52 protein-coding genes and 1 other RNA gene (2 of these 53 cut by a window edge) are annotated in these 56,127 nt (G+C 63.5%); 28 read left to right on the plus strand and 25 right to left on the minus strand.

Annotated features, from left to right (window positions below; genetic code table 11):
* The 3 genes from AC56QP_RS30760 to AC56QP_RS30770 all read left to right on the plus strand — a co-directional run.
* A protein-coding gene (locus AC56QP_RS30760; protein WP_497100937.1) for a trimethylamine methyltransferase family protein crosses the window boundary here: on the plus strand, positions 1–1,100 show its 3' portion. Its footprint begins 454 nt before the window's first position; 1,100 of the gene's 1,554 nt are visible here — the last part of the coding sequence; the start codon falls outside the window, past its left edge; its stop codon occupies positions 1,098–1,100.
* A gap of 102 nt (positions 1,101–1,202) precedes the next feature.
* On the plus strand, positions 1,203–1,958 hold the full coding sequence (locus AC56QP_RS30765; RefSeq protein ID WP_489862071.1) for a bestrophin-like domain: 756 nt from the start codon (positions 1,203–1,205) through the stop codon (positions 1,956–1,958).
* Positions 1,959–2,013: 55 nt separating this feature from the next.
* The gene (locus AC56QP_RS30770) at positions 2,014–2,328 is read left to right on the plus strand and encodes a ferritin family protein (protein WP_091580394.1); all 315 of its coding nucleotides are present in this window, start codon (positions 2,014–2,016) and stop codon (positions 2,326–2,328) included.
* Between the two features lie 37 nt (positions 2,329–2,365).
* On the opposite strand, the gene AC56QP_RS30775 is transcribed toward AC56QP_RS30770, so the two are convergent.
* Positions 2,366–3,391 (minus strand): LacI family DNA-binding transcriptional regulator, encoded by a 1,026-nt coding sequence (locus AC56QP_RS30775; protein WP_091580602.1) that lies wholly within the window; start codon positions 3,389–3,391, stop codon positions 2,366–2,368.
* A 195-nt stretch (positions 3,392–3,586) separates the two neighbouring features.
* Between AC56QP_RS30775 and AC56QP_RS30780 the strand changes: the two genes are divergently transcribed.
* The 5 genes from AC56QP_RS30780 to AC56QP_RS30800 all read left to right on the plus strand — a co-directional run bounded on the left by AC56QP_RS30780 (position 3,587) and on the right by AC56QP_RS30800 (position 8,569).
* Entirely contained in the window at positions 3,587–4,621 is a 1,035-nt protein-coding gene (locus AC56QP_RS30780) for a Gfo/Idh/MocA family protein (RefSeq protein WP_489862070.1), read from the plus strand.
* Positions 4,621–5,526 carry a sugar phosphate isomerase/epimerase family protein gene (locus tag AC56QP_RS30785; protein ID WP_208604642.1) on the plus strand — a complete coding sequence of 302 codons (906 nt, stop codon included), beginning with the start codon at positions 4,621–4,623 and terminating at the stop codon, positions 5,524–5,526. The genes AC56QP_RS30780 and AC56QP_RS30785 overlap by 1 nt, the downstream gene beginning before the upstream one ends.
* Before the next feature lie 102 nt (positions 5,527–5,628).
* Positions 5,629–6,636: a substrate-binding domain-containing protein gene (locus AC56QP_RS30790; protein ID WP_489862069.1), complete on the plus strand. Its 1,008-nt coding sequence runs from the start codon at positions 5,629–5,631 to the stop codon at positions 6,634–6,636.
* Positions 6,637–6,725: 89 nt separating this feature from the next.
* Positions 6,726–7,523 (plus strand): ATP-binding cassette domain-containing protein, encoded by a 798-nt coding sequence (locus AC56QP_RS30795; protein WP_489862068.1) that lies wholly within the window; start codon positions 6,726–6,728, stop codon positions 7,521–7,523.
* Positions 7,520–8,569 carry an ABC transporter permease gene (locus AC56QP_RS30800; protein ID WP_489862067.1) on the plus strand — a complete coding sequence of 350 codons (1,050 nt, stop codon included), beginning with the start codon at positions 7,520–7,522 and terminating at the stop codon, positions 8,567–8,569. Before AC56QP_RS30795 ends, AC56QP_RS30800 begins: the two co-directional genes overlap by 4 nt.
* A 25-nt stretch (positions 8,570–8,594) precedes the next feature.
* Here AC56QP_RS30800 and AC56QP_RS30805 read toward each other — a convergent pair whose 3' ends face one another.
* From AC56QP_RS30805 to AC56QP_RS30815, 3 genes are read right to left on the minus strand one after another with little or no spacing between them, the layout of a single operon-like run.
* On the minus strand, positions 8,595–11,408 hold the full coding sequence (locus AC56QP_RS30805) for a DUF3131 domain-containing protein (protein ID WP_489862066.1): 2,814 nt from the start codon (positions 11,406–11,408) through the stop codon (positions 8,595–8,597).
* 2 nt (positions 11,409–11,410) lie between these two features.
* Positions 11,411–12,682 (minus strand): glycosyltransferase family 2 protein, encoded by a 1,272-nt coding sequence (locus tag AC56QP_RS30810; protein ID WP_489862065.1) that lies wholly within the window; start codon positions 12,680–12,682, stop codon positions 11,411–11,413.
* Positions 12,679–13,737 (minus strand): NAD-dependent epimerase/dehydratase family protein, encoded by a 1,059-nt coding sequence (locus AC56QP_RS30815; protein WP_489862064.1) that lies wholly within the window; start codon positions 13,735–13,737, stop codon positions 12,679–12,681. Before AC56QP_RS30815 ends, AC56QP_RS30810 begins: the two co-directional genes overlap by 4 nt.
* 445 nt (positions 13,738–14,182) lie before the next feature.
* Here AC56QP_RS30815 and AC56QP_RS30820 point away from each other — a divergent pair, with 445 nt between their 5' ends.
* Positions 14,183–15,532 (plus strand): nucleotide sugar dehydrogenase, encoded by a 1,350-nt coding sequence (locus AC56QP_RS30820; RefSeq protein WP_489862063.1) that lies wholly within the window; start codon positions 14,183–14,185, stop codon positions 15,530–15,532.
* Positions 15,533–15,546: 14 nt separating this feature from the next.
* Here AC56QP_RS30820 and AC56QP_RS30825 read toward each other — a convergent pair whose 3' ends face one another.
* From AC56QP_RS30825 to AC56QP_RS30840, 4 genes are all read right to left on the minus strand, one after another.
* The gene (locus tag AC56QP_RS30825) at positions 15,547–16,614 is read right to left on the minus strand and encodes an endo-1,4-beta-xylanase (RefSeq protein ID WP_489862062.1); all 1,068 of its coding nucleotides are present in this window, start codon (positions 16,612–16,614) and stop codon (positions 15,547–15,549) included.
* Positions 16,611–19,286 carry an ATP-dependent helicase gene (locus AC56QP_RS30830; protein ID WP_489862061.1) on the minus strand — a complete coding sequence of 892 codons (2,676 nt, stop codon included), beginning with the start codon at positions 19,284–19,286 and terminating at the stop codon, positions 16,611–16,613. The genes AC56QP_RS30825 and AC56QP_RS30830 overlap by 4 nt, the downstream gene beginning before the upstream one ends.
* A 131-nt stretch (positions 19,287–19,417) precedes the next feature.
* Positions 19,418–20,704 carry a flavin-containing monooxygenase gene (locus AC56QP_RS30835; RefSeq protein ID WP_489862060.1) on the minus strand — a complete coding sequence of 429 codons (1,287 nt, stop codon included), beginning with the start codon at positions 20,702–20,704 and terminating at the stop codon, positions 19,418–19,420.
* A gap of 125 nt (positions 20,705–20,829) precedes the next feature.
* On the minus strand, positions 20,830–22,470 hold the full coding sequence (locus tag AC56QP_RS30840; RefSeq protein ID WP_489863477.1) for a helix-turn-helix transcriptional regulator: 1,641 nt from the start codon (positions 22,468–22,470) through the stop codon (positions 20,830–20,832).
* 254 nt (positions 22,471–22,724) lie between these two features.
* Here AC56QP_RS30840 and AC56QP_RS30845 point away from each other — a divergent pair, with 254 nt between their 5' ends.
* Positions 22,725–25,040: a glucose/quinate/shikimate family membrane-bound PQQ-dependent dehydrogenase gene (locus AC56QP_RS30845; RefSeq protein WP_489862059.1), complete on the plus strand. Its 2,316-nt coding sequence runs from the start codon at positions 22,725–22,727 to the stop codon at positions 25,038–25,040.
* Between the two features lie 39 nt (positions 25,041–25,079).
* On the opposite strand, the gene AC56QP_RS30850 is transcribed toward AC56QP_RS30845, so the two are convergent.
* A complete protein-coding gene (locus AC56QP_RS30850) occupies positions 25,080–25,511 on the minus strand; it encodes a hypothetical protein (protein ID WP_489862058.1) in 432 nt (143 codons plus the stop codon).
* Positions 25,512–25,954: 443 nt separating this feature from the next.
* Between AC56QP_RS30850 and AC56QP_RS30855 the strand changes: the two genes are divergently transcribed.
* Positions 25,955–26,854, plus strand: coding sequence for a dienelactone hydrolase family protein (locus AC56QP_RS30855; RefSeq protein WP_489862057.1), 900 nt, complete (start codon positions 25,955–25,957; stop codon positions 26,852–26,854).
* Positions 26,855–26,863: 9 nt separating this feature from the next.
* On the opposite strand, the gene AC56QP_RS30860 is transcribed toward AC56QP_RS30855, so the two are convergent.
* The 3 genes from AC56QP_RS30860 to AC56QP_RS30870 form a co-directional block, all read right to left on the minus strand.
* On the minus strand, positions 26,864–27,310 hold the full coding sequence (locus tag AC56QP_RS30860) for a response regulator (RefSeq protein WP_091580431.1): 447 nt from the start codon (positions 27,308–27,310) through the stop codon (positions 26,864–26,866).
* Positions 27,307–28,455: a histidine kinase dimerization/phosphoacceptor domain -containing protein gene (locus AC56QP_RS30865; RefSeq protein ID WP_489862056.1), complete on the minus strand. Its 1,149-nt coding sequence runs from the start codon at positions 28,453–28,455 to the stop codon at positions 27,307–27,309. Before AC56QP_RS30865 ends, AC56QP_RS30860 begins: the two co-directional genes overlap by 4 nt.
* Before the next feature lie 128 nt (positions 28,456–28,583).
* Complete coding sequence (locus AC56QP_RS30870) at positions 28,584–29,504, minus strand: EamA family transporter (protein ID WP_489862055.1); 921 nt, start codon at positions 29,502–29,504, stop codon at positions 28,584–28,586.
* An 89-nt stretch (positions 29,505–29,593) separates the two neighbouring features.
* Here AC56QP_RS30870 and AC56QP_RS30875 point away from each other — a divergent pair, with 89 nt between their 5' ends.
* Positions 29,594–30,073, plus strand: coding sequence for an Lrp/AsnC family transcriptional regulator (locus AC56QP_RS30875; protein ID WP_489863476.1), 480 nt, complete (start codon positions 29,594–29,596; stop codon positions 30,071–30,073).
* An 84-nt stretch (positions 30,074–30,157) separates the two neighbouring features.
* Here AC56QP_RS30875 and AC56QP_RS30880 read toward each other — a convergent pair whose 3' ends face one another.
* The gene (locus AC56QP_RS30880; protein ID WP_256751156.1) at positions 30,158–30,355 is read right to left on the minus strand and encodes a hypothetical protein; all 198 of its coding nucleotides are present in this window, start codon (positions 30,353–30,355) and stop codon (positions 30,158–30,160) included.
* A gap of 146 nt (positions 30,356–30,501) precedes the next feature.
* Positions 30,502–30,987, minus strand: a complete 486-nt coding sequence (locus AC56QP_RS30885) for a thioesterase family protein (RefSeq protein ID WP_489862054.1) — start codon at positions 30,985–30,987, stop codon at positions 30,502–30,504.
* 102 nt (positions 30,988–31,089) lie between these two features.
* Between AC56QP_RS30885 and AC56QP_RS30890 the strand changes: the two genes are divergently transcribed.
* A complete protein-coding gene (locus AC56QP_RS30890; protein ID WP_489862053.1) occupies positions 31,090–32,505 on the plus strand; it encodes an FAD-binding oxidoreductase in 1,416 nt (471 codons plus the stop codon).
* Positions 32,506–32,581: 76 nt separating this feature from the next.
* On the opposite strand, the gene AC56QP_RS30895 is transcribed toward AC56QP_RS30890, so the two are convergent.
* On the minus strand, positions 32,582–33,568 hold the full coding sequence (locus AC56QP_RS30895) for a Dyp-type peroxidase (protein WP_489862052.1): 987 nt from the start codon (positions 33,566–33,568) through the stop codon (positions 32,582–32,584).
* 133 nt (positions 33,569–33,701) lie between these two features.
* On the opposite strand from AC56QP_RS30895, the gene AC56QP_RS30900 reads away from it, so the two are divergent.
* Positions 33,702–37,631, plus strand: coding sequence for an AsmA family protein (locus AC56QP_RS30900; RefSeq protein WP_489862051.1), 3,930 nt, complete (start codon positions 33,702–33,704; stop codon positions 37,629–37,631).
* Between the two features lie 30 nt (positions 37,632–37,661).
* Here the strand turns inward: AC56QP_RS30900 and AC56QP_RS30905 are convergent, their stop codons facing one another.
* From AC56QP_RS30905 to AC56QP_RS30915, 3 genes are all read right to left on the minus strand, one after another.
* On the minus strand, positions 37,662–38,543 hold the full coding sequence (locus tag AC56QP_RS30905) for a sigma-70 family RNA polymerase sigma factor (protein WP_489862050.1): 882 nt from the start codon (positions 38,541–38,543) through the stop codon (positions 37,662–37,664).
* 35 nt (positions 38,544–38,578) lie between these two features.
* The gene (locus tag AC56QP_RS30910) at positions 38,579–38,884 is read right to left on the minus strand and encodes a hypothetical protein (protein ID WP_489862049.1); all 306 of its coding nucleotides are present in this window, start codon (positions 38,882–38,884) and stop codon (positions 38,579–38,581) included.
* A gap of 122 nt (positions 38,885–39,006) precedes the next feature.
* Entirely contained in the window at positions 39,007–39,438 is a 432-nt protein-coding gene (locus AC56QP_RS30915) for a MarR family winged helix-turn-helix transcriptional regulator (RefSeq protein ID WP_489862048.1), read from the minus strand.
* Positions 39,439–39,590: 152 nt separating this feature from the next.
* Between AC56QP_RS30915 and AC56QP_RS30920 the strand changes: the two genes are divergently transcribed.
* Positions 39,591–41,393, plus strand: a complete 1,803-nt coding sequence (locus AC56QP_RS30920) for a chloride channel protein (RefSeq protein ID WP_489862047.1) — start codon at positions 39,591–39,593, stop codon at positions 41,391–41,393.
* On the opposite strand, the gene AC56QP_RS30925 is transcribed toward AC56QP_RS30920, so the two are convergent.
* The 4 genes from AC56QP_RS30925 to AC56QP_RS30940 form a co-directional block, all read right to left on the minus strand.
* Positions 41,390–41,620 carry a ribbon-helix-helix domain-containing protein gene (locus tag AC56QP_RS30925; protein ID WP_489862046.1) on the minus strand — a complete coding sequence of 77 codons (231 nt, stop codon included), beginning with the start codon at positions 41,618–41,620 and terminating at the stop codon, positions 41,390–41,392. The genes AC56QP_RS30920 and AC56QP_RS30925 overlap by 4 nt on opposite strands.
* Positions 41,617–41,814 (minus strand): DUF4169 family protein, encoded by a 198-nt coding sequence (locus tag AC56QP_RS30930; protein ID WP_489862045.1) that lies wholly within the window; start codon positions 41,812–41,814, stop codon positions 41,617–41,619. The genes AC56QP_RS30925 and AC56QP_RS30930 overlap by 4 nt, the downstream gene beginning before the upstream one ends.
* Positions 41,815–41,829: 15 nt before the next feature.
* Entirely contained in the window at positions 41,830–42,369 is a 540-nt protein-coding gene (locus AC56QP_RS30935; RefSeq protein WP_489862044.1) for an SspB family protein, read from the minus strand.
* 117 nt (positions 42,370–42,486) lie between these two features.
* On the minus strand, positions 42,487–43,176 hold the full coding sequence (locus AC56QP_RS30940) for a TetR/AcrR family transcriptional regulator (protein ID WP_489862043.1): 690 nt from the start codon (positions 43,174–43,176) through the stop codon (positions 42,487–42,489).
* 189 nt (positions 43,177–43,365) lie between these two features.
* On the opposite strand from AC56QP_RS30940, the gene AC56QP_RS30945 reads away from it, so the two are divergent.
* Positions 43,366–44,571, plus strand: coding sequence for a multidrug effflux MFS transporter (locus AC56QP_RS30945; RefSeq protein WP_091580472.1), 1,206 nt, complete (start codon positions 43,366–43,368; stop codon positions 44,569–44,571).
* Positions 44,572–44,797: 226 nt separating this feature from the next.
* Here the strand turns inward: AC56QP_RS30945 and ssrA are convergent.
* Positions 44,798–45,157, minus strand: a transfer-messenger RNA (tmRNA) gene (gene ssrA / locus AC56QP_RS30950).
* A gap of 170 nt (positions 45,158–45,327) precedes the next feature.
* On the opposite strand from ssrA, the gene AC56QP_RS30955 reads away from it, so the two are divergent.
* Positions 45,328–45,639 (plus strand): DUF2853 family protein, encoded by a 312-nt coding sequence (locus tag AC56QP_RS30955; RefSeq protein ID WP_256751171.1) that lies wholly within the window; start codon positions 45,328–45,330, stop codon positions 45,637–45,639.
* A gap of 248 nt (positions 45,640–45,887) precedes the next feature.
* Complete coding sequence (locus tag AC56QP_RS30960; protein ID WP_489862042.1) at positions 45,888–46,682, plus strand: thymidylate synthase; 795 nt, start codon at positions 45,888–45,890, stop codon at positions 46,680–46,682.
* A gap of 39 nt (positions 46,683–46,721) precedes the next feature.
* Here AC56QP_RS30960 and AC56QP_RS30965 read toward each other — a convergent pair whose 3' ends face one another.
* Positions 46,722–46,928 (minus strand): TOBE domain-containing protein, encoded by a 207-nt coding sequence (locus tag AC56QP_RS30965; protein WP_489862041.1) that lies wholly within the window; start codon positions 46,926–46,928, stop codon positions 46,722–46,724.
* 169 nt (positions 46,929–47,097) lie between these two features.
* Between AC56QP_RS30965 and modA the strand changes: the two genes are divergently transcribed.
* From modA to AC56QP_RS30985, 4 genes are all read left to right on the plus strand, one after another.
* Positions 47,098–47,895: a molybdate ABC transporter substrate-binding protein gene (modA, locus tag AC56QP_RS30970; protein WP_497100936.1), complete on the plus strand. Its 798-nt coding sequence runs from the start codon at positions 47,098–47,100 to the stop codon at positions 47,893–47,895.
* Between the two features lie 25 nt (positions 47,896–47,920).
* Positions 47,921–48,625, plus strand: coding sequence for a molybdate ABC transporter permease subunit (modB, locus tag AC56QP_RS30975; RefSeq protein ID WP_489862040.1), 705 nt, complete (start codon positions 47,921–47,923; stop codon positions 48,623–48,625).
* Positions 48,622–49,734: a molybdenum ABC transporter ATP-binding protein gene (gene modC, locus AC56QP_RS30980; RefSeq protein ID WP_489862039.1), complete on the plus strand. Its 1,113-nt coding sequence runs from the start codon at positions 48,622–48,624 to the stop codon at positions 49,732–49,734. Before modB ends, modC begins: the two co-directional genes overlap by 4 nt.
* Positions 49,735–49,815: 81 nt before the next feature.
* Positions 49,816–50,157 (plus strand): winged helix-turn-helix domain-containing protein, encoded by a 342-nt coding sequence (locus AC56QP_RS30985; protein WP_256751177.1) that lies wholly within the window; start codon positions 49,816–49,818, stop codon positions 50,155–50,157.
* A 177-nt stretch (positions 50,158–50,334) separates the two neighbouring features.
* Here AC56QP_RS30985 and cobF read toward each other — a convergent pair whose 3' ends face one another.
* Entirely contained in the window at positions 50,335–51,111 is a 777-nt protein-coding gene (gene cobF / locus AC56QP_RS30990; protein WP_489862038.1) for a precorrin-6A synthase (deacetylating), read from the minus strand.
* Between the two features lie 142 nt (positions 51,112–51,253).
* On the opposite strand from cobF, the gene AC56QP_RS30995 reads away from it, so the two are divergent.
* From AC56QP_RS30995 to AC56QP_RS31020, 6 genes are all read left to right on the plus strand, one after another.
* A complete protein-coding gene (locus tag AC56QP_RS30995) occupies positions 51,254–52,267 on the plus strand; it encodes a DUF4424 domain-containing protein (RefSeq protein WP_489862037.1) in 1,014 nt (337 codons plus the stop codon).
* Complete coding sequence (locus tag AC56QP_RS31000) at positions 52,267–52,785, plus strand: dihydrofolate reductase (RefSeq protein WP_489862036.1); 519 nt, start codon at positions 52,267–52,269, stop codon at positions 52,783–52,785. Before AC56QP_RS30995 ends, AC56QP_RS31000 begins: the two co-directional genes overlap by 1 nt.
* A gap of 151 nt (positions 52,786–52,936) precedes the next feature.
* Positions 52,937–54,046 (plus strand): FtsH protease activity modulator HflK, encoded by a 1,110-nt coding sequence (gene hflK, locus AC56QP_RS31005; protein ID WP_489862035.1) that lies wholly within the window; start codon positions 52,937–52,939, stop codon positions 54,044–54,046.
* Entirely contained in the window at positions 54,046–54,999 is a 954-nt protein-coding gene (gene hflC / locus AC56QP_RS31010) for a protease modulator HflC (protein ID WP_489862034.1), read from the plus strand. The genes hflK and hflC overlap by 1 nt, the downstream gene beginning before the upstream one ends.
* Positions 55,000–55,005: 6 nt before the next feature.
* Positions 55,006–55,194: a DUF2065 domain-containing protein gene (locus tag AC56QP_RS31015; protein WP_489862033.1), complete on the plus strand. Its 189-nt coding sequence runs from the start codon at positions 55,006–55,008 to the stop codon at positions 55,192–55,194.
* A 214-nt stretch (positions 55,195–55,408) separates the two neighbouring features.
* Positions 55,409–56,127, plus strand: the start of a protein-coding gene (locus AC56QP_RS31020) for a DegQ family serine endoprotease (protein ID WP_489862032.1). Its footprint extends 799 nt past the window's final position; the window shows 719 of its 1,518 coding nt (coding positions 1–719); its start codon is at positions 55,409–55,411; the stop codon falls past the right edge of the window.

Consider the following 56,127-nt stretch of genomic DNA (forward strand, 5'->3'; position numbering starts at 1 on the left):
TCGAGGACCTGATCCGGCTGGTGCAGCATTTCGACGTGCTGCATATGCTGGGACCGTGCATCGAGCCACAGGATGTCGACAACCGTTTTCGCCATTACGCCGTCAACCGCGCGCAGCTGACGCTGTCCGACAAGTTTCCGTTCGTCTTCGCGCGCGGCACCCCGCAGGTCGAGGACGGCTTCGAGATGCTGCGGCTGGCGCGTGGCCTGTCGGAGGACGAGTTCCTGGCAAATGCCCATTGCTACACCGTCATCAACACCAACTCGCCGCGCCAGCTCGACATTCCGATGGCGCAAGGCATCATCGATTTCGCCAGGGCCGGGCAGGTCTCCGTCATCACCCCGTTCTGCCTGGCGGGCGCCATGGCGCCGATCACGGTCGCCGGCGCGCTGACGCTGCAGCATGCCGAAGCGCTGGCCGGGCTGACGCTGGCGCAGATCGTGCGGCCCGGCGCGCCGGTCGTATACGGTTCCTTCTCCTCCAATGTCGACATGAAATCGGGTGCGCCCGCTTTCGGCACGCCGGAGCACGTCAAGGCGACATTAGGGGCCGGCCAGCTGGCGCGCTTCACCGGCCTGCCGTGGCGGTCGGGCGGTGGCAGCGCGGCGAACATCTCTGACGCACAGGCGGCGCACGAGACGCAGTTCGCGCTGTGGGGTTCGGTGCTGGCCGGAGCGACGATGTGCATTCATGCCGCCGGCTGGCTGGAGGGGGGCCTGAGTGTCTCCTTCGAGAAGCTGATCACCGACATCGAGGCGCTGCAGACGGTGGCTGAACTGTGTGCCGCGACGCCTGGCGACACCGATACGATCGGCTTCGAGGCGATCGCCGAAGTGCAGCCGGGTGGCCATTTCTTCTCGGCCGGCCACACGATGGCGCGCTACCGCACCGCTTTCTATGAGCCGCTGGTGGCCGACTGGTCGAACTTCGGCAACTGGACGCAAAGCGGGTCGAAGACGGCAAGCGAGCGCGCCACCGGTGTCTGGAGACGCACACTTGCCGATTTCGCCCCGCCGGCAACGGCTGTCGCAACATCAGGCGTGCTCGACGAATTCATCGCGCGGCGCACTGCAGAGGGCGGAGCAGCACCGGTGTCGTGAGGCGCGAGCAGCCGCCAGAGACCCCTGCGCCTACCGCAACTTTCGCGGTGCGATGGGTCCTTGCCATTGGCAATTGGCGCATGCCGTGCAGAAATGAGCGGCATGCGCGAAGCCTTGATCGCAGTGATGATTTTCCTGTGCCTGGCGGCGGCGCCGCTGGTCAGCATGGCGGTCTGGCCCAAGCTGCCGGCCAGACATCGCGATGACGACACCAACAATGTGGTCCGGCTTGCCGCCAACCTGTTCGGGGTGATGACCTCGCTGGTGCTCGGCCTGATGATCAACTCGGCCAAGAACACCTTCGAGTCGGTCGATCACAATGTGCACGCCTATGCGACGGAGCTGATCCTGCTCGACAGGACCTTGCGCCAGTATGGCCCGGAAACCGACGCGGTGCGCCAGCCGTTGGTCGCCTACGTGCAGAGGGTGGTGGCCACCTCGTCACAAACGAGCGAAACGCCTATCGTCGCCAACCAGCTGTCCGAACGTCTGCTGACGGAGATCGGCTCACGGCTGAATGCGCTGACGCCGCCCGACGCTGTCCGTGGCTCCCTTCTGCAGGATGGACGCCAGCGCCTGCAGAAGGTGCTGGAATTGCGCTGGATTCTGGTCGAGCAGTCGGAAGGCGCGATCCCTTGGCCGCTGATTGCCATGCTGGTTGCGTGGCTGGCGCTGATCTTCGCCAGTTTCGGGTTCAGGGCACCGAAGAATGCGATCACTGTCGCAACCTACGTTGTTTCGGCCGTGCTGATAGCCGGGGCACTCTACCTGATCCTCGACATGGACGTGCCGTTCTCCGGCCCGATCCAGATTTCACCGATGCCGCTGGAGAGGGCGCTGGCGGAATTGCAGCGATGATGCGGAACCGCGCGACATTCCCAGGCATTCATGGGGATGAACCACGGAGGACGACATGGGTTTCGACCAGTATCACGAACCGCCTGAAGAACTGTCGCAGAAGGTACGGACCTTTGCCCGCATGATCACCTCGCTGATCGAGGAGGCGGAAGCGATCGGCTGGTACGAACAGCGCATGTCGGTGGAGAAGGACCCGCAGGCGCGCGCCATCATGAAGAACGCGCAGGGCGAGGAGTTCAAGCATTTCGGCATGGATCTCGAATTCCTGCTGCGCCAGAAAAAGGACTGGCGGGCGGAACTGAAGGAAATCCTGTTCACCACCGGCGATATCGTCAAGGCCGGCGAGAGAGGCGAGAAGAAGGTGGATTGAGGCCGCCGGCCTTTGACGCGGCAGCGGCTGCGTCAAATCAATCGCTGTCGCGCGCCACCAGTTCCAGCGGCCAGACCTCGCGGATGATCCGCGGACCTTCCGGACCGGCGAAGGCCGGGATCGAAGCCAGCAGCATTTCGGCCAGCCGCTGTCCCATCGGCTCCAGCGACGGACGGAAGGCGGTCAGCGCCGGGGAAAAATAGCGGCAAAGCGGCGTGTCGACGATGACGATCACTGCAATATCATGGCCGGGCCGGATGCCCATCTCGGCCAGCGCCTTACAGCCGCCGAGCGCCATGGCGTCATTGTTGAAGATGATGGCGGTGGGCCGATCCTTGGAGAGCATTACGTCCGCCGTCACCTGATAGCCGCCGGCCTCGTTGATGAAGCCGTCGGCGATCAGGCCGGGGTCGACTTCAATGCCGTGCCGCTCCAGCGCCTTGCGATAGCCGTCCAGGAACAGGTAGCCGAAGTTGAGATCGTGCGAAGGGCGGATGGCAGCGATGCGGCGATGGCCGCGCGCGACCAGCCGGTCGACGGCTTCATCACCCGCCCTCTCGAAATCGATATCGAGCGAAGGATAGGTGTCGCCGCCGGATTGACTTCGGCCAAGCGTTGCAAAAGGAAAGCCGGCCTTGCTGAGATAATCGATCCGATCGTCTTCCCGCCGTGTGTTGGCCAACACAACCGCGTCGGCACGGCGCGTCTCAACCACACGGCGCAGCCTCTCCTGCTGGTATTGGCCGGGCTCACCCATGACGACCATCAGATCCAGGTCATAGTCGGCGAGCCGCGCCTGCAGACCAGTCAGGAACGGGATGAAGAACGGTTCGCCATATTGCTGGTCGCCGGGATGCGGCTGCAGCATGAAGGCGATCGAACGGGTGGCGCCCTGGCGCAGGCTGCGGCCGGATTGGTTCGGCGAATAGTTGAGCTTTTTGGCCGCTTCGAGCACGCGCTGGCGGGTGTCGGCATTGACGTCGGCGCGGCCATTCAGCGCCCGCGACACGGTGCCGATCGAAATGTTCAGGTGACGCGCAAGGTCGTGGATGCTGGACGCCAAGGACAGTTCTCCCCCGACCCTTGGCTAGCACCGGCTGCCGCTCAGGCCAAGGCTTCGGGATGATTTTCGCAGGCAGCCGATTGACATTCTACGCTATCGGGTGTGTTCTCGTAAACGTTTACGGGAAAACGTTTACGGTGATGCCGTGAATGCCGTGACATTCGGTCTGGAGGGACCGGACGGGAGGAATGCCGGATGATGAATGTCGTCCTCGTCGGCTGCGGAGCGATGAGCAGGCAGTGGCTCGATGCCGCCAGGCAGATCGACGGGCTTGCCATTGTCGGCCTTGTCGACCTCGACGCCGAACGGGCGAAGGCGAGGGCGCGCGAATACGATCTCACCAGGGCCGTCATCGGCACCAGCCTCGACGCGGTACTCGATCAAACCAGGCCCGACGCGGTGTTCGATGTCGTGGTTCCCGCCGCCCGGCGCGAGGTTGCGTTCTCCGCCTTTGCCCATCATTGCCATTTGCTGACGGAAAAACCGCTCGCCGACAGTCCGGAGAATGCGCGCGCCATCGTCGAGGCCGCGCGCCAGGCCGGGCGTGTCCATGCCGTCGTTCAGAACCGGCGCTATGTCGCCAATGTCAGGCGCATCAGGCGCTTTCTCGACTCCGGCGCCATCGGTGCCGCGACCAGCATCCATGCCGACTTCTTCGTCGCGCCGCATTTCGGCGGCTTTCGCGAGGAAATGGCGCATGTGCTGCTGCTCGACATGGCCATCCATACATTCGACGCCGCCCGCTACATGGTCGCCGGCGAACCGGCCGGCGTCTATTGCCAGGAATGGGAGCCGGCCAATTCCTGGTACCGGCAGGGATCGTCGGCAGCCGCCGTCTTCGATCTCGGCGGCGGCAAGCGGTTCACCTATACCGGCTCCTGGTGCGCCGTCGGCTTCCGCACCAGCTGGGAAAGCACATGGCGCATCGTCGCCGAGCGCGGCAGCCTCATTTGGGATGGCAACGACGCGCTAAAGGCAGAGGTGGTGGTGCCGGGCCGCGACGGCCTGTTCGACAAAATCGAGGCGATCGAGGTTCCGCCGCTCGATCCCGCCGACCGCATCGGCGGCCATCTCGGCATCATCCAGGATTTCATGCGCGCGATCGAGACCGGCACCGAGCCGGAGACGCGCGGCACCGACAACATCAAGAGCCTGGCCATGGTCTTCGGCGCCATCGAGAGCGCCGAGACCGGGCGCCGGGTGGCGATCCCCACACAGGAAGGACAATGATGCCAAACCCGCTTCTCGACATCCGGATCGGCACCATGGTGCGGGCCAACCTCGACGATCCGGCCGCCTACATCAAGGCGATCCTGCCGCTGGGATTCGAGAGCATCCAGCCCTTCTTCTGGCAGACGCTGGGCGGCAAGGATTTGCCGCGGCTGGCGGGCCAGATCCGCGAGGCGATCGGCGATGCCGACGTCACAATGTCCTCGATCGGCGTGTTCGGCAATCCGCTGGAGAGCGGCGATGTCGATCGCGGCGTGCTCAAGGCCTGGGAAACGGTGATCGACAACGCGCATCTGTTCGGTGCCTCGACGGTCAGCGGCTTCACAGGCCGCCTCCGCGGCAAGCCGCTGCCGGAGAGCCTGCCGCGCTTCAAGGAAGTGTGGGGGCCGCTGGCAAAGCGCGCCGCCGACAAGGGCGTGCGCATCGCTTTCGAGAACTGCGCCATGGACGGCAACTGGGCTGGTGGAGACTGGAACATTGCCCACAACCCGGACGCCTGGGAGCTGATGTTCAACGAATTGCCCGACGAAAATCTCGGGCTGGAGTGGGAGCCCTGCCACCAGCTCGTCTACCTGATCGACCCGATCCCGCAAATCCGCAAATGGGCCCCGCGCATCTTCCATGTCCACGGCAAGGACGCGACGGTGCGCTGGGACGTCATCCGCGAGCACGGCGTGTTCGGCCGCCTGCCGTTCGTGCAGATGCGCACGCCTGGCTTTGGCGACAGCGACTGGACGCGGGTGATCAGCGAATTGCGGCTGGCCGGGTACAAGGGCGCCATCGACATCGAGGGCTGGCACGATCCGGTCTATCGCGGCGACCTTGAAATTACCGGTCAGGCGCGGGCGCTGGATTATCTCAAGCAATGCCGGGGAGGTGCCAGCTACCTGCAGAATCCGGCGTGAGTGCGGGCCGGCGGGAGGGCCGGCCAGCGAAGATTGCGGCGCATTGCCGAAGCGATCGTCCAAAACCCTCGGCTAGCGAGGAAACAAAGGGAGGATAAGTGCATGAGCATGACGATGAGAAGGACATTTCCGCGCTTGACGGTCGTGGCTGCCGCCACGGCGCTCGCCGCCGCAATCTCGACCCCGCCGGCGCAGGCGCTCGACGCCCAATGGTGCAAGGACGTCCATATCCGCTTCTTCGTCGGCGGCGCCGAGGGCGACGCCTTCGGCACCATCGTCTACAATGGCGCCAAGCAGGCGGCCGCCGATCTCGGCCCGAAGGTCGACTACATCTTCTCCGGCTGGGACGTCGAAAAGATGGTGCAGCAATTGCGCGAGGCGGTAGCGGTCAAGCCCGGCGGTATCGCCATGATGGGCCATCCCGGTGATGACGCGATCATGCCGCTGGCCCAGCAGGCGCACAAGGACGGCATCAAGATGATGTACCAGAACGTGCCGGTGCCGAAGGTGACGGCGGCATTCGGCGGCGGCTATGTCGGCGCCCAGCAGGAGCAGCAGGGCCGCGCGCTCGGTGCCGAGGCGTTCAAGCTGGCCGGGCTGAAGTCCGGTGACAAGGCGATCATGATCGGCCCGTTCGACAATGAGAGCCGGGGCGCACGCGAGCGTGGGACGGTGGCCGCGCTGAAAGAGGCCGGCGTCGATGTCATTCAAATCAATTCCGTACCCGAGTGGGCAGCCGATCCGAATCTCGCCATCCCGGTGATCACCGCGGCACTGCTCAACAATCCCACTGTGAAGGCGGTCGGCTATCCCGGCGGGCAGATGCTCGGCAATGTGCCGACCTACATGCAGGCCGCAGGGCGGAAGCCGGGCGATGTCTTCAATTTCGGCTTCGACACCAGCCCGCAGATCGTCGAGGGCTTCAAGGGCGGATGGGTGCAGCTGACAGCCGACCAGCAGCCGTTCCTGCAGGGCTATCTGCCGATCCTCAGCCTTTGCCAGCAAGTGGTGCTGGGGCTGGCGCCGATGAATGTCGACACCGGTGCCGGCTTCGTCACGCCGCAGAACTACGAGATCGTCTCAGAGCTCGCCAAGCAGGCGCTGCGCTGACCTCCCAAGGCTGCCGGCCGGGCCGAGCCCGGCCGGCAGGACCGCCGGCAGCGGGGCCGGGATGCGACAACACACAAGCGAGGACCGCCATGGCCGAACGCATCATCGAACTGCGCGACATCAGCAAGTCCTATGGCCATGTCTATGCACTGGGCGGGGTCAATCTCAGTGTCGACCGTGGCGAGGTGGTCGGCCTGATCGGCGACAACGGCGCCGGCAAGTCGACGCTGATCAAAATCCTGTCCGGCGTGGTCAAGCCGACCAGCGGCGAAATCCTCATCCACGGCAAGCCGGTGACCGGATGGAGCGCGGCGCGCTCGCGCGAAGCCGGCATCGAGACGGTGTTCCAGGACCGGGCGCTGGCGGTGCAGCAGACGATCGTGCGCAACATCTTCATGGGCCGCGAACTCACCGGCTGGCTTGGCTGGCTGAAGGTCAACAAGGAGGTCGAGGAGGCCAGCCGGCTGATGCGCGAGATCGGCTTCACCTCGAAAGTGTTCACGCCGCATTCGATCGTCGGCCAGCTTTCGGGCGGCGAGCGCCAGGGCGTGGCGATCGCGCGGGCCATCTACAAGCAGGCGGAACTGATCATCCTCGACGAGCCGACGACGGCACTGTCGCTGACCGAGACCGCCAAGGTCTTCCATTTCGTGCGCCAGGTGCGGGCGAGCGGCCGTTCGATCCTGTTCATCGGCCACAACATCCACCACGTCTTCGACATCGCCGACCGCTTCGTGGTGCTCGATCGCGGCAAGGTGGCGCTGACGGCCGACCGGCGCGAAGTCAAGTCGGCGGAAGATCTCATCAACTTCATGGAAGACGTAGCGCATCCCGGCGGATTGGCTGGATTGCACGAGGCCGGTGACGCGGGGAGCGCAGCGCTATGAGCAAGACCATGGAACCCGATCTGCAGAATTCTCTCGGCCTGTCGCACGGCGAGCCAGTCCGGAAAGAGTGGAAACACCCGTCCGATCACTGGCTGCGCGGTTTCGTCATCGACAACCGCGCGGCACTCGGCACGCTCGGCGTGTTCATCGTCATGATGGCGGTGTTCATGATCGCCAACCCGACCGTCTTCACCACCTGGTATCTCTACAGTTCCGTGCTGACCACGCTGCCGGTGGCGCTGTTCGTGGTGGTGCCTCTGGTCTTCGTCGTCACCTGCGGCGAGATCGACCTGTCGTTTCCGGCAACGATGGGTTTTGCTTCCTGGGTCTTCGCGCTGGTCGTGCAGGCCGGCTACGATCCGTTTCTCGGCATCGCCGCCGCGCTCGTCACCGGCATGCTGCTCGGTTTCCTGGTCGGCTCGCTGGTCGTCTATGGCGGGCTGTCATCGCTGATCGCCACGCTCGGCATGAATTTCCTGTTGCGTGGGCTGATCCAGATCATCAACGAGGGCAAGTCGATGGCGCTGACCAGCCTCGCCGACAGCTGGGCCTACAAGATCTTCTCCAGCCAGGTCTATGGCATTCCAGTGCAGATCTTCTGGGCCATCGCCTTCGTCGTGCTGTCGGCGATGCTCTATAACCGCCACCGCTTCGGCGCGCAGGTGAGGGTGGTCGGTGACAACCCCGACAGCGCCCAGCAGATGGGCATCGACGTGAAGCGCGTCCGGGTCAAGGTGTTCGTCTTCGTCGGCATCGGCGCGGCGATCGCCGGCACCTTTTCGGTGATGATCAACTTCACCTGGTGGCCGACGGCGGGCGACGGCTATCTCTTGCCAGTGCTGGCCTCGGTGTTCGTCGGCGGCACGCCGACCTGGGGCGGCATCGGCACCGTTGTCGGTGGCGCGATCGGCGCCGTCACGGTCTCGTTCATCCAGACCGGCGTCGTGGCAGCGGGCTTGAGCGGCTTCTACGTCCAGTTCTTCAACGGGCTGATCATCATCCTGTCGCTGCTCGGCCACAAATGGAACCAGGCGCGCTATCGGTGAACAGCTGTTCGGAAGGCTCCGGCCCTTAGGCTGCCCCCTCGGAAAGCAGGAGCGGCTTTCGCTCGCCAAGGATATAGGCGACGGCCTCAAGGATGATGCCGTTGGTGTTGATGTCGGTCACGGGGACAGCTTTGCCCGTCTTTTCCGAAATGCCAGAGGAGAATCCCATGCCGGGCATTTTCGCCTTGTTCCTGATCAGCTCGACGAGGGTACTCGAATAGTCGCCGGGACGCGCCGCATGCCAGAGATATGCACCCTTGGCGCTGACCAGGCGCAATGAATCAGCAAGTTTGGCTGCCTTGTCGGGCGACGAGGTTTTCTGCGTATCGACGGTGAAGGTCCCTCCATCGTTGGTCAACTGATAGCCCTGGTAGGTGAAATAGGGCGCGCCGGCCATGGCGGATTCGGTGACGCAGGTGGCTATTCCGGTTTCGCGGTAGCGCTTGAGCTGAGCCGCATAGAGGATATCGGCCATCAGGCGGCCATGCGGCGAACCGCCGAGCTCGATCTCCTCGGTGACATGCGGTTCGGTGGCGATGCGGCCCCGGCGCTGGATTTCCGTCAGCGCGAGAACCGCGTCGTCCATGCTGTGGCCGGGATCCGTCGTGCCGAAGACAGGCTTGATCTCTTCGCCCCAGAGGCTGTAGCCGCGACCGGCATAGCCGGCATAGCTGTTCGCATGGACCGACGAGATCCGGCCTTTGTCATTCACGACATGCATTTCGCCGCCCTTGAGCACGGGCTTGAAGGACCAGCCGGACACGAGATCGAAAACAGGGAATGCGCCGGCTGTGTAGTTGTCGAGAATCTTGAGGGCAATCAGCAAGCGTCCGGTGTCGGCGCTATCGAAGCCGTCGCGCTGGCCGTCCTGCGGTTTCAGCGCCCGCTCGGTGTGGGGCAGTTTTCCGCCCGCATAACGGAAGTTCGTCTCCCCCAGGAACGCGATGATGCGGCTGATGGTTGTCTCGAATTCCGCTTGGCCGATGATGCCCAGGCGTTCTGCCGACAAGGCGGCGAGAATGTGCGACCCCACGTCCCACATCGTCGTGAAAGGATAACCCGTCTGCTTGCCGAACTCGACCCATGACGTGGCCGGAACCATGCCGTTGTAGTTCTTCGCGCCCCAGTCGAAATAGCTCCAGGCCAGGGCCGCGTCCGCCTTCAGCACGCCGTCGTCCAGCGGATACGGATCCGGTTTCTTCCAGTCGCGCACGGATACATCGGCGCGCGCGCTTCGAATGAGATCGACCTTGGGCATCGCCGGACTGACGGCGCGGTAATATTCGTCGAAGTTCACGAGTTTGGTGCCGCGCTGGCTGGAAAGCTCGGCCAGCATGTCCAGGATCAGTGCCTGCTTTTCAGGCGTATTGGCGGTGCCGGGATGGATGCAGAACACCGCATCGTTCTCGGTGCCAAAATAGTCGAGCACCTGCTGCTTGGTGAAATAGGGAAGGTCGGGGGTCCAGGCTTTCTCGAATTTCATCGTGTTCGAGACATGCAGGATGCCGCGTTTGTCGAGGCCGCTGAACCGGCGCAGATCGCCTTTTTCGGCGCTGAAAACCGGCGTCCCGGTGGCAGCCAGCGCATTCAGCGTGTTGTCGTCGAAGGCGTCGTTTGGCGGGATGTAGGAGGTTGGGAACTTGCCCGTCGAGCGATAGACCTCGCTTATGCCGTCCCTGATCAGGTCGAAATCCTTTTGCGACGAATTGCCGAGCAGTTCCTGCGGCGTGTGGTTCCAGCCATGCGCGGCGATGTCGTAGTGCTTTTCCGGCAGCATGGCGCGCAGAAAGGCCTTGCTCTTTTCATCGTTGGACAAAAGGCCCGACCGCGGCGACGGGATTACTGCATCGGTAACGGGGTAACCGTCCTCGATCAGCCCGTAGACAAAAGCCATGTGGCTCGGGTCGGTGTCGGTGTCCAGCCTGAGATCATCGACCCGGACGACGATGAGGCGGCTGATCTGCTTGCTCTGGACGTAGAGTTTCTTCGGCAGAATGCCCCGTACCTTGCCCGTCGATATGGCGGAAAGAACTGCTTGTGCGACATTGGCCGCGTAATCCGCGAGATCGCCGTCGCCGAGGGCTGCCAGCGCCGCGAACGGGACATCGATAACGATCGGGTTACTGCCGGCAGCCAGGCCGGCGATGTTCGCGCCGAGGGTCTGCACATCCATTGGTCCCGCACCGGCGACCGCCGGTCTGGTCGAGGTCAGGGCGGAGGCGAAGACGTTGACCAGGTCGGTGGTGGTGCTCCAGTAGCCGCCATCGTCGGGCTGCAGCTTGACCTTGTCCTCGAGCCCGCCACGCAGCCTGATGAGCGAACGGATTCCGGCCGCGCGCAGCGACGACGCGTCCTGGTGCGAGCGCAGCGGCGAATCGGTTGTCATCGTCAGAGCCGTGATCACGGCCTTCGACTGATATCTCTGGTATTCGTTGACCAGATAGGAAAACGCGGCCTGGATGTCGCTGGCCTGCCGTGCCTGGAAGTACGGATCGTCCGACGTGATGGTGTTTGTGTGCGCGCCGAATTCGATACCGTCCGTATTGAGCAAGGCCATCTGGCGCAGCCATTTGGCCACTTCGGAATTGTAGTCGAGCAAATTGCCCGCGGGATCGATGGGCGCGACCGTGACAAGGATCGGCACCTTGCGGGTCAGGAACGCATCGGTGAGCGCTGCGAGCCGGGCAGGCTTTGCCGTGGCATCGAGCCCGCTGATCGTCACGATCAGCGGGTTGGGCAATTTCTCTGCGGCCTCGGTTCGCGAAATGCCCTTGCCCGCCAATGCCAGCAGCGGCATCGCCAGGCCACCAAGAACAGCGGTGCGACGGGTTATGTTCATCTCTACCTCCCTGCGGGAATGGCCGCCGTGTACCGTTCCGGACTGACCCAACGGCCATCGGATTGCACGGAGAATGACTTGAACAGCGCGCGCAGGAAGAGTGCTGCGTCGAGAAGCCGAATGACCGGGAAAGCGATACCGTAGAGGAGCATGCTCGGCCGGCATTCGATGACCGCCACAACAAACGTGAGCGCGTAATCGACGGCGAGAAACAGTGCCAGGAGGCCAAGCGGCGATACGGGGTGCACGGCGAGTTCGCTTAGCGAGAGGGCCGGTGTTTCGAAGCCGGTCGCCAAATAGAGGATGGCGGCCAAAGGGAGCGCCAGCGCAAACAGCGAGATGACGAGCAGTTCGGCAAGCAGACCGCCCAGTGATAGCCAGAAGCGGCTCGGCCAGACCCCGTGGCGCCGCACTGTCTGCCAGAAACCGAGATACCAGCGCTGAACCTGCTTGCGGTAATCGTTGAGGGTGAACGGATCTTCCGAAGAGCACCGCGCCCTGGGCGAATAGGCAACGCGGCCCAGCCCTTTGCGCTGGACCTCGAAGGTCATGTTGAAATCCTCGATGACAAGGCCGGGCGCCGTGATGTCGATCTGGCGAAGGGCGCTCGCGCGGTAGATGCTGGCGAAGCCGGGCGCGATGTAGCTGACATTCGTCCATTTCCAGGACTGCCCGTACTGGAACGCCGTCTGCAGGATCCGGTAGAGGCGTGTCCTGTATGCCGCATAGAGCATGTCCATGCTCGGCCAGCGCTGTTCGCGCCAGCGCGACAGCACGTGGCCCGCCACTGCCGCCACGTTCGGATCATCGAACAACGGCAAGGCATGTTCGAAATAGTGCCGGTCGATTTCCGAATCCGCGTCCTGGATCAGCACGGCCTGGTAACGATCGCACAGGCGATAGTGGTTGATCGCCTTGTCGATCGCCTTGGCCTTGCCACCGTTCGGCTGGATGTCGAGCGCCCTGCAGCCTGCGGCGCGCGCGATGGCGACGGTGGCGTCACGAGAGCCGTCGCTGGCGACGAAGATCTGTCTTGCGGGAATGATCGCCGTCAGCGCCGCAATGCATTTCGGCAGTGCGATTTCCTCGTTGTGGGCCGGGATGACGACGGCGACATCGGCGATGCCGATGGTGGTCGGATTTTCGAAACGTCTCCCAGAGCCGATCTCGACGACGAACCTGACGAGGCCGACCGTGCACCAGAACGCGATGTTGATGCCGAGCGACGCGCTCAGCACCATCATAAGGACGTTGGCCGCGGCGACGTCGGTCATGGCAAGGTCTGCCACTGCTGATCGGGACCGGAGGAGCGACGTTCGACCAAGGCGGGACGTTTGACCTGGGGGGCGGTTTTCGTGACCCGACGGGCCTCGATGGACGCCAGCAGATCCCGGTGGCTTTGGCGAATGCCGTCCGCGAGTGCCACCTGCTGGCGCCAGCCCAGCGCCTGTATCTTGGTGGTGTCGGGCCAGCGGCCACGATGATCGGCAATGAAGTGTTTTTCGAAGACGGCCTTGCCGAGAAGACCGGTTGCTGTTTTCACCAGCTCGAACAACTCGCGGATGGTGATCTGCGTGGCGCCGCCGATGTTGTAGACCTCGGCGCTCTCGCCCTTCTCCATCACCGTCAGCAGGCCGCGCACGAGATCGTCGACATGCAGGAAGGTGCGGGTCTGGCTGCCATCGCCATAGATCGGCACCGGCTTGCCGGCGATCAGGCGCGACAGCATCTGCGGGACGACACGCTGGTCGTCCGGCGACATCGCGGGACCGTAGGTGTTGAAGATGCGCACGATGCGAACGTCGACATTGTGCTTGCGCCCCCAGAAGCGGGTCAGGGCTTCGCCGAAGCGTTTTCCCTCCTCATAGGGACTGCGCGGGCCGACCGGATCGACCTTTCCGACATAGCTTTCCGGCTGCGGGAAAATCTCGGGGTCGCCATAGGCCTCCGCCGTGCTGGCAAAGAGATATCTGGCCCTCGACCGGCGAGCGACCTTCAGCAGGTTCAGCGCACCGAGGGACGAGGCCATCAGCATTTCTTCGCCGAGCAGCGCAATGTTGGGAACGCCCGTCGGACAGGCCAGGTTGTAGACGTGGCTGTAGCGGCGACGCAGCAGGCGATTGCATGAAGCGGTATCGGCAATGTCGAGCTTCAGGAAACGGAATTTGGGATACCGCGCGAGATCCGCGACATTGGATTTTCGACCAGTCGAAAAGTTGTCGGCACAGTCGACGGAGGCGCCCTGTTCGAGAAGGCGGCGGGCAAGGTTGGTTCCCACAAACCCGGCTCCGCCAGCGATCAGGCACCTGAGCTCTTTGGTTTTATTCATTTGAGCAATCCAGCATTGAGTGCGGGGGAAATCGCACCTAGTCGTTGTGCGCTTTTCGCATGGAAAGAACATTTCCACAGGCAATGCAACTAATCGTTAACGATATGGTCAACGGCTTTGGTTAATTACGTCTCTGTAATCATTATGTTTTTTTTAATAGCCGGCATTACATGAGCTATCTTGCAACAAAGGTGTCCGAAAATGGAACACCGATGAAGCTTGACAAGCCGATGCGTCCGTAGCAGCCGAAAAGCTCGTTTTCCCACCTCCTGCGCCGTTCCCAAGGCGGGAATCCGTTCCAGAATTCAAACTGGCACAAAGGTTGCGCTTTGCCCTGTGGGCGCGAACCGCGACGCCAGGCAGCTTGTCCAGCTTCCCCGGCATCGCGGCTCGCAAAATTCAGGATACAGCGTCGAAACACGTCGCTGTGAGCAGGAGGCGTGACATGACCGTACTGGTCGGGCAATCGCGAGGAGCGGTGCTCCTTTCAAAATTGGAAATGCGTACGGCCACGATCGGCGTCGTGGGTCTCGGCTATGTCGGTCTGCCGTTGGCGGCGGCGACGGCGCGCGCCGGCTTCAAGGTGATCGGCTTCGACGTCGACCACAGCAAGGTCGAAAAGCTGAAGACCGGCCGCTCCTATATCGGCGCGGTCACGGACGAGACGCTACAGTCCGTCATGTCGGACGGGTCGTTCAGGCCGACTTCCGACTTTGCGGTTTTCGCTGAATGCGATGTCATATCGATATGCGTGCCGACGCCGCTGACCAAGCAGCGCGAGCCCGACCTGTCCTTTGTCGAGAACACGACGCGCGCCATCGCGGCGCATTTGAGAAAGGACCAGCTGATCGTTCTTGAATCCACCACCTATCCCGGAACCACGGATGAGGTGATGAAGCCGATCCTCGAAGCGGGGGGCTATCGATCGGGGCGGGATTTCTTTCTCGGCTATTCTCCCGAACGCGAAGATCCGGGCAGCGCCGGATTCGAAACCACGACCATTCCCAAGGTTGTCGCCGGCGATGGTCCGGTCGCGGCCGCGCTGGTCGCGCAGTTCTATGGCGCGATCGTCGACAAGGTGGTTCCTGTTTCAAGCATCAAGGTCGCCGAAGTGGTGAAGCTCACCGAGAACATTTTCCGGGCGGTCAATATCGCCCTGGTCAATGAGCTCAAGGTGATCTACGGCGCCATGGGCATCGACATCTGGGAAGTGATCGAGGCGGCAAAGACCAAGCCGTTCGGCTACATGCCTTTCTACCCCGGGCCCGGGCTCGGCGGCCACTGCATACCGATCGACCCGTTCTATTTGACATGGAAGTCGCGTGAATTCGAAGTGTCGACGAAATTCATCGAGCTCGCCGGCGAGATCAACATCTCCATGCCACATTACGTGATGTCGAAGCTGACGGAAGCACTCGACACGCATCTCGGCCTGCCGCTCAGCCAGGCATCCATCCTCATCGTCGGCGTCGCCTACAAGAAGAACGTCTCCGACGTTCGCGAAAGCCCGGCGCTGAAGCTGATCGAATTGCTGGAAACGCGCGCCGCCGACATCGCCTATCACGACCCTCACGTTGCGCGCATCCCAAAGACCCGCAAGCACCCGACGCTTGCCGGCAAGAACTGCATCCGGCTCAGCCGTGATTCCATCGGCGCCTATGACGCCGTGGTCATCGTCACCGATCATGATGGGATCGATTACGGCTTGTTGGCCAACCATTCGCGGCTGATCATCGACACCCGCAACGCCATGCAGCGCAACGGCATTGTCTGCGATCGGGTGGTCAAGGCCTAGTCCGGCGACGGCTCTCAGCGTGGCGGTGCGTTCAGCAATGCGCGCACCACCGCGTCAAAAGCCGGCTTCGGCTGAAGCCGTTCGTCGAACAGCGCTGGTCGCGCCTTGCCGGATCGGCGCCTTTCCCGGGTCTGGCGCCGAACCACCCAATTGTCGAAATCCGAGATACCCCAGAACACCAGGCGCTTGACGGCGGGTCGGCTCAATACCGCTGTCAGGAACTCTTCGTAGTAGGCCGCGACTTCACTGTCGCGGACCGCAATGTCGGCGGGCATGGTGGAATCGTTGACGTCGAGTTCCGAAATGAAGACGTCGAGACCGAGATCCGTCAACCGGTCGATGAAGCGCACTGTGGATTCAGCCGACGCCTTGTGCATCGACGACAGATGGCCCTGGATGCCGATCGCATGCAGCGGGCTGCCCATGACCTTGATCTGCTCGACCAGCCGCAACATGTTGTCCCGCTTGGTCCGGGACCAGTCGGTGGCGCATTCCAGATTGTAATCGTTGAGGGCGAGGCGCGCGGCAGGGGCACAATCCCCGGCGAGTCGCAGGCAGTAGTCGATGAATCGCAGCCCGAAGGTCTGGACGAAAAATTCGTCGCGCAACGGTGCCTGCTCCCCGACGATCTCGTTGAAGACATCCCACGAGACCGCCTGGGGGTAGTGTTGCATGACATCGCCGATGAAGCCGCCATAGCTGCGCTTCACCCGCTCGAAGTTTTCACTTTGCGCCCAGCGGATCGGCTCTTCGTGCCAGAACAGCGTATGGCCGTGGAATGCCATGTCGTTGGAAGCCGCGAAGCCGGCGATCGCATCCGCGGGACCGAAATTGCACGGCGCGGCACGGCGTGGGCGCAGAAATCGCGGCTTCAACTGCCATTCGGGGACGATCAGCCGGCAGTGATGCGCAAGCAGCCGCCGATACCGCGGATCGGCATGTCCGGAAAACGCGCAGCCAATCTCTAGCCCGCGGGACTTTCCCAATTCGCCGAGCGATAGGCCGGAACAATCCAGAGCCGTTGCCCGCTGGGTTTCGATATCCGGGGGCGGGGAGGCAACATGGGGCAGCGCCCCTTTCACACCGCCGCCACGAACCCGTCCAGCACGCGTTTCTGGCCGGCCTTGTCGAAGTCGATGGTCAGCTTGTTGCCTTCGATGGCGGAAATGTTGCCGTTGCCGAATTTCTGGTGGAAGACGCGGTCGCCGACATTGAAGGGGGATGGCTTGTCGGCGACGGATTTGGCGACCAGTTCGCCATCGATGGTGCGGCCCTTGACCGAGGTGCGGCCGGCACCATAGCCGGAATCGGTCTCGCCATAGCCGATGCGTTCGACCTGGTGGCCGGAGCGCGAGCCCCAGTTGCGGTCGGTCGCCTCCGTGCGGTTGGCCTGCGCGCGCTGCCAGCCCGGCGTCGCATAGGTGTTGGAGAAGGCGCCGGATTTTTCGGCGCCGCCATTGTTCCCGCCGACGCTGTCGAAGCGCGAGGCGCCGTAAGGGTTCTGTCTGCCTGCACCCTGGCCGCCACGGCCCGGGGCGAATGAGCCGCCGCCATAGGAATTGCCGTAGCCGCCATAGGAATTGCCGCTTTCGGCGACCTCGACATGGGCTTCCGGCAGTTCGTCGAGGAAGCGCGACGGTATGGTCGATTGCCAGAGGCCGTGGATACGGCGGTTGGAGACAAACCACAGATGCAGGTTCTTCTTGGCCCGGGTCAGGCCGACATAGGCAAGCCGGCGCTCTTCCTCCAGCCCGGAACGGCCACCTTCATCGAGGGCGCGCTGATGCGGGAACAGGCCTTCCTCCCAGCCGGGCAGGAAGACGGTCTCGAACTCGAGGCCCTTGGCCGAATGCAGCGTCATGATGTTGACGGCGTCGAGCTCGGCGTTCTGCTCGGCGTCCATGACCAGCGCGACATGCTCGAGGAAGGAGCGCAGCGATTCGTATTCCTCCATGGAGCGGATCAGCTCCTTGAGGTTCTCCAGCCGGCCGGGGGCTTCGACCGAGCGGTCGTTCTTCCACATGTCGGTGTAGCCGCTCTCTTCGAGGATGGTCTCGGCGAGCTCGGTGTGCGGCGTGGTCTCCAGCGCCTTCTGCCAGCGCTCGAAATTGGCCGATACCTCGCGCAGTGCGGCGCGCGGCTTCGGCTTCAATTCGTCGCTTTCGGCCAGCTTGGCGGCGGCTTCAAGCATCGGCACGCGAAGCGCGCGGGCCGTGTCGTGGATCTGGCGGATGGTGGCCTCGCCCAGCCCGCGCTTGGGCACATTGACGATACGCTCGAAGGCAAGGTCGTCGGCGCCTTGCGCGACGACGCGGAAGAAGGCCAGCGCGTCGCGGATTTCGAGGCGCTCATAAAAGCGCGGACCGCCAATGACGCGGTAGTTGAGGCCGAGCGTGACGAAGCGGTCCTCGAACTCGCGCATCTGGAAGGACGCGCGCACCAGGATGGCCATGTCGTTGAGATTGTGCTTCTGCCGCTGGTAGGCCTCGATGGTCTCGCCGACGGCGCGGGCTTCCTCCTCGGAATCCCAGGCGGCGTGGACATGCACCTTGCCGTCCTCGGGCTCGTCGCGGTCGGTGAACAGCGTCTTGCCGAAGCGGCCTTCATTGTGGGCGATGAGATGGGAGGCGGCACCCAGTATGTGGGCGGTCGAGCGGTAGTTGCGCTCCAGGCGGATGATGGTGGCGCCGGGAAAATCCTTGTCGAAGCGCAGGATGTTGTCGATCTCCGCGCCGCGCCAGCCATAGATCGATTGATCGTCGTCGCCGACGCAGCAGATATTGACCTTGTTATCGCTCACGGCCGCACGCGAGCTTCGCTCGCTGGCCTCCGCGGGGGCGGCCTGGCCGGCCGACGCCCGGTCGGGCTTGCGGCCTTCGGCCGATCGCAGATCCGTCGATGTTGTGGGGCGTCCGGCATCGGGCCGCTGGGCCAGCAGGCGCAGCCACATGTACTGGGCGGTGTTGGTGTCCTGATACTCGTCGACGAGGATGTATTTGAAGCGCTTGTGGTACTCTTTCAGCACATCGGGATTGGCGCGGAAGATGCGGATCGGGTGGCAGAGCAGATCACCGAAGTCGCAGGCGTTCAGCGTCTGCAGCCGCGCCTGATAGGCCTTGTAGAGTTCGCGGCCCTTGCCGTTGGCGAAGGCGCGGGCGTCGCCCTCGGCGATGTCGGCCGGCCCTTGCCCCTTGTTCTTCCAGCCGTCGATCATCTGGGCGAACTGCTTGGCCGGCCAGCGCTTGTCGTCGAGCCCCTCGGCCTGGATCAACTGCTTGATCAGCCGCACGACGTCGTCGGTGTCGAGGATGGTGAAGTCGGATCTCAGGCCCGCCAGTTCGGCGTGGCGGCGCAGCAGCTTGACGCCGATCGAGTGGAAGGTGCCGAGCCACGGCATGCCCTCGACCGCTTCGCCGACCAGATGACCGATGCGGGTCTTCATTTCGCGCGCGGCCTTGTTGGTGAAGGTCACGGCGAGGATCTGCGACGGGAAGGCCTTGCCGGTGGCGAGGATGTGGGCGATGCGGGTGGTCAAGACACGGGTCTTGCCGGTACCGGCGCCGGCCAGCACCAGAACCGGACCTTCGGTGGTTTCCACCGCCAGCCGCTGCTCGGGGTTCAGCCCCTTCAGATAGTCCGGCGCGTTGTTGTGACCGCTGCGGGCAGCCATGGCGCGCGCGGCAATGCCCGACGGGGCCGAGGGCCGCGCATTGGGTTCATCGAAAAAGGGCATGTCTTCGGAAAAGCCGGACATTGCCCCGAATGTAGTGATTCGGTGGCGAAAGACCAGAAGTGTTACGTTTTGTTCCGGTATAGAAGCCAGATTGCCGATCGCCGTGCGAACATTTTCGCCCCCCGGCGCCCGACAATCCGCTCTGCCGGGCCTTACCGGACTGCTGTCCGCATCCGTTCGCCGATCTTGTCGGCCACATAGCCGGCATCGCGTGCCGCACCATGGATCATCGTCGAGGACGTCGAGTGCTGGAAATGCAGGCCGCAGACATAGAGGCCGGGTTCGCCTTCCACAGCGCCACGATACTGTTTTACCCGGCCGGTTTCGTCGAATATCGGCAGCTTGATCCAATCCAGCCCCGCCCGGAAACCCGTGCACCAGATGATGTTGGCGACATCGAGAACCTGGCCGTCGTCGAGCATCGGTTTGCCGTCCTGGACGCCGGCGACGCGGGACACCCGGCGGACGCCGGCAGCGTCAAGGTCCTGCGGCTTAACCCGGATCAGCGGCAGGCCATGGGAGAGTTGCTCAGGCTTGGCCTTTCGGCCCATTGGCGTATCGACTGTGAGCAGTCGGTGGAAAACAATGCGGAAGACGACCGGGAGGACAAGACGCATGGCGAAATAGCCATTGTAGGTGACGGGGATGTTGCCCGGATGCCGGCCAGCCAGCCAGACCTGGTGCGTAGGCGCGAGATCCATGGCGATTTCCGCACCGGAATTGCCGGCTCCGACCAGCAGCACGCCGCCCGGGTTAAGCTGAGAAGGATTCTTGTAGGCGCTCGAAGGCAATTGCCGGATCGACGGATCGAGCAGCGCGGCAAAATCGGGGATCTTCGGTTTCTGGTAGCTCGAGGCCGCTGCCACGACATGGCTCGCGACGTAGCGGGTCCGGCCGGACGTGACGATGTAGCGGTCGCCGGAACGGGTCACCTCGTCGACCTTGACGCCGGTGCGCACCGGCAGGGCGAATTTCTTCGCATAGGCCTCAAGATAATCGGCCATGTCGTCCTTGCTCGGGAACGAATAGCGGTCACCGGGAAAGGGCATGCCGATCAGCCCGTCAAAGCGCGCGGGCGTGAACAGGCGCAGCGAATCCCAGCGTGAACGCCAGATGTCGCCGACGCGTTCGCGTGCCTCCAGGATGACGAACTTCAGGCCCTTGCGGGCGAGATGATAGCCGACGGACAGGCCATTCTGGCCGGCGCCGATGACGACGACATCGACATGTTCTTCCCGGAGCGCTGACCGCGTTTCGTCACCTGATGGCGCCTGGCTGCCCGCTGCCTGCAGCGCGCCAGCCTCAAGTTGCGTGAACGCCGCCCCTTGCTCCAGCAGTGAGCCGGCACGTGCCTTAGTCTCGGCGATGCCGATATCGCGGCTGCCACGTGGCTTCATTGCGTGCATTGAAGTCGGGCCAAGTGTCGAAGTCGGATTCATGATCGTCTCCATGGTTTTCGTCAACCGGGGAGCAAAATAGCGAATCGGCGCACCGACGCTTCGGGGAGACACCCCATCAGACAAAGAAATGGCATGGGGATTTTTACCCATGCCGCAGCGTCGCCTTAGAGCAGGCCGTTCTGGAAAGCGTAGGCTGTCGCCGCAGCGCGCGAGTTGACCGCCAGCTTGTCGAATATGCTGCTGACATGCCGGTCCACGGTCTTTTCGCTGAGACCCAACTCAGTCGCTATCAGCCTGTTGGTCTTGCCGGTGGCGACAAGGCCTAGGACTTCGATCTCGCGCCGGGTCAGGCCGTGCGGACGTGAATTTGTCGGCGCGATCAGCGCGGTGACACGGTCGCGGTCGGGCGCTGCGCCAAGTTCCGTGAAAATCGCCCGGGCGGCATCGAATTCAAGCTCGGCGCTGTCCTCGTCGCCAAGCTTTCGGCAGGCCTGCCCGGCCAGCACGCGCAACCGCGCCTCCAGATAGGGAGCGCCGGCGTGCTGCCAGATCGTCAGCGCGGCACGGAAGTGGCCGAGCGCTGCCGCCGGATTGTCTTCACTCAGCTCGATTTCACCTCTCGCCTGGGATGCCATTGCAGCAAGAATGTCGGTCGCGAAACGATCGGCGATCGCCTGCAATTCCTCGCAGGCGTCGCGCGCCTCCTCGACGGCACCCACAGCGATCATAATCTCGATCAGCGCCGGTAGCAGGCGGGCGCGGCTCAGCGGAGTGTTGGTCGTGCCAAGCACGCGGCGAATGGTTGCCGCCGCCTGTTCAGCCCGGCCTTGCATGAGACGCAGCAAGGCCATGCCGGGCTGGGGTTCGAGCCCGAGCCGGCTGGCGGCACGGTAAAGCTCCTCGGCGGCGGCGAATTCACCGCGCAGCCGATGGATTTCGGCCTCCTGATAGGCCGCGCCGGCCGTCGTCTCGTTGCCGATCACGTGGGCCAGTGACTGGGTCGCGCGTCGAGCTTCGGCAATTGATTCCTGCCAAGCGCCGTTCAATTCCATGATTTCAGCGCGGTGCAGCAGACAAATGCCGTTGAACTGGACCAGCTGTGGCTGCGACCCGCACCAGTTCGACAGCGCCTCGGTCCACTCGCGCGAGCGGTCGAGCGCATAGACTTGCCGGCAGGCGGCGATGAGGTTGCAATAGATGAGGCCGGTGATGATCGGCGAAAGCTTGCCATCGGCGGCTGGCAGCATGGCCTCGTCGAGTAGGGCGATGCCTTCCTCGATCCTGCCTTGCCGCACCAATGCGCGGCCGAGATAGCATCTGGCGAAGGCGATCAGGTCGATATCGCAACAGCGTTCGCCGATCGCCAGCGCCTGCCTTGCCAGCGCCTCCGATTCCGGATCGTTGCCGGTCAAGAGTTCCTTCTGGGCCGCCAACAACACCAGATAGCCTTGTGCGGCGCATTCGCGGCCAAAGCCGTCCGCCAGGCGCTGCGCCCGCTGTAACCAGGCTGTTGCGCGCCCTTCCTCGCGCAGTGCCAGAAGCCGGAAACCACCGAAGAATGCCCAATACGCAGCCTGGTCGTCACGGCCCGCGTCGAGATGGATGTTGAAGAGACGCTCGCCGGTGGCGAAGATTTCTTGATCCCGGTCCAGCATGCCGGCCGACCAGAGCAACCGTTCCAGGTCTTCCGGACCGAGCGACGTGATTTCGTCCGTTGCCCGCAGCAGCTCGAATGCATCTGCCCACGCCCGCCGGGCGTAGGCTTGACGAGCCTGTTCGAGCAACGAGGCGGCATCGGCTTTCATGGGCAAAGCATAGCATTTCCTGATGGCCGGCAGAAGAATGGCGAATGCCAGCGCCCCCTCAGTTCGGAATAAGCGGCACCAGGACGAGAGCACGGAATGACGCCACTTTATCCAAGCGCCTCCTGATTTGACACCGCGCACGGGCGGGCGGAAAACTGCCGCTACGAGATGGAACAGAATCGAAAGCGGGCTAGTTTCCATTTCGTGACGGCGGTATTCGGCCGCCCGCCCGCTGGGCTTGAAGGAGTGTCGTTGTGGCAACCGTCCTTACCGCCGTGATCCTATTCCTCATCGGTCTGGTGCTTGGCGGCGGCGGTATCCGCCTGGCGATGCTGGGCGGCAGTTGGTACTACATCATCGTCGGTCTCGCCTTCCTGGTCGCCGCCTGGCTGCTCTATCGGCGCCGGTCGACAGCACTGTGGCTTTACGCGGCGATCGTGCTCGGCACGCTGGCCTGGGCGGTCTGGGAAACCGGCTTCGATTGGTGGGAACTGGGTCCGCGCGGCGGCATCATCGTGCTGGTGGCGCTGTGGCTGTTGACGCCATGGGCGAGGCGGGGCCTTGCCGGGCCAGACGGCCGGGCGCCGCTCATCCTTGCCGTGCTGGCGTCACTGGCGGTGGCCGGCTATTCGATGACGACGGACCCAAAGGACATTGCCGGCGAACTCGACACCGACAAGGTGATCCCCAACGCCAATCTCGGCGGCGATGTGCCGGCAGGCGAGTGGCACTTCTATGGCCGCACGCCGTTCGGGCAGCGCTATTCGCCGCTCGACCAGATCACGCCGGACAATGTCGCCAGCCTGCAGCCGGCCTGGACCTACCGCACCGGCGATGTGAAGGGACCCGACGACATTGGCGAGACCACCTATCAGGTGACGCCGCTCAAGATCGGCGACACGCTCTATATCTGCACGCCGCATAATTTCGCTATCGCCATCGACGCCGCGACCGGCAAGGAGAAATGGCGCTACGACCCCAAGATCAAACTCGACAAGGACCGCCAGCACCAGACCTGCCGCGGCGTTTCCTACTATACCGATGCCGCCATCGCCGCCGGCCAGCCTTGCGGAAACCGTGTCTACCTGCCGACCTCGGACGCGCGGCTGATCGCGCTCGACGCCGCCAGTGGGCAGGTCTGTCCTGCCTTTGCCGAGGGCGGCACGCTGAACCTTTTGACTAACATGCCCTATCCGAAGTCGGGCTATTATTATTCGACCTCGGCGCCGCTGATCGTGGGTGGCAAGATCATCGTCGGCGGCGCGGTCAATGACAATTATTCGACGCAGGAGCCGTCCGGCGTCATCCGTGCCTATGACGCCGCCACCGGCAAGCTGCTGTGGAACTGGGATTCCGGCAATCCGGATCAGACAACGCCGCTGGCGGCTGGGCAGACCTACACTGCCAACTCGCCCAACATGTGGTCGACGCCGAGCGCCGACGAGAAGCTTGGGCTGCTCTACGTGCCGCTCGGCAACCAGACGCCGGACCAGCTCGGCGCCGGACGCAGCGCCAATGTCGAGAAGTTCTCCTCCTCGATCACCGCGCTCGACCTCAATACCGGGCAGTTGAAATGGGTGCGGCAGACCGTGCACCACGACCTCTGGGACATGGACGTGCCGGCGCAGCCGAGCCTGATCGACATCACCAGGGCCGACGGCACCGTCGTGCCGGCGCTGGTCGGGCCGACCAAGCAGGGCGATCTCTATGTGCTCGACCGGCGCACCGGCGAGCCGGTGATTGCGGTCAAGGAAGTGCCGGCGCCCGGCGGCGCCATCGAGGGGGACCACACGTCGCCGACCCAGCCGGAGTCGGACCTCTCCTTCAATCCGAAGCCACTGACAGGTGCCGACATGTGGGGCATCACCATGTTCGACCAGCTGGCGTGCCGGATCGAATTCCAGGGCCTGCGCTATGAAGGCCGCTATACGCCGCCGTCCGTACAGGGCTCGCTGATCTATCCCGGCAATTTCGGCACGTTCAACTGGGGTGGCGTGGCGATCGATCCGGTCCGGCAGGTGATGTTCGGCATGCCGACCTATCTGGCGTTCAAGTCGCAGCTCATTCCGCGCGATCAGGTGCCGCCGCCGGACGAGGGGCGCGGCAGCGAGCAGGGGCTCAACCGCAATGAGGGCGCTCCCTATGCGGTGGTGATGGGCCCGTTCCTCTCGCCGCTCGGCGTTCCCTGCCAGGCGCCGCCCTGGGGCTATGTCGCTGGCGTGGATCTGAGGACCGGCTCAATCGCCTACAAGCATCGCAACGGCACCGTCTACGACATGACGCCTCTGCCGCTGCCGCTGAAAGTCGGCGTGCCGGGCATTGGCGGGCCCATGATCACCGCCGGAGGCGTCGCCTTCCTGGGCGCCGCGGTCGACGACTATCTGCGCGCCTATGACCTGACATCGGGCAAGCAACTGTGGCAGGCGCGGCTGCCGGCCGGCGGACAGTCGACACCGATGACCTACACGGTGGCCGACGGACGCCAGTTCGTGGTCATCGTCGCCGGTGGCCACGGCTCGGTCGGCACCAAGCCGGGAGATTATGTGATGGCTTACGCGCTGCCGAAATAGGGGTGCCCTACCTCGATGCCGTGTCGTCTTGGCGACGTCTCAGCCAAGCCCGAGATGGCTCTTCAGGCTGGGCACCGAGCCGAGCACCTGGTTGGTGAGGTCGGGGCCGGCGGCCGCTTCGGCCTGCTGGACCAGCGTCTCGCCAGCCTTCTGGATCTGTGCAAAATCGAGCCCGGATGCCTTGAGCGCGGCGAGGCCGTTGACCAGCGCGCCGGCCTTCTCGCCGAGAACGCCGCCAAGCGCGCCCTGCAGCGATGAGAGGAAGCCGCCACTGGCTGGGGCGGCGGCCATCACGTCATACTGGTGGGCAAGGTCGTCCGCGCCGGGGATCTTGGCGAAGAACGACGAGGCGCTGGTGCCTTCCGCCTCATGTTCGAGGACCGAGAAAATGGTGCCGACGACCTTCTCGGTCGTCGCCTGGTCGAGACCCGCTTTTTGCGAGACGGTGTTGACGATATCCTGGACGTTCATGGTCTCACCTCAACCTTGGGTTTTCGTGTCGGTACGCCGGTTCCGTTCACCGCGGACCCTGACCAACGATCGCCTGCCTGCATTCACAACCGTCGAGCGCAGTGCCAGGGCGGCAGCCACGGCAAGGACGAACGCGCTGGCGAGCATCGGGGAAGGCAAGGTCATCGGTGTCGCTCCTTCTGGGGCGGGACGTGAAGGCACACGGCAAGATGCCATCGATAGCAGGCAGTTTCTCTTACTATTGTGGCGCCGCCTGAAGGATTTGTCGCCGATGACCAAAAAGTGATGACCGGGGCGCCCGTGGCGCCGGCTTTGCTGGCCGCGCGGCATGGCCGCTGGTCGACGCCTGGAGGCGATCGACGGCCGGTGAATGCACGACTGGACCGCGCCGGCTCGATCCCTATGTAGCCTGGGTATCGAAGCTCGAAGCCGAGGAGTGCGCCATGACGAAACCAGCCGCCACCAGACAAGCAAAGCTAGCCATCACCCAGGCGATGATCGATGCCTATGACGAATACACGCATCTGACGCTCGATCGCCGCCGCTTCATGGAGCAGCTGAGCCGGCTTGCCGGATCGGGCGCGGCGGCGGCGGCGATCGCGCCGCTTCTGGCGGCGAACTCCGCCCAGGCGGCTATCATCGCCGAAAACGATGCCCGCGTGAAAGGCGAGGACATCACCTATCCCGGCGGCTCCGGCGAGATGAAGGGCTATCTGGTCAAGCCGGCCGGCCAGTCGGGCAAGCTCGGCACCGTCATCGTCATCCATGAGAACAGAGGGCTCAACCCGCACATTCGCGACGTGGCGCGGCGCGTGGCGCTGGAGGGGTTCGTGGCGCTCGCCCCCGATTTCCTGTCACCGCTCGGTGGTACGCCGAGTGATGAAGACAAGGCGCGCGACATGTTCGCCAAACTGGACTCCACGCAGACGGTCGCCAACGGCGTGGCGACCGTCGCCTTCCTGAAGGCCGACAAGGACGGCAACGGCAAGGTCGGCGCCGTCGGCTTCTGCTGGGGTGGCGGCACGGCAAACATGCTGGCCGTCAACGCGCCCGATCTCAGCGCCTCCGTTGCCTATTACGGCATGCAGCCGAAGGCCGCCGACGTGTCGAAGATCAAGGCGGCATTGCTGCTGCACTATGCCGGGCTCGATGAGCGCACCAATGCCGGCATCGACGCCTTCAAGAAAGAACTCGACGCGGCGCATGTCGAATACGCGGTCTATGTCTATGAAGGCGCAAACCATGCCTTCAACAACGACACCTCCGCGGCGCGCTACGACAAGAAGGCGGCCGACCTTGCCTGGGGCAGGACGATCGCTTTCCTCAAGCAAAAGCTGGCGTAGCGATCAGCGTCAGGCCGCCGGCGCCCAGACCGTCTTGAAGGCTGGCGACAGGGTGAAGCCGGCCGGCAGCACGGATTTCGGGGGCGGCCGGTGCACGCCTTCCTGCAGATAGCGCAACGCGGACATCAGCCCGTTCATCGTATAGGGCTTGGCGATGACGCCGATCGCGCCGGCGAAATGATCGGGGATCCGCTTCGGGTTTGCGGTCATGAAAACGACCATCGAGTTCTTCTTCTCGCCAATATATTCGGCGACCTCGACGCCGGTCGGACCATCGGTCAAGTGGATGTCGACAAAGGCGATGTCGGCTTCCGTCGAGTCCACCATGGCCTTGGCTTCGGTCGAGGAGGTTGCCCAGCCCACAACGCTGTGGCCGGCTTCCTCGACAAGGCTTTCCAGTTCCATCGCCAGCAGCGCTTCGTCCTCGACGATCAGGACCTTGAGCGGTTCAATCATGACACATTCCCTTTTTGCTGCGGTTCGTTCGGCATCGAGATAACGACCTTCGTGCCGGGGCCCGCGTCGCGCCATTCGATATCGGCATGCAACTGGCGGGCAAGCGACTTGATCAGCCGCATGCCGAACGAGGCGTCGCCACTGGCGTCGGCCATGCCGACACCGTCGTCGGACACCTCGATGTTGAAGTGGCCACCGGGTTGGCTCATCTTGATGCCGATGCGGCCCGCCGTGGTGCCGTCGGGCTTTTCCTTGAAGGCATGCTTCAAGGCGTTGGTGACAAGCTCGTTGACCATCAGGGCAACAGGGGTCGCCTTCTCTGCCGAAATGACGATCGGTTCGAGATCGAGCGTCGACTTGATTTCGGCGCGTCCAGAAGCCGTCAACAAGTCGGTTACAAGATCCCTGGCGAAATCGGCGACATCGAACCTGCTGACATCCTTCGACTGGTAGAGCCGGCGATGCACGGTGCTCAACGCCTCGATGCGCTCCAGCATGGTGGTCAGCGATTTCTTCGTCGCTGCATCCTTGATGGTGCGGCTCTGCATGACGATGAGCGAGGAGATCATTTGCAGGTTGTTCTTCACGCGATGATCGACTTCGTGGAGCAGCGTTGTCTGCGCCTCGAGCGCCGCTTCGAGTTCCCTGGTGCGTTCCTTCACCGCCTTTTCGAAGCGCTCCTTGTCGGCTGTCATGCGATGCTCGGACCGCTTGCGGTCCGAGACGTCGAGCTGCGAGGCAAAGAAGAACAGGAGTTCACCGCGATCATTCGAGACGGGGCTGATAAACAGCGCGTTCCAGAAGGTCGAACCGTCCTTGCGATAGTTCAGGATGTCGACGCTCACATCGACCTTCTCCGCGATCGCCTCGCGCAGCTGGTCTACCGTTGCCTTGTCGGTTTTCGGGCCCTGCAGGAACCCACAGTTCTTGCCCAGCACCTCGTGCCGCTCATAGCCGGACAGACGCAGGAAGGCGTCGTTGACGAAGACGATCGGGTTATCGGCCTGCCGCGGATCGGTGATGATCATCGACATGCGTGTGGCACGGATAGCTGCCGCGAAAGGGTCGCCCTTGCCGTGCTCGACATGAAGGTCGTCCGTCATGTGCCAGGCGTCGGCAGGTTCCCTGGTCCGTTTCCAGTCCATCTTGTCACTCCAAGCCGGTTCGTGGGGACAACGGCCCAGATGCGGAATTGGTTCAATCTTGAGCTTGTTGTCGCAGTCGGTCGTAACCGGGAACCGGGGCGTGACTTCTGTAAGTGATTGAAGTTATGTTATTTCTGGCGCTCAGTTGGCGGAGCCGGCTTATGGAACGCGACGCCGGCGACCACGAGCGCTATGCCGAGGCAATCGGTCAGGCTTGGAATCTGGTGGAGCACGATGACGCCGATCAGTGTCGCTGTGACCGGCAGCAGCGACAGCATCAGCGCAAAGCTCGAGCGCGGCAGCCGCGACATGGCGAGCTGGTCGCAAATGTAGGGAATGACCGACGAGCAGATGCCGACGCCGATGGCCGCGAGCAACAGCATCGGTGAGAAAAAGGCGGGCAGCGCGTCAGTGAAGCCGATCGGCAGCACGACAAGCAAGGCGACCGCCATCGCCGCACCAAGGCCAGCGATGCCGTCGCCCGCGCCCCAGCGAGCGACGCGGTGGCCGAGCACGATATAGCAGACGAACAGCGCGCCATTGAGGAAGGCCCAGAACAGCCCTACGGGATCATCGGACCATTTGACGTCGATGAGCAGCAAGGTTCCGATGACGGCAACGGCAAGGGCGGCGAGATTGCGGAGGCTCCTGAGCCCGATCACCGCGACGCCAATGGTGCCGACGAACTCGATTGCCGCCACCAGCGAGATCGGCAAGCGGTCAAGCGCCAGGTAGAACGAACAGTTCATCGCCGCCAGGCAAGCGCCAAAGGCCAGTAACAGCAGCCGCGTCGGGCGATCGGCGCGGGCGAGGGTTCGCCACGGGCGAGTCAATGGCGCGAAGATCAGGGCGGCGGTGGCGATGCGCAGCCAGGCCATCCCAAGCACGCCTACATGCGGGAAGAGCAGCACGGCGAATGCCGGGCCGAGATAATGGAAGACGGCGCTGACACCGAACCAGACATGCGGCGGTAGCTTTGTCGCCAGCCCGCCGAGAGCAGGACCAGCAAGGGCAGGGCTGGTAATGGGGGCTTGTGTCTGAGTGACCATCGTATCAGTATCGCAGGCGATTTTTCCGTTTTATATGGAAGATGATTGGCTTGGCTGATCATCTTTCCCTTGAAAGCAAGGAGTTTTTCCTGAAACGCCTTCGGAACGAAAAAGTCGATCTCGACGCGGCGGATATGAAGATCCTGCGCCTGCTGGAGAAAGATGCGCGCACGAGCACGGCGGAACTGGCGCGCTCGGTCGGCCTGTCGGCGCCGAGCGTGGCCGAACGCATCAAGCGGCTGCAGGAAAGCGGCGTCATCGAAGCCTATTCGGTCCGGATCAACCCCGCGGCACTTGGGCTGCCGCTGTCGGCATGGCTGCGCATTCGGCCGGTGCCGGGGCAACTGGCTGTCGTGGCCGAAATCATCCGCGAGCTGCCGGAAATCGCCCAATGCGACCGGGTGACCGGCGAGGACTGTTTCATCGCGCTGGCGCATGTCGGCTCGGTTGCCGAGCTTGAACGGGTGATCGACCGGATCATACCCTATGCGATGACCAACACGGCCATCATCCAGTCGTCGCCGGTAACGGCGCGCTCGCCGTTGGCGGCGATCAAACGCCGGCCGTGAAGCGCAACCCGATACACTTGCCCGATTTTTCGTGCCGCCCCTCAGGAAAGAGGGCGGCATCGGCCACAGGCCGACTCGCCGGCGCTACGCGTGGCCACGTTTCAGGCGGGCTCGCTTCAGGATGGCGCGCCAGCGGATCATGTCGAACGGGATCGGCTCGTTGTTGTTGGCGATGTGGAATATCTCGTTGTTGACGTTCTTGAGCGAACGCCAGAAATCATAGTCGGTGATGCGCGGATCGGCGGCCAGCCTGTCCACCTCGACCTTGATGTCGGTTTTCATGCACGTCCCTCGAACCGGCTTCGCCCCGCCGCCCGTAGCAAAACCCCGTGCGGATCGTTTTCAACCGCTCCGCTGAGTCGTTCAACGGCTCAATTGGCTTGTTCCCGTTAAAAACTCGGTAAGGTTAACGCGGGCGCCGGGCCGCTTCAAGCGGTCTTGCGACGAATGCCGATCGAACGGCCGGCGCGTTCCGGCATCGGCAGTACCGAATGGGCGGCGCGCATGGCTTCGACCTTGGCCAGCACATCGGCAGGGAAGGGCGCCACTTTCGGCCCGGACATGTCGACATGCAGTGACAGGGTTTCGGAGGTGGCGGCGAGCCACCCGTCGACATGGCGGATTTCCTGATAGGCCCGCAGCCGCTTGTCGTCGTGGTCGATGAGCTGGAAGGAGACCGTGACCTTGTGGTCGAGATGCAGTTCCTGCACGTAACAGACATGGACTTCGGCCGTGTAGATGGTCAGCCGCCGCTGCTTCACGTAGTCCAGCCCCATGCCCATCGCCTCGAAGGCCTCGTCCGAGCAGCGGTCGAAGAGCACGTTGTAATAGGCCATGTTGAGATGGCCGTTGTAATCGATCCAGTCCTTCTCGATGTCCATGGGCTTGGAGACGAAGGGGGCGGGGATGGACATTGAAACTTCCTTGTTCTGGCGCTGGACAGAGCGTGGTGGGTAAGACTACGCATCCATAACCCCATAACAAGCGTGGGCGCTGGTCCATTCGCGGAGGAATTCATGGCTCTGAGCGACCTCAATCCGGTCGAACGCAACGAGGAAGGCATCGCTGCCGTGCTCGGCATCCTCAAGCAGCGGCTGGGCGAGCGCTTCCAGACCGGCGCGGCCGTCCGCTCCCAGCACGCGCACACCACCACCTATATCCCGACACAGGCGCCGGACGGCGTCGCCTTCCCGGAGACGACGGCCGAAGTGCAGGAGATCGTGCGCGCCTGTGCGGCGCACCGCGTGCCGGTGATCGCCTTCGGCGTCGGCTCTTCGCTCGAAGGCCACACCAACGCACCTGGCGGCGGCATATCGGTCGACACCTCCCGCATGAACCGCATCCTCGCGGTCAATCCGCAGGATCTCGACTGCACGGTCGAACCGGGCGTCACCCGCGAGGACCTCAACCGGCATCTGCGCGACACCGGCCTGTTCTTTCCGATCGACCCCGGCGCCAATGCGTCGCTCGGCGGCATGGCGGCGACACGGGCATCCGGCACCAATGCGGTGCGCTACGGCACGATGCGCGAGAACGTGCTGTCGCTGACGGCCGTCATGGCTGATGGCGAGACGGTGACGACCGGCAAGCGCGCGAAAAAGAGCTCGGCCGGTTACGATCTGACGCGACTATTGATCGGCTCGGAGGGCACGCTCGGCATCATCACGTCGCTGACGCTGAAGCTGCAGGGCATTCCGCAGGCGATCTCCGGCGGCGTTTGTCCATTCCCGAGCGTCGAGGCGGCTTGCAACGCCGTCATCGCGACCATCCAGATGGGCATTCCGGTGGCGCGCATCGAACTGGTCAACGCGCTGCAGATGCGGGCGATGAAGAACTATTCGAAGCTCGACTATCCGGAGAGCCCGTGCCTGTTCGTCGAATTCCACGGCAGCGATGCCGGTGTTGCCGAGCAGGCCGAGACCTTCGGCATGATCGCCGAAGAGAATGGCGGCGGGCCATTCCTGTGGACCAGCGTTGCCGAGGAACGGACAAAACTGTGGAAGGCCAGGCACGATGCCTACTGGTCCTCGCTGACGCTGCGGCCGGGCGCCAAGGGCCTGTCGACCGATGTCTGCGTGCCGATCTCCCGCTTTGCCGAATGCGTCACCGAAACCGAAGCCGACATCGCCGAGATGGGCTTGATCGCGCCAATCGTCGGTCATGCCGGCGACGGCAATTTTCATGTGCTGGTGCTGATGGATGTGAACGATCCAGAGGAGATCGCGCTGTCGGAGAAATTCGTCTCGCGGCTGAACATGCGGGCGATCGCCATGGATGGCACCTGCACCGGCGAGCACGGCATCGGCCAGGGCAAGATCGGCTTCATGCGCCATGAGCTCGGCCACGGCGTCGACATCATGCGCACGATCAAGCAGGCGCTCGATCCGCAGAACATCATGAACCCTGGCAAGATATTGCCTGCAGCGGGATAGGGATCGTGAGCGGAACTCGTCGAACTGGTCTGCGCCCATCGGCGCAGCCGGTCCGCAGGCTGACCAGATCGGCTTTCTACCTCGCGGCCCGAGGCTGCTCCTGCACGCCCTCAGCAAGTGTCTGCAACATTGGGCGGGTCGGAGCGAAGAACGTCGTGCCGGTCTGCGGCGTCGAGACATCGAGCAGCCGGTCGTAGGCGCCCGGAGGGTCGCCGACATACATGCGCTGCAGCATTTTCTCGATCACCCAAAGATACCTGCTATAGCCGATGAAGTAGGTGCCGAATTCGCGTTGCCCCGGCCGCCCGAACGGCATGTTGTCTCGCAAAATGTCGTATTCATTGCCGTCGGCATCCTCGATGGTGGCCAGCGATTTGTGTGATTTGCGCGGGGCGTCGTCATCGTCGATCTCGATGTTGTCGATCTTCGTGCGGCCGATGATCGCCTCCTGCAGCGGCGTTGGAATGCGCGCCCAGGCCTGCAGATCGTGAAGATATTTCTGGACGACGACATAGCTGCCACCGGCGAAGTCGGCATCTTCATCGCCGACGAGCGCCGAGGCGGGCAGATCGAGGCCGGTCGGGTTGGCCGTGCCGTCGACAAAGCCGAGCAGGTCGCGGGCATCGAAATAGCGAAAGCCCGAGACTTCGTCGACGACCGCCACGGCGTCCCCGAGGTTGTCGAGCAGAATGCGCTCGAACTCGAAGCACATGTCGGGACGTTCGGAGCGGATGTGGAAGAGAAGGTCGCCCGCTGTCGACGGGGCCGAATGAACCGCTCCCTTGATCGGCGCGAATGGCTTCAGTTCCAAGGGCCGCCGGCCGGAAGAGAGACGATCCCAGAAGTCGCGGCCGATGCCTGCAATGCATGACAGCCGGCCGGAAAGATCGCGGAACCCGACAGTCTTGACGAGATCGTCAAGCCCGCCGAGCACCGAGGCGACCTTGGCGAGAGCATTCTGTTCGCTGGCGACGGTGACAACCAGAAAGACCGCCGATAGCGACAGCGGGGCATCGACGCTCTGCGCATCGATCGGCACCCGGTCCCAGTTCTTGCCCGACATCCGAAATTCTCCGCATTTTCCAGGATTTGTTTCAGATCATCAGGGATGACGCAACACCGGATGAATTGCCTCTTTATCGACACGCGGATGCAGGTAGAGTGCGGCTGAATTTCAATCAACCCGTTCGGAGCTGATGCTCGCTCGCCTGTTCGTGATCTTTGGTGGCCTGTTCGTGCTGGTGCTGTGTGTGGCGCTGGTGGGGCCGTATTTTGTCAACTGGACCGGCTACCGCGCCGAGTTCGAGCGCGAGGCGAGCGCCATTCTCGGCCGCAAGGTGACCGTGCAAGGGGATGCCACGGCGCGGCTGTTGCCGTTCCCCTCGGTGACCTTCTCCAACGTCGCCGTTGCCGGCGGCCCCGGCGGCCAGCCGGCGATGACCGTCGAGACGTTTTCGATGGACGCCGAGCTGGCCCCCTTCCTGCGCGGCGAGGTGCTGATCTTCGACATGCGGCTGGTGCGGCCGAAGGCGACCATCGACATCGCCGATGACGGCACAGTCGACTGGGCGATACGGCCGTCCTCGCCCTTCGACCTCAACCAGATCTCGATCGAGAAGCTGACGGTGACGGAAGGGCAGATCGAACTGCGCCATGCCGCCGGCGGGCGCAGCCATCTCATGTCAGAGATCAATTCGACCATCTCGGCCAAGTCGTTGGCCGGGCCATGGCGCATGGACGGCACATTACGGCTGGACGGGTTGCGCACCGCCATTGCCGCTTCCACCGGCAAGGCCGAAGGCAGCGGCCAGATGCGGCTTCGGCTGAAAGCCGATCCAGACGCCTATCCGCTGGTCATCGAGACCGACGGCAATGCCGGCATCATCAACGGCGCCGCCGTCTATTCCGGCCAGTTCAAAATCTCCGGCGCCGACAAGAACAGCGCCGGCAGGAACAGCGCGGAGCTGCGCGGCACCGATGGCGAGACGGTGAAGGTCAGCGCCGGCAAGCCCGATCCGGGCTTTAGGCTGAACGGCAAGTTTTCGCTCGACCACCAGAAGCTCGGTGTCGATGAATTCCGTTTCGAGACGGGACCGCTGGACAATCCCTACACCGCCGATGGCAAGGCTTCGGTCGATCTCGGGCTGAAGCCGAGCTTCGCCATCGAGGCCAGTGGCGTACAGGTGCAGTTCGACGAGGCGGTGGGGGCTCAGGCCGGCGCCGGGCTGACACTGGATCAGCGCATTGCCGGGCTGGAGCAAGCCTTGCTCGACCTGCCGAAGCCGACCATACCCGGCACTGTCGAGGTCAAGCTGCCGGCAGTGGTGGCCGGTGACACCACGGTGCGCGACGTGCATCTTTCCGCCGAACCGACCGATGGCGGCTGGGCGGTGAAATCGCTCGCCGCGACCTTGCCCGGCCGAACCACGCTGGAAGCCAACGGCATGCTCAGCGTCGAGGATCATTTCGGTTTCACTGGCTCGCTGCTGTTGGCGGTGGCGCAACCTTCCGGCTTTGCCGCCTGGCTGTCGAAGGATGTCGACGAGGCGATCCGCCGTTTGCCCGCCGCCGGCTTCAAGGCCAAGGTCGACCTTTCGGAAAAGCGTCAGGCCTTCAGCGATCTCGAGCTGATCCTGGGCAAGGCGAAGTTCTCCGGCCGCATTGATTCCAGTCAGCCTGACGACGCCAAGCCGTCCGTGCTGATGCGGCTCGAAGGCGGCGAACTCGATGTCGACGGGCTGGCGGCCTTCGCCTCGATCTTCGTCAGCGACAAGGGCGCCAACCGCTTTTCCGACCGCGACCTCGACTTCCAGATCAAGGCCGGGCCGGTCAGCGCCGGTGGCCTGACCGCCGACACGGTCGACACGGCGCTCAGGCTGCGCGACGGGCTGCTCGAAATCGACAGGCTTTCGGTGGGCGGGCTGGCCGGTGCCTCGATCAGCGCCACTGGCAGGGTCAAGGATTTTCCGGTGAGCCCGACCGGCAAGCTCGATGCATCGGTGGTCGCCGTCGATCTGAAGCCGCTGATCGACGTTGCCGCCCAGCATTATCCCGACAATGCCGTGCTGAAGGGGCTGGCGAGCCGGGCTTCAGCCTATCCAGAGCTGTTCCAGGACTCGCGGATCGATCTCGTGGCGAGTGCCGCCGACAATGGCGACGGCACCACGGGCCTGGCGGTGAGTGGCCAGGGCAAGGCCGGCGGCTCGGCATTTTCGGCGTCGCTGTCGGGAAAGGGGGCGCTGGACGGGCTTCTCGAAGCGCCAATGACGCTGACCTTCAATGCCAAGAATCCTGACGCAACCGCGCTGCTGGCGCTCTACGGCCTGCCGGCGCTGCCGCTCGGCATGCTGGGTGAGGCAAGCACGGATATTTCGGCCAAAGGTACGCTCGGCGGCGGCCTTGCGACGAGTTTCAGCCTCTCCGGTAACGACTTCAAGGCAGGTTTCGAGGGGACGTTCGCCGATACGCCGCAAGGCCCGGTCGCCAAGGGCAAGCTCAGCCTCGATGCCGCCGACATCGAGCCGTGGCTGATGACGACCGGCATCGGGCTTCCCGGCATGGGGGCGGGCATGTCCACATCACTGGCGGCGCAGGGTGACTACGGCAACGGCCTGCTGGTGCTGGACGGGCTCAGTGGTGCCATCAATGAGGCGGCGGTGTCCGGCGACGTCAATGTCGATGTCAAGGATGGCGTGCCGCATCTGGCCGGTGCGCTGGCGCTCGACGAACTCGACTTCGATCCGATGGCGGTGGCGCTGTTCGGCGATTCGGCTTTCCTCGTCGACAAGGGTGCCAGTGACAAGGGTGGCGCGTGGCCGGCCGCCCCCTTCAGCCAGAAATCCAGCCTGCCGTTCACCGCCGAACTCGATCTGACGACGGCGGCGCTTGCCGCCGGGCCGTTCGTCGCTGCCTACGATGCCGCTTTTTCCCTGAAGCTCGACCAGGAAGGCATCCGCGTTTCGGATCTGAAGGCGAAATTCCTTGGCGGTGCGCTGACCGGCCTGTTCGAACTGAAGAACACTGACGGCACCGGACTTTTCACCGGCCAGATGAAACTGGCGGGCGCCGATCTCGCGAACGTGCTGCCGGATGCCGGCATCAGCGGCAGCGGTGATTTCTCGACGGCACTGTCGACCAGCGGCAAGTCGGTCGATGCGATGGTGGCGGCGTTGTCCGGCTCCGGCACGGCGACGCTGAAGAGCTTGCGGGTCGCCGGCGTCAATCCCGATGCGTTCAGCGCGTTCCTTGCCAAGGCGGATGCGATCGGGCGCGACATCGACGCGGCCAAGACCGCCGGTTTCGCGCCGCAGATCGCCGCCGATGGCAGCTTCGCGGCGAAGGATATCGACGTCGCCTTCACGGTGGCCGGCGGCACGCTGAGGGTGCCGCCGATCAGCCTGGAGAATCCGGCGGCGACCTTGTCCGCCGACATCACGGCGGATCTCAACACCAGCACGGTTTCGGCCAAGGGAGCAGTCACCTATAGGCCCGGCGACGAGGCGCTGGTCGGCTCCGAGCCGATCGTGAATTTCACCGCCGAGGGGCCGATCGGCGCCGTGAAACGGCAGTTCGACAGCGAGCCGCTGGCGCAGTTCCTGACCCAGCGCGCGCTGGAAAAGGAGCAGCAACGCGTCGAAGCGATGCAGGCAGCATTGCTTGAGAAGCAGCGGCTGCGGCGCGAAGTGCGCTACTACGCGGCGCTGCAGGACGCGCGCGACAAGGCGGCCGAGGAACTGCGCAAGCAGGAGGAAGCAGCGCGCCTGAAGGCCGAGGCCGACGCCAAGGCGAAGGCCGAAGCGGAGGCAAAGGCGAAGGCCGATGCAGAAGCCAAGGCCCAGGCGGACGCGGATGCCAAAGCAAAGGCGGATGCTGACGCGAAGGCCGCGGCCGAGCAACAGGCCGCCGACGAAGCGGCCAAAGCGCAGGCCGAGCAGGATCGCCAGAAGGCGGAAGAGGCGATACGCACTGCGCAAGAAAAGGCAAGGCTCGAGGCCGAGCGCAAGGCCGCGGAACAGGCACCGAAGGTCGAGCGAGCGCCGCTGCCGGAGGCCAACGACAATCCGCCGCCGGCCAAGCCGAAGCCCAATCCGTTCACGATCGACAATCTGTTGAAGTCGTTGCAGTAGCGCGGACTGCTAACGGGCAGAACAATCGCTTCAGAGGATGGACATTTCGGCGCCGTCCGCGACGTAGCGGGCGTGTCGAAAATCGCGGATGGTCAAGAGCTTGCCGGCCTGCCATCCCAGCAGCACGAAATAGGATGGCCGCGCCGCCGGATCGTCGCGATCGCGGACAAGGACTGCCGGCCTGTCCTCGACAAACCCCGGTACGAAACGCCAATCCTGGACCCTGGAATAATTGTGGAAGTAGGTGCCGACCTCCTTGCGCCCGGCGAGCCTCGTCCTGGCCACCAGTTCCAGTCGCACTTCGTCCGCTAGCATGTCGCGCACCGCGTCGAAGTCGCGGGCGTTGAAGCGATCGACATAGGCGTCGAGCAGCAGACGTTCAGCGGCGCTGAGCCTGGGAGGAGGGCGGTCGTCGGGCTCATCGGCGAGCTGGCGCAGCCGCCCGCGGCCTCGGTGCAGCGCCGCCTTGATGGCCGGGATGCTGGTGTCGAGGACAGTGCCGATCTCCTGCAGCGAATAGCCCAGAACGTCCATCATGATGACGCTGCTTCGCTGCGGGACGGGAAGGCGCATGAAGGTATGCAAGCCGGCGGCCGCGGCCTGACGGTCGACGGTGGGGTTTGCCGGGTCGACGATCATGTCCGGATCCTCATCGGAAATGGCCTTTTCACGGGCGCGGCGGCGCAGGAAATCAAGCGCCGCATTGTGCGCGATGCGGAACAGCCAGCCTTCCGGATTGGCGATCGGGCCGGCGTCGGGCAAAGCCTTGACCGCCTTGGCCAGCGCCTCCTGCAACACGTCCTCACCATCGACGACCGAGCCCGTCATGCGGGCGCAGTAGCGGTGCAATTTGGGGCGTATTTCGCCGAACAGGCGATCAAAAGGCTCGCGGATTTCGCCAGGGATGCTCATGCGCCTGCCGTTTCGTGACGTCGTTCCACCCGCGACTACTCATCCAGCATCCGATAACGGCCCACCACGGTCATCTCCTCGCGATGCGGACGTTCGCTGCAGCGATCCCTGATACCGTTCTGAAAGGCCTCGAATGCCGCCAGCCCGGTGATGATATCGGCATGAGCCTCGGTTTCCGTCTCGACCAGATGCACAAAAGTGCCGTCGGCGGATCGCCAAGTCATGTAGCGAACGCCGTCCGGCGATTTGTCCCGCAGTTCCTGAAAGACGGCCTTGACCAACCGCTCGTTCTCATCGGCCCGCTCCGGCTTCGTCTTGTAGCGTATCAGGTGGTGCTTCATCTCGGTTGCTCCTTTTGGGGCCCTGCGCCTTGGAGGCTGCCCACCTTCGAGACGTTATCGTGAGGCCAAAGGATTCGGGCACCGGAAAATAATTCGTGTCACACCGCAAAGACGCCGGAGCGTCACTCGCGGACGAGCAGGCGCTTCAACATCGGTTCGATGCGTGAAAGCTCGTCGAGATGCGCGGCCGACAGCTCGGCCAGGCAATCGTCGGCGCGCTCGGTCAGCCGCAGCAGCACGCGGCGATGGTCGTCCTTGTCCTGATCCCGCGCGACCAGTCCTGCCTCGCTGAGACGGTTGACCAGCTCGACGGCGCTGTGATGGCGGATGCGCAGGCGCTCCGCCAGATCGCCAATCGCCACCGGTCCGCCGCCCGGGAAACCCTTGATCGCAAGCAGCGCCTGGTGCTGGCGCGGCGTCAGGCCGGCGTCTTCCGCCTGCAACTGGCTGAATTCGAGGAAACGGCGGATCAGGTAGCGAAACTCGGACAGCCGCTGGTAGTCGGACTGCTTGATGGCGGGGCGTTGTTTCTGTGGCTGCGTCATACCCGACATTTGTTCGTTTTCCGCGAAAGCTCAAACGGATTTCGTGCAAAACCGGCTTGAATATTTATATCGTGTTACGATACATAGCCAGCCGACAACCCGGCTGGCCGCTTCGGCCGTGCCGCAGATCCGAGATCCGGCCGCCGCCAGAAAGCCCCCCCATGAAGACCCATCATTCCAATCCCGGCCATCTCAGGGATTTCACGACCGACGCCAGGGTGCTGTTCATCGCGGCAATAGCCGTCGTGGTCGCCACGGCGGGTCTGTTTGCCGGCATCGGGCTTTTGAAGCTGATCCGTCTGGCCACCAACATTGCCTATTTCGGTCAGTTTTCGCTCGCCGATCTCAAGCTGCGGGACACACCGCTCGGGCTTGCCGCCGTCATCGTCCCGGTGATCGGGGCGCTGATCATCGGCCTGATGGCACGCTTCGGCAGCGAGAAGATACGCGGCCACGGCATTCCCGAGGCCATCGAGGCAATCCTGCTCGGACGTTCCAAGCTCGACGCCAAGGTTGCGATCCTGAAGCCGCTGTCGTCGGCGATCTCGATCGGTTCCGGCGGCCCGTTCGGCGCCGAGGGCCCGATCATCATGACCGGCGGCGCGATCGGCTCGCTGATCGCGCAGATGCTGCCGGTCAGCGACAATGAACGCAAGACGCTGCTGGTGGCGGGTGCGGCGGCGGGCATGACCACCGTGTTCGGGACACCGATCGCCGCAATCATGCTGGCGGTCGAACTGCTGCTTTTCGAATGGACGCCGCGCAGCTTCATTCCCGTGGCGGTGGCGGCGATCATTGCCGAGGTCGAGCGCACCATGCTGCATCTGCCCGGCCCCATCTTTCCATTTCAGGGCGGCATGGAGGTCTCCTTTGTCGGCCTTGCCGGCTGGGTCGCGATCGGTGTCGCGGCCGGCCTGTTGTCGGGGCTGCTGACGCAGATGGTCTATGCCTGCGAGGACGGCTTCCAGAAGCTGCCCATCCACTGGATGTGGTGGCCAATGCTGGGCGGTCTGGTGGTCGGCATAGGCGGGCTGATCGAACCGCAGGCGCTCGGCGTCGGTTATGACAACATCGCCGACATGCTGGATGGCCGCACTGTCGCCACCGCGGCGCTCATCCTGCTGGTGGTTAAAGCCATCATCTGGTCGGTTGCGCTCGGTTCAGGAACATCCGGAGGCGTGCTGGCGCCGCTGCTGATCATGGGCGGTGCGATGGGGGCGGTGCTGGCTGGCGTTCTGCCTGCTGCGGATCCAGGCTTCTGGGCGCTGCTGGCGATGGCCGCCACGATGGGCGGCACCATGCGGGCGCCGTTGACCGCAACCTTCTTTGCCGTCGAACTGACCGGCAATACGCACATGCTGGTGCCGCTGATCGCGGCCTGTGCCGCGGCGCACGCGGTCACCGTGCTCTTGATGAAGCGTTCGATCCTGACCGAGAAGATCGCCAGAAGGGGACACCATCTGGTTCGCGAGTATCGCGTCGATCCCTTCGCCCTGACCAGGGTGCGCGAGGTGATGACCTCCGAGGTAGAAAGTGTGCCGGCGACGATGACGCTGCACGGCGCCGCGGCATTCCTGACCGCGCCGGAAACCCGGCATCCGAGCTTTCCGGTGGTCGACGAGAACGGCCATGTGCTCGGCCTCATCGACCCGCCGGCGATCCTGCGCTGGAGACGCGCCGGCACGCACCGCACCACGACGCTTGGCGAGTTGCTGGCCGGGAGCAAGGTCACGCTGGCCTACCCGGATGAGTATCTGGAAGGTCTCTCCGACAAATTGCTGATGGCCAACGTATCCCATCTGCCCGTCGTCACCCGTGAAGGCTTGCAACTGGTCGGCTATGTCGGCTGGAAGGATCTGATGCGCGTGCGGTCGAGGAAACAGGCCGAGGAGCGCGACCGCTCGGCCTTGCTTGGCTTCGGCACCAGACACAGGAAAAAGCAACAGGCGGCCGAGAGCCTCTAGCTCAAGGATCTGGTTCCGCGCTTCGCCCACTCCAGGACGTGGAGCCGGAGAGCCGAGGACAGGTTGGTGTCGCGAGGCCGCGTTTCGTCGACTTCGGCGACAAGAGCGGCGAGCGTCAGCTTTCTGGTCGCCGCGATCGCCACGAGATCGTCATAGAAGGGTTTTTCGAGCGAATAGCTGGTGCGGTGGCCGCGAATGGTCACCGAGCGCTTTTCCACCGCGCTCACTGTTGCCCCGGTTCGCCGGGCTTTTCACGGCGGTGGCCGGCAACGAATTTGTCGCTTTTGTCGGCGATCAGGCGGTCGCGTTGCTTCTCCGTCTTGGAACGGCCATGCAATGCGCGGTTCTGTTCGGCGACGCGCATCTTCTCGTCCCGCGCCTTCTGCTTGCGGGCCAGGCGAAGATTGACGATGTCGGCCACAGCGAACCCGCGGGCCTATTTCTTGCGGAAGGCGTCGAGCGAGACCACATCGGCACCCTTGGTGGCGGCGTCAGCGGCCGCGGGTTTCTTCTCCGACTCGGCGGCGGCCTTCTTCTCGGCTTTCGGCTTTTTCTCGGAAACGATCGTCAACGGCTCGGGCGAGGCTTGAGCGGCTGGCTCGTCGGCCGCCACGACATCGGTCTTGACGTCGAACTCGAGCTCGAAATTGACCGACGGATCGTAGAAACCGCGCACGGCCGAGAACGGGATTTCGAGTTTCTCAGGCACGTCGGAGAAGGACAGGCCGACTTCGAAGCCGGTGTCGGTCACCTTGAGGTCCCAATACTGGAACTGGATGACGATGGTCATCTGCTCCGGATAGCGCTCGCGCAGCCGCGAAGACACGCGCACGCCCGGTGCACCGGTCAGAAAGGTGATGAAGAAGTGATGGTTGCCGGGGAGGCCGGTGCGCGCGACCTCGGCCAGGACCTTGCGCATGACGCCGCGCAACGCCTCCTGGGCCAGAATGTCGTAGCGGATGTGGTCGTCGGCCATGTGGCGGTCGGGTTCCGTTGAATCGTCCGCATAGCTGTAATCAAGCTTGAGGGCGGCGTAAACCTGATATAGATCACCGTCGCGCCGAAGCGAGGACTATTGCCGAGATTTGATCGCTCAGGCGCCGGCAAGAGCGCTTTGCTTTTCCATCGAGGCCACGGACCGGCGCTTGCCAAAGGCGCGCAGGAAGGTGCGCACGCCATTTGTGGCGGATTGCAGCACTTCGTCCTCGCGCGGCGTGCCGCCGAGCATGAAGGTGGTCTGCAGCTCGGCATTGACGAGGCCGAGGAACTGGCGCGCCGCCACGTCCGGATCCTCGATCGCGAGGTAACCACCATAGGCGAGGCGGGCGAAGCGGGCGGCGATTGCCGGCCATGTTCGGCCTGGCCCCTGCTCACGCCATTCGGCAAACAGCTCGGGATAGCGTTCGCCTTCCGTCTGAATCAGCTTGCGCAGGAATTTTCCGTCACGGTTGCAGATGCAGTTCTGGTTCAGACGCATGGCAAAGCCGATCAGATCAGCCTCGAGATCCTTCGGCTGGTCGGGGAAGGTGGCGATAGTGGCGAAGATGCCGGTATTGCAGCGCTCGGTGAGGTCGCGCACCACGGCAACGAACAGTTTTTCCTTGTCGCCATGGTGGTTGTAGATGGTCTGGCGCGAGACCCCGGCTTCGGCGGCGATCAGATCGATGTTGGCGCCGGCGAAGCCTTCGCGGCAGAATACCCCGGCGGCGGCGTCGACGATCGACAGGCGCTTGGCCTCGTGGCCGCGTGGCGGGAAAGTGTCAGGAGAAACGCTCAATCTCATGAAAAACTATATAGAGGTGATTGACGATTTAGACAAGAGTGTCTAAATTTGTGGACACGATACAAAGAGATTTCGGCCCGGAGAGACGAATAGAATTCGCTCCTGGAGAGTCGGAATCTCACGGGATGGAACGTCCTAGGGTTAGACGTCGCCTGGCGGCGGCAACCAGATTCGAAAGAAGCCTTTATCATGAGTCCCAAATTCCTCCGCATTGCGGTCGTGCTCGGCCTGTTGTCCGCCATCGGCCCATTCGCAATCGACATGTATCTTCCAGCATTGCCGTCGATCGGCGCGGATCTGCATGCCGGTACCGCTGCCGTGCAGATGAGCCTGTTGATCTTCTTCCTGTCGATGGGCTTCGGCCAGATCGTCGTCGGGCCGATCTCCGACATGGTCGGCCGCAAGCTGCCGCTCTATGGCGGTCTTGCGCTGTTCATGGCTGGCGGCATCGGTTCGGCAATGGCGCCGACCATCGAATGGCTGATCGCTTTCCGCTTCCTGCAAGGCCTGGGCGCCAGCGCCGGCATGGCCGTTCCGCGCGCCATCGTGCGTGACCTGCACACCGGCACCGAGGCCGCCAAGCTGATGTCGCTCTTGATGCTGGTGTTTTCGGTGTCGCCGATCCTGGCGCCGCTGACCGGCAGCCAGATCATCGAGAATTTCGGCTGGCGCGCCGTGTTCTGGACGGTGACGGGTGCGGCGGCGCTGGCCACCATCCTTCTGGCGACCTCGCTCAAGGAAACGCGGCCGGTCGAGGACCGTGTCGGTTCCTCCTTCGGCACCGCGCTGTCCGGCTACCGCTTGCTGATGGGCGACCGCAACTTCCTCGGACTGGTGGCGATCGCCGGTTTCGGCATTGCCAGCTTCTTCGTCTACCTGTCGAGCTCGTCCTTCATCCTGATCGACCATTACGGGCTGTCGCCTTCGGTCTACAGCGTGTTCTTCTCGATCAACGCGGTGGCCTTCATCGGCATGTCGCAGCTGACGGGACTGCTGGCCGAGCGGTTCGGGCTGCGGCGCGTGGTGCGCGTCGCGGTGACCGGCTACGCGACGACGATGGTGGTGCTGTTCGCGGTGATGGCGACCGGCGTCGACCGGCTCGATGTGATGGCGGCCCTGCTGTTCATCGGCTACGGCTTCCTCGGTCTGGTCATTCCCACCACCTCGGTGCTGGCGATGGAAGAGCATGGCGAGATCGCCGGTACGGCTTCGGCGCTGATGGGCACGCTGCACTTTGCCATCGGCGCGGTCGCCATGGGCGTCGCTGGCCTGTTCTTCGACGGCACGCCGCTGCCGATGGTGGCGGGCATCACGCTCTGCGCGGTGATCTCGTTCACGCTGGCCAAGGTCACGCTCGGCCGTTCGCGCGAAGCCGTCGAGGCGCCGGCGGAGTAGGCAATCGCCCCTTGGATACCAAAAAGGCCGGGCATGCCCGGCCTTTTTCATGCCTGGGCCAGTCCTGCCGGGGCCACCGGTCAGTATTAAGAATCGGTCGGAATCATTTTTCATCTTTGTCCATGGAGAAGGGCGCGCGCAGCGCGGCGCCTTCGCGGCCACAGGCCGAACGAAGGTCTGCCAGCGGGAGCTGCCATTGCATGACGCATATTGGAGAGGGGGGAGAAGTGGAGGTTTCTGTTGCCAGGTACCTCCGAACCCCGCCTAGAAGTGCGAACCCCTAGGGCTTGAATTGAAGCTATCGCACCGCTTACGCGGCGAGACGTGCTTCCGCATAGTTGTCATTTGCAACTACAGGTTTAGCCCGATGACGGTGGTACCATGCCGGGCAAAAGTACGATCTTTACACCTTCGTCGATCCTATTTCGCCCCCAGCAAAAACCGCTCTGTCGTGAACAGCGGCTTTTGGTGGAGGCGCCGGGTACCGCCCCCGGGTCCGAACGGCTTATTTCATCGCCCATTTATCGCCATAGTCGGTCAAGCCGACAATCCGAATATAGGGGGGCATCGCAAGAAATGAAAGGCCACAATGGCACTTTGTCCCCGTGTCGAAACCGCTGCTCCAAAGGGTTGACTCGGGCGCGCTCTCAACCGAAGCTTTGTGGGCGGTGAGGAGTCATGATCTAGCGCACAAGTTGCAGCAGCGCGCCACAGCCCTCATCGATCGGATTCGTGGCGCCGACGAGGGGAATTTTGATGGCCGACTATCTTGCAGACGTGAAGAAATACGACGCCGCGGCAAGCGCCGACGTGGTCGACAAGATCGTGAAGCATCTGGGCATTGCGCTCAGGAACCGCGATTCCTCGCTGGTGTCCTGCACGGACCCGAAGGAACTCGAGCGCGTCAAGGCAGGCTGGGTATCGAAGAAGCTCGGCATATCAGACGACAAGAAGGCGGATGCGGCGATCGAGAAGGTCTGCAAGGCGATGGCCGCCGACAACACCAAGAACCGGGTGACTTTCTACTATCTGGTTGCCAAGGATCTGGGCAAGCTCGGCTCCCTCTGAGACCTCTGATAATTCTACCCTGGCGGCCGAGTGGCGCGGTTTTCCGCGCTTCCGGTGCTCACGTACTTTGAGTACGCTCCGCTCCGGTCCTCGAAATCACACCATTTTTTCGAAATCACACCATTCGACTCGCCAGAGTAGATTCTGAATGTCTCCACTCCCCGCCATGGTGGGGATGATTTCAGACAAGCGTGGCGTCGGCGCGCACATGCGCTATGATTGGTAAATCCCGAATCGAGCCCGAACCGATGCGCCAATATCTCGACCTCTTACAGCATGTGCTGGAAAACGGCGCCGATCGCGGCGACCGCACCGGCACCGGCACGCGCTCGGTGTTCGGTTACCAGATGCGTTTCGACCTTGGGCGCGGCTTTCCGGTTACGACCACCAAGAAGCTGCATCTTAAGTCGATCATTCATGAACTTCTGTGGTTCCTGGCCGGCGACACCAACATCAAATATCTCACCGACCATGGCGTTTCGATCTGGGACGAATGGGCGGACGAGAATGGCGATCTGGGCCCGGTCTATGGCAAACAGTGGCGCTCCTGGCCCGATGGCCATGGCGGCTCGATCGACCAGATCGCGAATCTTCTCAAGGAGATACGCCGGAATCCTCTATCGCGGCGGCTTATCGTTTCGGCATGGAACCCGGCCGAGGTGGAAGCCATGGCGCTGCCGCCGTGCCACTGCCTGTTCCAGTTCTACGTCTCCGAGGGCCGGCTTTCGTGCCAGCTCTACCAGCGTTCGGCCGATATCTTCCTCGGCGTGCCATTCAACATTGCCTCCTACGCCTTGCTGACACTGATGGTGGCGCAAGTGACTGGACTGAAGCCCGGCGATTTTGTCCATACGCTTGGCGACGCACATCTCTACTCGAACCATTTCGAACAGGCGCGCGAACAATTGCAACGCACGCCGAGAGCGCTGCCGACGATGTGGATCAACCCGGAGGTGAAGGATTTGTTCGCTTTCCGCTTCGAGGACTTCCGGCTGGAAAACTACGTCGCCGACGCATCGATCAAGGCGCCGATCGCCGTCTGAGCCCGCGGGGCTGGCTCACTCCTCGAAATCGGGCACCGATCAGTCGATGCCGACCATCACGTCCGAGGCCTTGACCACGGCATAGGCCTGCTTGCCCTTTTCGAGCTTGAGGTCGGCGACGGCTTCGTTGGTGATCGAGGCGGTGACGACGGCGCCACCGATGTCGATCCTGACATGCGAGGTGGTGGCTCCTTTGACGATGTCGACGATTGTGCCTTTCAGGATGTTGCGGGCGCTGATCTTCATTGGACGTCTCCTTTGCATTTCGCTGTATCCAGCCCGGTCCATCGTAGGCCGTGACGGCATCTCGATACAATGCAGGTGTCGGGCAAAAAGCCTTCCCTTGTTATGTCCGTATGGATATATCGGTTGACAGGCTTCGAGCCGATCGGATTTCAAACCCAGGGAGAATTTCATGCTGATGCGCAAAGGTTTCGGATTGAGGGCGATTGCGATCGGTGGTCTTGCGGCGACGCTGATGGCCGCGATGCCGGCCGCGCATGCGCAAGACAAGGTGGTCGTGTTCGCCGCGGCCAGCCTCAAGGATGCGCTCGATGCGGTGAACAAGGCCTGCGAGGCCGATGTCGGTGAGGCCGCGACCGTTTCCTACGCCGCGAGTTCGGCGCTGGCCAAGCAGATCGAGAGCGGGGCACCGGCCGACGTCTTCATTTCGGCCGACCTCGACTGGATGAAATATCTCTCCGACAAGAAGCTGACCAAGCCGGACACAGAGGTGAAGCTGCTCGGCAACGAGATCGTGCTGGTGGCGCCGAAGGACTCGACAGTTGAAACCAGGATCGAGAAGGGCTTCGATCTGGCCAAGCTGATCGGCGACGGCAAGCTCGCCATGGGCGACTTCAAGGCGGTGCCGGCCGGCAAATACGGCAAGGCCGCGCTGGAATCGCTGGGCGTCTGGTCCTCGGTCGAGGGCAAGGTGGCGCAGGCCGAGAATGTGCGCGCGGCGCTGAAGCTGGTTTCGACAGGCGAAGCGGCCCTCGGCATCGTCTACGCCACCGACGCGCATGCCGAAAAAGGCGTCAAGGTAGTCGGTACTTTTCCGGAGGATTCGCATCCGCCGGTCATCTATCCGGTTGCCCAGATCGCCGATTCGACGGACAAGGATACGCCGGCCTTCCTGAAATGCCTGCAGTCGGCCAAGGCCGGTGCGCTGTTCAAGGATCAGGGTTTCACCGTGCTCACGCCAAGCAACTGAGTTCGAAAAGGCCTGATTTCGCAATATGAACTGGCTGCTGGACCTAACTCCCGAGGAATGGAATGCGGTCCGGCTATCGACCAAGGTGGCGACGGTGGCAATGCTTTTCAGTCTGCCACCGGGCATACTGATCGCGCTGCTGCTTGCCCGGGGAAAATTCTGGGGCAAGACGCTGCTCAATGGGCTGGTGCATCTGCCATTGATCCTGCCGCCGGTGGTCACCGGCTATCTGCTGCTGCTCACTTTCGGCAAACGTGGCCCGGCCGGCGCCTTCCTGGCCGAGCATTTCGGCATTGTCTTCTCATTTCGCTGGACAGGTGCTGCTCTCGCCTGCGGCGTCATGGGTTTTCCCCTGATGGTGCGGGCAATCCGGCTGTCGATCGAGGCGGTGGATCGCAGGATGGAGGCGGCGGCCGGAACGCTCGGCGCCAACCCGCTGTGGGTGTTCGCCACCATCACGCTGCCGCTGATCCTGCCCGGCCTGATCGCCGGCGCCATCCTGTCCTTCGCCAAGGCGATGGGCGAGTTCGGCGCGACGATCACCTTCGTTTCCAACATCCCCAACGAGACACAGACTTTGCCGTCGGCGATCTACACCTTCACGCAGGTGCCGGGCGGCGATGAAGGCGCGCTGCGGCTGACGCTGATTTCCATCGTCATCTCGATGGCCGCACTGGTCGCCTCGGAAGTGCTGGCGCGGCGTGTCGGCCGGCGAAGGGACATAGAATGACAGTCCTCGTCGACATCAGCCATCGCCTAGGCGACTTCAGCCTCGATGTTCGCTTCGAGAGCGCAGGGCGGCTGACGGCGCTGTTCGGACCCTCGGGATCGGGCAAGACGACGCTGATCAACATGATCGCCGGGCTGATCCGGCCCGGCAAGGGTCGCATCGAGGCCGATGGCCGCGTGCTGGTCGACACCGGCGCGGGCATTTTCGTGCCTAAGCACAGGCGCCGCATCGGCATGGTGTTCCAGGATGCGCGCCTGTTTCCGCATATGAGCGTGGCTGGCAATCTGCGTTACGGTCGCTGGTTCACGCCGGCGGCGGAGCGCTACGCGGACATGGGCGCCGTGGTCGAACTGCTCGGCATCGGCCCACTGCTGGACAGGCGACCGGCAAAGCTCTCGGGCGGCGAGAGACAGCGCGTGGCCATCGGCCGGGCGCTGCTTGCCAGTCCTCGGCTGCTGCTGATGGATGAGCCGCTGGCCTCGCTGGACGAGGCGCGCAAGGCCGAGATCCTGCCCTATATCGAGCGGCTGCGCGACGAGACGAAGATCCCGATCGTCTATGTCAGCCATTCGGTCGCCGAGGTGGCGCGGCTGGCCAGCGACGTGGTGATGCTGGCGCAAGGCAATGTCATCGCCAGCGGACCGACCGATGCCGTGATGCAAAGGCTCGACCTGTTGCCGGCGGAGGAGCGCGGCGAGGGCGGAGCCGTGCTGGACACACGGGTGCTGCGTCACGACGAGACTTTCGGCATGACCGTGCTCGGCTCGGCCGCCGGTGAGATCCGGGTGCCGCGGCTGGCGGCTGCGGCGGGAGCGCCGGTCCGCATTCGCATCCGCGCCCGCGACGTGATGATCGCCACCGAACAGCCGGCGGGCCTCAGCGCGCTCAACATCCTGCCCGGCACCATTGTTGCGATCAGCCAAGGCGAGGGGCCGACGGTCGAGGTCGGCATCGACTGCAATGGCGCGACCGTGCTGGCCCGCATCACCGAACAATCGCGGCATGCGCTGAAGCTGCGGCTCGGGGGACATGTCTTTGCCGTGATCAAGACGGTGAGCTTCGATCGTGCCAATACCGGCGCCGGCCTGCCCGCCGAGGCGGATGGATGATCATCGCTATGTTTTTTTGGAATAGCGGTATTGCAGAGGAGCTTCTAGTATGGGGTCGCGCGTGACCGCGGAGGAGCAAAAATGCCATCGCTGAGCTTGCGGATAAATCTCGATCCCGACGGGCGCATCGGACCGGGCAAGATCGAGCTTCTTGAGCAGATCGCCGCCTTTGGCTCGATCTCGGCCGCAGCGCGCGGCATGGAGATGTCCTACAAGCACGCCTGGGACCTGGTCGAGGACATGAACCGGGTGTTCGGCAAGCCGCTGGTCGCGGCGCAGACCGGCGGCCGCAAAGGCGGCGGCGCGCAACTGACGGCGGTCGGCCTGGCGGTGGTCAGCCGTTTCAGGGCCATAGAACGGGCAGCTGCATCGGCGGCTGCAACGCATATGGAGGCATTGCAGGCCGAAATCGACGCTGGGTAAAAGGCCTGTGCAAACTCCACTGCGCCGGATGCATGACGCGATTTTTAGCGTTTCCGGTGCCCGCGGGCCTGAAAGTCCGCTCCGTTCGTCGCCTCGGGCGAACCCGAAATCCACGCCATTCACCGCGTCAGGGCGAGTTCGAGCCGATCCCTGCGATCGGCAAACAGAGGGACTAGACTAATTGTCTTCCGGCTCGCCTGGTTTGCGCAGCAGATAGGTGTCCATGATCCAGCCCTTTTGCCGGCGGGCTTCCTCGCGGCTTTGTTCGATCCTCGCGCCGACATCGCCCACGCGGCCGGAGATGATGATCTCGTCAGGCGTGCCGAGATAGGCGCCCCAATGGATGACGACATCCTTGTCATCCAGCGTGTTGAAGGCGCATTTGCCATCCAGCATGACGACTGTACTGCCGGCATTTCCAGCCAAACCCTCCTCGGTAAGCCTGCGGCCGGTGGTGATCAGGATGGAATCGCCAATGCGGTTCAGCGCCATTTTGTGGCTGGCGGCAAGCGCCTGGACAGCGGTGATGCCGGGTATCACTTCAAGCTCGAAGACGACATTGCCTCGCAGGCGTACGCGCTCGAGGATACGCAGCGCGCTGTCGTACAGCGAAGGATCACCCCAGATCAGGAAGGCACCGCAGCCGTCCTCCGCAATCTCGTCGCGGATCAGGCTCTCATAGATGGCGGCGATCGCTTCGTGCCAGTCGTCGACCGTCGAACGGTAGGAGGGCGCCGGCTCGGCGCGCACCGGCACGTCGAATTCGACGCGGCGTATTTTCGGGTTGGTGACGAAGCGGTCGCAGATCTGGCGTCGCAGTTCGGCAAGATCGTTCTTCTTCTCGCCCTTGTCGGGGATGAACAGCACGTCGGCACGGTTCAGGCCTGATATGGCCTGCACGGTAATGTGGTCGGGATTGCCGGCGCCGATGCCGATGACGAGAAGCTTGCGCATGCGCGGACTCCTGCCCGATCGGAACGTCGGTGTCCAGACAAGCGCGGCATGTGGGCAAGCGTTGAGGTGCGTGTTGAAGGGCTTTGAAACGTCACATTGAAACCGCTAGGGTCGTGCCGATATTGTCGCCGAGGGGGCTTCCATGTTCCGACACGTCCTGATTGCCGCGCTGATACTGTGCGCCGCACCCGCGCTTGCCAATGATTCGATCGCGGAGCTCGGCACTGGCGGCCTGATCCTGTCGCGCAGCGATGCCGTGGCGATGCAGAGCGAGAACCTCTACATCTCGCCGGAAAAGGTGACGGTCGACTACGTCTTCCACAACAACACCGACAAGGATGTCGACGCGATCGTCGCCTTCCCGATGCCCGACATCTCGGGCGACCCCGAAGAGATTCCGGCGATCCCTGAAAACCAGAGCGACAACTTCCTCGGCTTCGAGGTGACGATCGACGGCGTCGCGGCAAAGCCGCAGCTTGAGCAGAAGGTGTTCGCGCTCGGCATCGACATCGGCGCCGACCTGAAGGCGCAGAATGTGCCCTTCAACCCGTTCGGCGACGCGGCCAAGGCGGCACTGGCGAAGCTGCCGCAGGCGGTGGCCGACGACTGGGTCAACCGGGGCATCATCATCGAGGACACTGCCGACGACGGCAGCGGCATGAAATCCACCTATGTGCCGTTCTGGCAATTGCGCTCGACCTATTGGTGGCGCTCGACCTTTCCGGCCAACAAGGACGTTCACGTCTCCCACCGCTACAAGCCGAGCGTCGGCGGCACCTCATCGGTCAGCTTCTTCTATGATGGCCAGTTCCAGGGGCAGTATACCGCCTACAAGTCCCGCTACTGCATGGACGGCACGTTCGAGAATGCGGTGCGCAAGGCTGCCAAGGACAATCCCGACGGCTATCCGAAATATTATGAAAGCCGGATCGCCTATATCCTGACCACTGGGGGCAACTGGGCGGCGGGCAGCATCGGCAAGTTCAAGCTCACCGTCGACAAAGGCAATCCGAAGGCCCTGGTTTCGTTCTGCGGCGACAATGTCAAGAAGATCGGGCCGACGACCTTCGAGATGACCGCGGACGATTTCTATCCCGAGCACGACATCGACATCCTGATCCTCGATCCGTCGGACAATGGCGGGGGCGCGAACTGATGCATGTCGCGATCTATGTCGCCATCGCCGAGAACGGCGTCATCGGACGGGACGGCGGGCTGCCCTGGCGCTTGTCCACCGATCTCAAGCGGTTCAAGGCCGACACCATGGGCAAGCCCATCATCATGGGCCGCAAGACCTATGAAGGGATTGGCCGGCCGCTGCCGGGCAGGCTGAACATCGTCGTCACCCGAGACAAGACCTGGCGTGCCGACGGTATCGAGGTCGCCCATACGCTCGAAGCCGCGATCCAGCTGGCGACAGTGCGCGGACGCTGCATGGCTGGGGTGGACGAGGTCTGCATCGTCGGCGGCGGCGAGATTTACGCCCAGGCGCTGCCGCTGGCCGATCGGCTGCATGTCACCCACGTGCTGGCCACGGTCGACGGCGATGCGCATTTCCCGCCGATCGATCCGAATTCCTGGCGCGTCGTCAGTTCACAGGAGGTTCCGGCCGGGGAGAAGGACAGCCACGCCACGCGCTATTCGGTTTACGAGCGACGCCGCGACGTGCATTGAAGGAAGACAAAGGGTCGCGACCGGACCAAATCGGACGAAGTCGGCAACGCATCGCGTTGAAAGCGCCTCGTGGCGTCCCTATAGAAGAACAACACTGGATTTTTGCGCCGCAATACCGGCGCTTGAGGGAATTCCAAGCGAAAGGACATTCATGCCCTGGAACGACAAAAGCGGCGGCGGCGGCCCATGGGGCGGCGGCAACAATCAGGGACCCTGGGGGCAGGGACCAAAGGGACCGAGCGGTCCGCAGGGCTCGCCTCCCGATCTCGAAGATATCATCCGTCGCGGCCAGGATCGGCTGCGGCGCGCTCTGCCGGGCGGTGGCGGCGCCAGCCCGGCCGTGTTCGGGTTGATCGCGGCAGCCCTTGTCGTGCTGTGGGCGTTCCAGGCGGTTTATACCGTGCAACCAGACGAAGTCGCGGTTGAACTGCGCTTCGGCAAGCCGAAGCCGGAGCTGTCGCAGCCCGGCCTGCATTTCCATTGGTGGCCGCTTGAGACCGTTGAGACGGCCAAGATTTCCGAGCAGCTCGTCGACATTGGCGGTGGCAACACCAGCGGCAACGGCCTGATGCTTTCGGGCGACCAGAACATCGTCAACGTCCAGTTCTCGGTGGCCTATCAGGTCTCCGACCCCAGGGCCTATCTGTTCGACGTATCCGATCCCGACGGTATGCTGCGGCAGGTTGCCGAAAGCGCCATGCGCGAAGCCGTCGGCCGCCGGCCGGCGCAGGACATCTTCCGCGATGACCGCCAGGGCATCGCGGCTTCGGTTCGCGAAATCATCCAGACGACGCTGGACGGCTACAAGGCCGGCCTCAACGTCAACGCCGTCTCGATCGAGGACGCGGCACCGCCACGCGAAGTGGCCGACGCGTTCGACGAGGTGCAGCGCGCCGAGCAGGACGAGGACAAGTTCGTCGAGCAGGCCAACCAGTATTCCAACCAGAAGCTCGGCCAGGCACGCGGCGAGGCCGCACAGGTCCGCGAGGACGCGGCCGCCTATAAGAACCGGGTTGTGCAGGAAGCCGAAGGTGAGGCCCAGCGCTTCATCTCCGTCTATGACGAATATGCCAAGGCGCCGGATGTCACCCGCAAGCGCCTCTATCTTGAAACCATGGAGAAGGTTCTGAAGGACTCGAGCAAGGTGATCGTCGAACAGGGCAACGGACAAGGTGTCGTTCCCTACCTGCCGCTGCCGGCATTGCAGGCGAAACCGCCGGCACCGGCCGCGCCTTCCGCGAACACGGGAGGTACCCAGTGATGGCCAACCGTCTTCCCATCTTCGTCGTCATCGCGGCGGTCATCCTGTTCCTGATCTATTCCTCGGTGTTCGTGGTCAATGCACGCCAGCAGGCGCTGGTGCTGAGGTTCGGCGAAATCGTCGACGTCAAGAGCGAGCCCGGCATCTACTTCAAGGCCCCGTTCTCCTTCTTCGACGCCGATACGGTGCAGCTGATCGAGAACAGGGTGCTGCGCTTCGACCTGGACAACATCCGCGTTCAGGTGTCGGGCGGCAAGTTCTATGAGGTCGATGCCTTCATCGCCTATCGCATCTCGGATCCGCGTGTCTTCCGCGCCGCCGTGTCCGGCCAGATCGAACTGGCCGAAGCGCGGCTGAGGACACGTCTCGACGCTGCCTTGCGCCGCGTCTACGGTCTGCGCGACTTCGAGGCCGCGCTCTCCGAACAACGTGCCGTCATGATGCGCGAAGTCCGCGATCAGCTTAGGCCAGACGCCACGTCGCTCGGCCTGCAGATCGAGGATGTCCGTATCCGTCGCACGGATCTTACGGCTGAGGTCTCGCAGCAGACCTACGACCGCATGAAGGCGGAACGCCTGGCAGAAGCCGCTCGGCTGCGGGCTCGCGGCAACGAAGCGGCACAGCGCATCACGGCCCGTGCCGATCGTGAAGTGGTCGAGATCGTTGCCGAAGCGCAGAAGGAATCCGAAATCCTGCGCGGCGAGGGCGAAGCCCAGCGCAGCGCCACCTTCGCCGATGCTTACAAACGCGACCCGGCCTTCTTCGACTTCTACCGGTCGATGAATGCCTATGGCACGGCGCTGGACAACACCGGGACGACAATGGTGCTGTCGCCGAATTCGGAGTTCTTCCGCTTCTTCCGCGATCCCGACGGCAAGGAGGGGCCGGCGACGCCGGCTTCGCCACCGACGGCACCTGCCGCGCCGGCGGCACAGCCCAGCACCGGCCAGTAACGGCCGGTGCAGGATTTTTTCGCCGCCATGGGCCTCGTCCTCGTGATAGAAGGTCTGGTCTATGGCGGCTTTCCCGGCCTCGCCAGGAAGTTGGCCACCGAAGTGCTATCGATGCCCGAGAACGCGTTGCGGATCGCGGGGCTTGCAGCGGTCGCCATTGGGGTCGGCATCGTCTGGCTGGTGCGAGGCGGATGAAGGCGGCCAGCTTCGGTTTTCGGGATACGAGCTTAGATCCCTGGGATACGAGCCTCGATCCCTGGGATACGAGCCTCGATCCTTGGGACAACGGATGATTTATCCTCTGCCGGTGGTCATAGCCGCAAACGTGCCGTATTTTTTGCCAACATGGCGCGACGCGACGTTTTCGTCGAAGCGCGTTTCTCTTTCAGAAATACCGGGAGGCTTCTCGATGACATCCAATACCCTTTTGCGCGTGGCTCGGCGGACGTTCATCGCCAGCGCCGCGGCGCTTCTCGTCGGCGCCGTCGCTGTCCCGTCCTTCGTGACGCCGACAATTGCTGCTGACGGGCCTGCTTCGGTCGCCGATCTGGCGCAAGGCCTGCTCGGCGCGGTGGTCAACATCTCGACCTCGCAGACGGTCAAGGGCACGGAAGGTCCGGGCGCGGTGCCGATGCCGCAGCTGCCGGAAGGCTCGCCCTTCCAGGATTTCTTCGACGATTTCTTCAAGAACCGTGGCGGCGACAAGGACAATGGCGCGCAGAAGGTGCAGTCGCTGGGATCCGGCTTCGTCATCGACGCAGAGCAAGGCATCGTCGTCACCAACAACCACGTTATCGCCGACGCCGATGACATCGAAGTCAATTTCTCCGATGGCATCACCTTGAAGGCGACGCTGGTCGGCACCGACACCAAGACCGATGTCGCGGTGCTGAAGGTCGACCCGAAGGGCCACAAGCTGACCGCGGTGAAGTTCGGCGATTCCACCAAGATGCGTGTTGGCGACTGGGTGATGGCGATCGGCAACCCGTTCGGCCTTGGCGGCACGGTGACGGTCGGCATCGTCTCGGCACGCAACCGTGACATCAATTCCGGCCCCTATGACGACTTCATCCAGACCGATGCCGCGATCAACCGCGGCAATTCCGGTGGTCCGCTGTTCAACAGCGC

The sequence above is a fragment of the Mesorhizobium sp. RCAM 05104 genome (genome assembly GCF_059683645.1).

What these genes read in the sequence shown, in the direction of transcription:
- AC56QP_RS30765 (WP_489862071.1), top strand. Translation starts at nt 1,203, where the DNA reads ATGCGCGAAGCCTTGATCGCAGTGATGATTTTCCTGTGCCTGGCGGCG.
- AC56QP_RS30770 (WP_091580394.1), top strand. Translation starts at nt 2,014, where the DNA reads ATGGGTTTCGACCAGTATCACGAACCGCCTGAAGAACTGTCGCAGAAG.
- AC56QP_RS30780 (WP_489862070.1), top strand. Translation starts at nt 3,587, where the DNA reads ATGATGAATGTCGTCCTCGTCGGCTGCGGAGCGATGAGCAGGCAGTGG.
- AC56QP_RS30785 (WP_208604642.1), top strand. Translation starts at nt 4,621, where the DNA reads ATGCCAAACCCGCTTCTCGACATCCGGATCGGCACCATGGTGCGGGCC.
- AC56QP_RS30790 (WP_489862069.1), top strand. Translation starts at nt 5,629, where the DNA reads ATGAGCATGACGATGAGAAGGACATTTCCGCGCTTGACGGTCGTGGCT.
- AC56QP_RS30795 (WP_489862068.1), top strand. Translation starts at nt 6,726, where the DNA reads ATGGCCGAACGCATCATCGAACTGCGCGACATCAGCAAGTCCTATGGC.
- AC56QP_RS30800 (WP_489862067.1), top strand. Translation starts at nt 7,520, where the DNA reads ATGAGCAAGACCATGGAACCCGATCTGCAGAATTCTCTCGGCCTGTCG.
- AC56QP_RS30805 (WP_489862066.1), bottom strand. Translation starts at nt 11,408, where the DNA reads ATGAACATAACCCGTCGCACCGCTGTTCTTGGTGGCCTGGCGATGCCG.
- AC56QP_RS30810 (WP_489862065.1), bottom strand. Translation starts at nt 12,682, where the DNA reads ATGACCGACGTCGCCGCGGCCAACGTCCTTATGATGGTGCTGAGCGCG.
- AC56QP_RS30815 (WP_489862064.1), bottom strand. Translation starts at nt 13,737, where the DNA reads ATGAATAAAACCAAAGAGCTCAGGTGCCTGATCGCTGGCGGAGCCGGG.
- AC56QP_RS30820 (WP_489862063.1), top strand. Translation starts at nt 14,183, where the DNA reads ATGACCGTACTGGTCGGGCAATCGCGAGGAGCGGTGCTCCTTTCAAAA.
- AC56QP_RS30830 (WP_489862061.1), bottom strand. Translation starts at nt 19,286, where the DNA reads ATGTCCGGCTTTTCCGAAGACATGCCCTTTTTCGATGAACCCAATGCG.
- AC56QP_RS30835 (WP_489862060.1), bottom strand. Translation starts at nt 20,704, where the DNA reads ATGAATCCGACTTCGACACTTGGCCCGACTTCAATGCACGCAATGAAG.
- AC56QP_RS30840 (WP_489863477.1), bottom strand. Translation starts at nt 22,470, where the DNA reads ATGAAAGCCGATGCCGCCTCGTTGCTCGAACAGGCTCGTCAAGCCTAC.
- AC56QP_RS30850 (WP_489862058.1), bottom strand. Translation starts at nt 25,511, where the DNA reads ATGAACGTCCAGGATATCGTCAACACCGTCTCGCAAAAAGCGGGTCTC.
- AC56QP_RS30855 (WP_489862057.1), top strand. Translation starts at nt 25,955, where the DNA reads ATGACGAAACCAGCCGCCACCAGACAAGCAAAGCTAGCCATCACCCAG.
- AC56QP_RS30860 (WP_091580431.1), bottom strand. Translation starts at nt 27,310, where the DNA reads ATGATTGAACCGCTCAAGGTCCTGATCGTCGAGGACGAAGCGCTGCTG.
- AC56QP_RS30865 (WP_489862056.1), bottom strand. Translation starts at nt 28,455, where the DNA reads ATGGACTGGAAACGGACCAGGGAACCTGCCGACGCCTGGCACATGACG.
- AC56QP_RS30870 (WP_489862055.1), bottom strand. Translation starts at nt 29,504, where the DNA reads ATGGTCACTCAGACACAAGCCCCCATTACCAGCCCTGCCCTTGCTGGT.
- AC56QP_RS30880 (WP_256751156.1), bottom strand. Translation starts at nt 30,355, where the DNA reads ATGAAAACCGACATCAAGGTCGAGGTGGACAGGCTGGCCGCCGATCCG.
- AC56QP_RS30885 (WP_489862054.1), bottom strand. Translation starts at nt 30,987, where the DNA reads ATGTCCATCCCCGCCCCCTTCGTCTCCAAGCCCATGGACATCGAGAAG.
- AC56QP_RS30890 (WP_489862053.1), top strand. Translation starts at nt 31,090, where the DNA reads ATGGCTCTGAGCGACCTCAATCCGGTCGAACGCAACGAGGAAGGCATC.
- AC56QP_RS30895 (WP_489862052.1), bottom strand. Translation starts at nt 33,568, where the DNA reads ATGTCGGGCAAGAACTGGGACCGGGTGCCGATCGATGCGCAGAGCGTC.
- AC56QP_RS30900 (WP_489862051.1), top strand. Translation starts at nt 33,702, where the DNA reads ATGCTCGCTCGCCTGTTCGTGATCTTTGGTGGCCTGTTCGTGCTGGTG.
- AC56QP_RS30905 (WP_489862050.1), bottom strand. Translation starts at nt 38,543, where the DNA reads ATGAGCATCCCTGGCGAAATCCGCGAGCCTTTTGATCGCCTGTTCGGC.
- AC56QP_RS30910 (WP_489862049.1), bottom strand. Translation starts at nt 38,884, where the DNA reads ATGAAGCACCACCTGATACGCTACAAGACGAAGCCGGAGCGGGCCGAT.
- AC56QP_RS30915 (WP_489862048.1), bottom strand. Translation starts at nt 39,438, where the DNA reads ATGTCGGGTATGACGCAGCCACAGAAACAACGCCCCGCCATCAAGCAG.
- AC56QP_RS30920 (WP_489862047.1), top strand. Translation starts at nt 39,591, where the DNA reads ATGAAGACCCATCATTCCAATCCCGGCCATCTCAGGGATTTCACGACC.
- AC56QP_RS30935 (WP_489862044.1), bottom strand. Translation starts at nt 42,369, where the DNA reads ATGGCCGACGACCACATCCGCTACGACATTCTGGCCCAGGAGGCGTTG.
- AC56QP_RS30940 (WP_489862043.1), bottom strand. Translation starts at nt 43,176, where the DNA reads ATGAGATTGAGCGTTTCTCCTGACACTTTCCCGCCACGCGGCCACGAG.
- AC56QP_RS30945 (WP_091580472.1), top strand. Translation starts at nt 43,366, where the DNA reads ATGAGTCCCAAATTCCTCCGCATTGCGGTCGTGCTCGGCCTGTTGTCC.
- AC56QP_RS30955 (WP_256751171.1), top strand. Translation starts at nt 45,328, where the DNA reads ATGGCCGACTATCTTGCAGACGTGAAGAAATACGACGCCGCGGCAAGC.
- AC56QP_RS30960 (WP_489862042.1), top strand. Translation starts at nt 45,888, where the DNA reads ATGCGCCAATATCTCGACCTCTTACAGCATGTGCTGGAAAACGGCGCC.
- AC56QP_RS30965 (WP_489862041.1), bottom strand. Translation starts at nt 46,928, where the DNA reads ATGAAGATCAGCGCCCGCAACATCCTGAAAGGCACAATCGTCGACATC.
- modA (WP_497100936.1), top strand. Translation starts at nt 47,098, where the DNA reads ATGCTGATGCGCAAAGGTTTCGGATTGAGGGCGATTGCGATCGGTGGT.
- modB (WP_489862040.1), top strand. Translation starts at nt 47,921, where the DNA reads ATGAACTGGCTGCTGGACCTAACTCCCGAGGAATGGAATGCGGTCCGG.
- modC (WP_489862039.1), top strand. Translation starts at nt 48,622, where the DNA reads ATGACAGTCCTCGTCGACATCAGCCATCGCCTAGGCGACTTCAGCCTC.
- AC56QP_RS30985 (WP_256751177.1), top strand. Translation starts at nt 49,816, where the DNA reads ATGCCATCGCTGAGCTTGCGGATAAATCTCGATCCCGACGGGCGCATC.
- cobF (WP_489862038.1), bottom strand. Translation starts at nt 51,111, where the DNA reads ATGCGCAAGCTTCTCGTCATCGGCATCGGCGCCGGCAATCCCGACCAC.
- AC56QP_RS30995 (WP_489862037.1), top strand. Translation starts at nt 51,254, where the DNA reads ATGTTCCGACACGTCCTGATTGCCGCGCTGATACTGTGCGCCGCACCC.
- AC56QP_RS31000 (WP_489862036.1), top strand. Translation starts at nt 52,267, where the DNA reads ATGCATGTCGCGATCTATGTCGCCATCGCCGAGAACGGCGTCATCGGA.
- hflK (WP_489862035.1), top strand. Translation starts at nt 52,937, where the DNA reads ATGCCCTGGAACGACAAAAGCGGCGGCGGCGGCCCATGGGGCGGCGGC.
- hflC (WP_489862034.1), top strand. Translation starts at nt 54,046, where the DNA reads ATGGCCAACCGTCTTCCCATCTTCGTCGTCATCGCGGCGGTCATCCTG.